The organism is Legionella worsleiensis (genome assembly GCF_001467535.1).
In the GTDB taxonomy this organism is placed as follows: domain Bacteria; phylum Pseudomonadota; class Gammaproteobacteria; order Legionellales; family Legionellaceae; genus Legionella; species Legionella worsleiensis.
Map to the genome: position 1 here is coordinate 1 of NZ_LNZC01000009.1, position 57671 is coordinate 57671.

Consider the following 57671-nt stretch of genomic DNA (forward strand, 5'->3'; position numbering starts at 1 on the left):
TAGTACTATTGAAGAAACCATCACCTACATTGAAGGATGGCTTCATTAGTTCACTCGAACAGGTGTGTTTCATTTATTTATCCACAAGAGAGGTAATTTTCATGCCTCTCTCGAAACCATTATCACTTCATCATGAGAATATATAGATCGCTAACGCACCGTACCCGCTCTACTGTTTTTTAACTGTCGTTATCGTTTCGTCAATCGGAGTTGTGCGGAAATCAAGTGACGAAACGATGACTGATAGCAAAAATTCTTATTGTATGGAGCAAATATTTTGTTCAACCTCTTGGTCAAACACAAGTATACGAGGATTATCTATCAATAAGTTTGCAATGCGTTCCTGAGTTAAACGCAACGCTTCAAAATACATGTCAAATAAACACATAGTATACTTGGAAGAACTGCCTATTGGGTTTGGCACATCTACTTTAAATTTTAAAGTAATCTTCATTTGTTCACATGATTCTCTAGCTTTAAAGAAAGATTCCCATGTTCCTGATCGCGGTAGAAGGATGCGCTTTGCACTGTATTGTTCTTGCCGGCTTGTACTAATGTTATCCGGGTCAATTTCGTTATTAATAATGTAATCTTTAAAGGCATCACGATCCATGCCTTCAAAATTTTTTATTGTGACGATTCCAACCAATCCGGGCACTAACTCGATCAAAGAATCAGGGTTATTATCTGCAAAAATAGTTTTTAAAATTTTGACGATATTTTTATATACATATTTTTGAAGGCTATGATCCCGGATAAAAAGATCAGGTGATTTTGCTGTTGATTCTTTATCTATCTGTTCTATAACGGACTCACCCCTTGCTGACATAATTTACTCCCTGGTTTAAATGGTATTACTGCTTAAAAAAAATTGAAGCAGTGCTTATACATTGTAAAAAACCTATGCTTTCGGTCAATATAGACACATGTTGTTCTCGAAAACCGTCGTACGAATGTACATGTTAAACTGATATTTTGACAGGGGCAATGCAAGTACTAGTTTTTGGTAGAAGACAAAGAGTTTGGTAGAGACTGTAAATAATTCTGTGTAACTATACTGTATTAACCAAACTCACTCAACCGCTCTTCGAATTCAATCATAAATCGATTAAGTGCGGTTCTCCAATCTCTAATGGGTATTGTCCATTTTTTAAATGGCGCCCATTATAGCAAGATAAACTACTTGTAAAACCCTTCAAAATCAATGAACTAATTTACAACTTAAAGCAACCCATTAATACCATGTCTTTCAACGATATTAAGCAATTTAAGTATTGCCCCATGGGCATGACGTTTTCCTTGCTCTAAACCACGAATCATTGCCGGACTAACATTTAAATACTTTGCAAATACAGATTGACTTAAACTTTGTTTTTTTCGTAATTGTTGAATTTCTTCCCCAGTAAACTCATGCAACACAGGCAACTCATCTTCAGTTAAATTTCTTAATGTTTTTTTATCAATAATTTCAGCATGATAAAGACCCTGCGCAAGATCGTTAATGGTTGCTTGTATATTAGACTTTTGTGCTCACCTCACAAAATTCACGTAGATTAATTAATTTACTAATCTGCTCATCAGTTAGAGCAAAAATAATATCAACTAAATGTTTAAGCTTTTTAAGTTCAGAAGTTGTCACATTTCCTTTATCATTTTTAAAAGCCAGGATGCTTCTTGACCCTCCACTTTTCCCTCGCCCCTCTTTTGTTGCAATTCTTAATTTATAAAGCCCTGCTCCCAAAGAATACTTTAGCTGCTCGTTCCTACTTAGCTTAAAAAAACCATCTAAAGTTTCAACTAAAATATCGTCTTTTAAATCAATTTTTTTGCTTCATTATTAAATTTTTTTATTTTTAAATGTTTCATTAAGAGCAATCCATTTGTAATACATAGTATTATATATTTCCAGTTTTAACAGGGCAAACGCATCTAAATTATGAACATAAATCTCCACCCTTTTGCCTACGTCCTGCGCTTTATGCGCAAGATCCATGCGATCTTAGTGCAGGCAAAGATCTGGATTCTGCGCATAAAGCGCAGAACGTAGGCGTCTTGGTCTTAGATAATACGTTTAGATGCGTTTACCCTGCCAGTTTTAAATAAATTGTGTTTACAATTTGATAGAAAATATTATGAATGGTTAAAAGAGTAATTAAAGGTGTCTGCTAAAGTCCATGGATTGATGCAACACCCGAATAACTGCAATACCATAATGTGTCATTTTGAAAAAAATAACATGGGCACTACGTTGAAAGCCCTCAAATTCTAGCGGACATAATCATATGTTCGAGAAACAAGGGGATCATCTGCAAGATACTGGAAGCTTGTTTGAATTACCAAAATATAATCTTCCGACCGTCTGTCTCATGCAATTTTAAGAAATCTCTTACATCAAGGTGAGGGATAGTCTGTAGGTATCGATGCTCCATCCTTGCTATAGTTGAGGTGAGTAATGACAATGGATGTTTTAAAAGGATTTTTATCTTGGCATTAAGGATAATGCCTTCCACAAGGATGTGGAGAACTACTCAACTAAAAATAAAGACTTGTCAGTGCACGATGCACCCGATGAGTCGCCCTTCTCTGTTAGCCCCCCCCAAAGAACCATTCATTTATTATAAGCGCATTGCCAAAAAGTGTTGCATTGCTTTAAGTGCTGGAATTGCTTGTATATCCTCCACGTATTCACAGAGATATCCACAGAAAATGTGGATAAGTAAATAAGGTATATGCGGTGAACAAAACAAGGTAGGCCTTATCCATCAAGGGGTTGTCTTTGGAAGTACACTTAGTTTAAAGAAAAAAAACGAGATGATAAAAAAAAATACCCACAGGAGATAACGAACGAATCGAGTATTTGCAACATCATCATATCAACAAAAAAATTTAAAAAACAGTCTTGACTGGCATGATTTTTGATAAATCCAAAATTTAAAGTACCCTGTTTAAGACACAGTGGAGTTAAATCAGCGCAATGCACTCATTCCAGGCACTTCGCTCTGAATGAGTATTGTTTTTGAGCCGTAATATATTCTTGGCCTGGTTTATACGTAAACCCTATTTTCGGACAACATTAGTTCTCATTTAAAAATCGTAGTTGTCATTTCTTATTAGTTCCTCTAAGAGTTCAGTCCCCACCTCATAATGCTCAATAAATGTGCTTATTTTTAAAATTAATTTTACGAAACTTTAACCATCTATTGGATTGCCCTACTGTTCAAACCATTGGAATGTTTTGCAAGCCAATCTTCATCCAAAAAGCGGGATAACTGCTGCCTATCAAATCGTGAATCATCCTGATGCTTGAACCATTCGTAAATCACAAAACGTTGGTAGGCAGCATCAAGGGCATACACGCCACACTCCCTGGATGTATCATTTAGGTAATCTGAGGCCTGTAATACCGCAGCCAGGACTAAAGATCGCGTCAACTGAATATCATTTGCCGGAACGGACTCTCCACTATCGTCAAAGTTAACAGGAAACCCGCCCCGCACTAAATGAATCGATGCCCCAAACTCAGTCTTAAATTCAATATCGTCCATTGGATCAAAAATAGTCGGGGCTTGTTGATTGATCATCTGGAGTAATGACAAATACTCCTTGTCCTCAGAGGAACAACTAATCAGCGTTTTATTACGGGTAGCTAGCCGTAATTGCTCTAATTGGCCTTCCGAAATATCGCGACCACTACACCCAAAGATGTAATCAGCAGAAGCAACGAGTGCACTCATCTCATGGGTAAAAATGATATCTTTATTATTATCAATGAAGTGCTTCTGGGATGAATCAATGTCATGAATGACTAATCGACACCCTAATTGGTGCAATCGATTGACCACTGCCTTCCCTATTGATCCAAGGCCAACAACACCAAACACAAAATCACTCATATTCTCTGGTAAATAAGACACTATTTTATTCACTACTGCCTCAGCAATTAAAGGGGACTCTAAAAAACGTTTCGCGGCACTATTAGCCACATCAATAACGGGAATTGGAGGAAGTCCTTGCTTCTTAGTATTGATAAATCCAGCCGTTGTTTTTTCTATTCCAATAATTTTATAGCGCTCAAGGAGCATTAAAGGCAAATAGGTGATTGCATGACCACCATGATCCATAACAAGAATTTGCTCCACCTGTGTATCCAGCTTTTCTACCACTTTTGCCCAAAGCCAATTGATGTCACGAATAAAGCTGTATGAAAAGCATAATTCATAAAAATTACTAGCAAATTCTGGAATCAAGAAAAGAGAGAGAAAGCCCCAACTATCAGTGAGCGAGATACTAAGTACGATGAAAGTTAAGAGATTTACCATAATGTCTTTCATAAAAAAGGCACAGTCTTTAGTCACGCACGTTTGCCAAAAATCCAGGCAGTTCCGTACATTTATGTCTAAACTAAATAGTAACTTGATTAATGAATTAGCCAGGACGGTTATTCATGCATAAAACCAAATTTTACCGATTAGGTATATGGATATATCACTACAGATGGATGATCATTGCGTTATGGATAGGTACTGTTTTGGCCTGTCTTCCTCTATTGCCCAATATTATCACACCCTTTAAGACTACGGGTTTCGTTGACGAGCGTTCAGAAAGCGCCAAAGCCGAACAATTAATGAATCAGAAGCTGGGGTTTAACCATCATAATAAATTTTTGATCATGTATCACAGCAAAACTCTTTTAGCGACCAGTTCGCTTTATAAAAAGAAAGTAAAAAAATCATTAAAAAATCTCGATAATTTTCCTATAGATCTTGAGATTATCTATCCTGAATCCAACAAAAACCAAATTTCAAAAGACAAACACACCAGTTATGTTGTCATTATTGTCAAAAGCAAAGACCCTATCAACACAAAATTATTATCACAATTTAAATCATCAATAAAAACACCATCCAACATGACCGTATACCTCGGAGGAGAGCCTCTCTTCGTCGAGAGCGTCAACAAACAAACCCAAACAGACCTCTATCGAGCTGACTTCATCGCTACGCCATTGGCTGTTATCGTCCTGATTCTAGTTTTTGGTTCCCTCACTGCGGCATTAATTCCTATCATACTGGGTGGAGGATGCGCATTAATCGTATTAACTACGCTTTATTTTTTGGGTCATTTATTTACTCTTTCTATTTTTACTTTGAATATTGCTCTGCTTTTGGGGTTGTGTCTTAGCCTTGATTATTCTTTATTCATTATTTACCGATTTCGTGACGAACTCGATAAAAATACGGACGTGATTCAAGCTATTGCACTTACTCAGGCAAACGCAGGAAAAGCCATATTTTTTGGGGGACTGGCGGTTTTTGCAAGCCTTAGTGCTTTGTTGATCTTTCCGGTGAATATTTTGTTTTCCGTTGCTATAGGAGGACTAACCGCTGTTTTTATTGCCGGCTTAACGGCTATTATTATTTTACCGGCGATTCTTGCGGTTTTAAAAAACAACATCAACGCATTGCCCATAACTCTTAAACGTAAAAATAAAAAAAATCGCTCCAGTCGCTGGCATTGGCTGGCCGAACACATAGTCAAAAGACCGCACGCTCCGTTTATCATTATTCTTATTTTTTTATTATCTCTGGGATATCCTTTTTTATCAGCTCAATTTGGCGTATCAGACTTTCATATTCTCCCTGAGGATTCGCAACACAGAGATTTTTATGACGTCTATACCGAACAGTTTAATATAAACGAACTTAGCCCTATAGTTCTGTTAATTCAATCCAAGCCAAGCCCAATACGTTCCCCTAAAAATATTGCTCGTTTATACGATTTGGCCCAAGAACTACAGGACAATTCGTTAATTAAAAGGGTAATTAGTATCGTCACAACCAACTCTAATCTTAATAAAGAACAATATTACCAGTTATACCAACAGCAGAAATCAAGAAATAACCCGAGTATTAAACAGCTACTGGATACATCTACTCGCCAATATTTAACCATCATGAACATTATTAGCAAATACTCGAATAACTCACCGCAAACAGATGCCCTAATTAAACAAATACGTGAAACACCCCTTGGCTACGGTATGACGATGCAGTTAACCGGAACCCCGGTAATTAATCGTGATGTCATGAATACCATTTCCCAACTTCTTCCCTATGCTTTTTTATGGATCATGGTACTGACCTACCTCATCTTACTTGTTTTACTTCGCTCTTTATTTTTGCCATTGAAAGCTCTTTTAATGAACATATTAAGTCTAAGCGCCTGTTATGGGGCTTTGGTTCTGGTATTTCAGGACGGGTATCTACATCAGTTACTGAATTTTCAACCCCAGGGCATGCTCGATATCAGTTTATTGGTTATCATTTTTTGCGCCTTATTTGGTTTTTCTATAGATTACGAAGTTTTTTTATTATCTCGCATTAAAGAAGCTTATGATGAGACGGGTAATAATGAAAAAAGTATTATTTTCGGTATAGAAAAAAGCAGTAGAATTATCACCAGCGCTGCACTTATCGTAATTGTTATTTGCATCTCATTTCTGGTCGCAGAGGTATTAATGGTTAAAGCATTTGGCCTTGGTATTGCCGTAGCAGTATTTGTTGATGCATTTTTAATACGAACCGCTTTAGTGCCTGCAACTATGGCGTTATTCAAAAGCTGGAATTGGTATTTACCTAAATGGCTGAATAAAATTCTGCCCAAATTATAAGCTAACCTTGTGTAAGGGGTCTTATTAACTGGTATTACTGAATTAATAAAAAATTAGCTATGCGAAGCAGTAACCTGGCCTAAAATAAGAACCTCCTTAAACAACAGATTGATCGTTTAGAAAATTCTCAATCAACTCAGAATTAATGCCTTTTCTGATTAGTTCTATTTCTTTAACAAGTTCGTCAAAACAGTTCATTAGCCTATTTGTGGCAGATAAAATGGTAGTTCCCCTCTTACAACAATTATAGGTTTAAAATAAGCATTAATCAGATCCAAATTAAGAATTAGAAGATGAATTAGCGAGTTAAATTAAGGGAGCTTATTTGAGGAGAATAAAAGGCATCAAGTGATTTAGTATAACTCCAATACTCGTTTGAACGAGTATTGGAGTCAGATAAGATAAGTACTTTAGAGAAATTATTTCAAAGAATCTTTATGATTATCTGAACTTAATTTTATCATGGGGTGAGTCATAGATGTGCTAACATGGTTCATCTCAGGCTTTTTAAGTACATTTTTAGTGGTTTCTTTAAAAGTTGAGACTGCTTGTTTGGTTACTGATTTCGCACCACCCATTGGATTCATTGAGTGCATACTGCTGTGTTCAGAACCTTTTCCCATGCTAACTTTCACAGTAGATGCAGTTTTTCCTGAACTACCGGTTTGAGTCTTACCCATTACCATTTTTCCTGCAGTGCTGGTTGAAGCTTTTCCAGTTATTATCTTGCCTACAGTGCTGGTGCTGGATTTTCCAGTTGTCATCTTGCCTACAGCGCTAGTGCTGGATTTTCCAGTTGTCATTTTTCCAACTGTGCTGGATTTCGCTTTTACAGTTGACATTTTTCCTGCAGTGCTGGATTTCGCTTTTACAGCTGTAGTTTTTCCTGCAGTGCTGGATTTCGCTTTTACAGCTGTAGTTTTTCCTGCAGTGCTGGATTTCGCTTTTACAGCTGTAGTTTTCCCTGCAGTACTGGTTTTAGCTGCTACAGTATGGCCGGAAGTTTTATTTTTCTTTACGGTGTTGGTTGTTGTATGAGAAATCGAGGATTTAACCGGTGTACGAGAAGATTTTACCATCACATCCCTCATTTGATTCTCAAACAAATGATCTTCAAACAAATGAAACATATCCTGAGTGTAATCAATAAGAGTTTGTGCGTTTTTAACCAGAGCATTGACTTGTTTATGAAGAATATCTTCGGGTTTGCGCACACTTAGATAATCTACAGGTGTCATGTAGGTTAATCGCTGTATGGTTTTTAAATTCAATTCCATCAACTCATTAACAGGTTTCATTAAAGGGTTCATCTCGGTGTTTAAAAAAAGTTGTGTTTGCATAATAGTCCTTATGTTGCGTTGCACCATCTTAAGAATAGCTCGTTAATTCCATTTGTCAAAAAAATGTTTAAAAATTTTGTAAATAGGCCAAATTAATACACATATTTTAGATTGATTTTTTATGCAGAAATAGCCAACATAGGTTAATAAACGAAATGAACATCCAGGGACGATTGAATGAATAGTGAACTCAAAGTGATACTAGGTGGTGTATTACTGGGTCTGGCCGCAGGCATGATGCTTCTGCTTCGTGGGCAAATTCTGGGATGCAGTGGTAAATTATTTCGCAGCTGGGATTTTTCAAACCGGACAATCAATTACGATAATGCACTCTTTATTTTTGGTTTAATACTCAGTGGGGTTATTTTTAATATCGTAGAGCAGATACCTAATCCATTAGCTTTATTTAAAATAAATTCATGGATGTTATTTTTTGGAGGAGTATTGGTTGGGGGAGGAACCTATCTGGCTAACGGATGCACTAGTGGGCATGGATTATGCGGAATGTCACTGTTACGCAAACGATCTTTTACAGCAGTTGCCCTCTTTTTTCCAAGCGCAATTATCACCGCCTGGCTGGTTCACTAAGGAAACGTTCATGAAAAAACTAATCTCACTACTTAGCGGATTACTCTTTGGAACAGGGTTGATTTTAACGGGTATGTACAGTCCGGATACCATTATAGCGGGCTTGAAAATAGGGGCAAATACCTTTCGCATTAACTTATATCTTACGTTTATAACCGCACTTTTGGTAACCTTTTTATTTTTTCAATTACGCAAATGGCTGGTTAAACCGCTAATGAATTCCTGCTATGATCTTCCTGCCCAAGATACCCTGGATTGGAAACTGATCGTAGGCGCCTTATTGTTCGGTATAGGATGGGGACTAACAGGTATTTGTCCTGGGCCTAATCTAGTAGGGCTTGGCCTCTATTCATGGCCATTTTACTGGATAAATTTTACAGGCATAATTGTAGGATTCCTCATCGCACGGTATCTAACCCGGAAAAAAATCTGAACCACAAATTAAATGTTTTTTTGATACAACAAAGAGACACTATTTGTCTTTCCTTTTTCCTGAGTTTTCATGCACAATAAACGATAGCCTCGTAAAAATAAAAAGTTGACTCATTGAAAAGCAAAGAAATACTCATTTCCAGTTTAGGCAATACCATAGAGTGGTTTGATTTTGGTTTATTTTTATTCATGGCGCCAATCATTGGAGCCAAGTTTTTTCCCCAAAATTCAAGCACCCTGGCAACAATAGATGCCTTAATGGTGTTTGCCGCCGGTTTTTTATGCCGTCCACTGGGGGGAATTTTCTTTGGTTATTTCGGCGATACACGGGGCAGGGCAAAAACGCTGAGAACATCGATTATTCTCATTACCCTATCTACATTACTTGTTGGTCTAATCCCCTCCTATGAAACAGCAGGCTTGATTGCACCGTTATTATTTGTCATTTTGCGTTTAATACAAGGTTTGTCTATAGGAGGAGAATACAGTGGTGTCATGATATACCTTGCCGAGTCTGCTCCTGAAAATAAACGCGGTTTTATTACCAGTTTTGCTGCAACAGGTGCTAATTTAGGTTTTTTATTAGCAACCCTGGTGTTTATAGTACTCAATTCACTGTTTACAAGTGAAGAAATTAATACCTGGGCTTGGCGTTTGCCTTTTATCACAGTAGGCTTACCTGGAACATTGATTATCTATTTTCGCTTTAAGTTATCTGAAACACGGGTTTATTCTCTGTTACAACAAAGTCATCACTTGGAATCTCAACCCTTTCTCAGCGCTATTCGGTTCGCCCCCTATCAGTTATTGAAAATTCTTGGGTTGACCTGTATGAGCGCCACATTTTATTACTTTTTTTTTGGTTTTATGCCCACCTACCTTGAACGCTATATTGGTTTTGATCTCAAAAATACTCTAATAATCCTCAGTTGTTTATTAATTGCCATGCTTTTTTTGGTTCCCTTGGCTGGAATTAGTGGTGATTATTCAAGTCGAAAAAAAATGGTAGTCCTCGCTAATTGTGCGGTAATCCTTCTGGTTCTTCCCTGCTTTTACTTGCTGCAAGTCAATTCAATTTTGTGGACGCTTATAGCGCTAAGTACCGCAACCCTTATCAGCGCTCTGGATCAAGGAAATACATTAACAGCTATAGTTGAGAATTGTCCTGAAAATGTGCGATACAGTGGTATTGCCTTTTCTTATAATTTAGGCATGGCCTTGTTTGGCGGTACGACCCCCCTTATCGTGACCTTACTTATTGAATACGCAAACAGTATCGCTCCCGCTTACTACTTGATGCTAATGGCAAGTATCAGCTTGATTGCCGCAACAACCCTCGTTAAAAATAATCAGTCTCTTGGACCTTTATAAATAATAAGATACAAATTAGAGAGTCACGGCACCAAAGGCATAATAGCTGGATTTTATGTATACTCATTACTAAATATCATCTGGAGTAAAGCCATCATGAAAAACCTGCTTGTGTTTTTCTTCCTACTGCCCGGAATCGTTCATATGAACTGTTATGCCGCAAATTTTACTCTTGAAAGTTCAGCATTTAAACCAAATAGCATGATTCCTGATCAATACTCGTGTTCAGGTGCTAATATCCCACCTCCTTTGGCATGGCAGAATGTTCCTCCCAATGCTCAATCTTTGGCTTTGGTTGTTAGCGATCCTGATGCTCAGGACGGAGAATGGATTCACTGGATGATTTTTAATATTCCCCCTACAGTAACTCAATTCGATGCCACGAGCGCACTTCCTGATGGGGCCGTAAATGGAACAAACAGCTGGGGTACCGTGGGTTATAAGGGCCCTTGTCCTCCTTTGGGAGTACACCGTTATGTATTTACCCTGTATGCCTTGGATAATGTTTTAAATCTCGAACAAGGTGCCAATAAAACTACTGTATTGAATGCCATGACAGGACACGTGATTGGCTCAGCGGAATTAACAGGCCTGTATCAAAAATTTTAGAAACCACAAAAAGTAACAAAAACACTCTATAAAATATGACTTACCCCCTAAGACTACATTTTAATCCATTTTAAAAATCAATTATTAAATGCATTAAACTGTCGACAAATCTGGCCTATTGAAGGTATAATTCGTACATTTTTTTTACAGACAGGATTTTATGAACCATAAAGTAGGATTTGTTAGTTTAGGGTGCCCTAAAGCCTTGGTGGATTCGGAGCGAATCATCACGCAACTGCGTGCGCAAGGTTATGAGCTGGTTTCCAGTTATCAAGATGCGGGGGTCGTGGTAATTAACACCTGTGGTTTTATAGACAGTGCCGTTAAAGAGTCGCTGGATACCGTAAAAGAAGCCATGGCAGAAAATGGGCGGGTCATTGTCACCGGTTGTCTTGGAGCTAAAGCCGATATTATCAAGGAAGCATGTCCTGACGTGCTTCATATTAGCGGTGCGCATGCCTATGAGGAAGTTGTGAATGCAGTGCATCAACATCTCCCCCCCCCCAAAGATCCCTTTACCCAACTTGTTCCGCCGCAAGGAATTAAATTAACGCCTCGCCACTATGCCTACTTGAAAATATCGGAAGGCTGTAACCAAAAATGTACGTTCTGTATTATTCCCACCATGCGCGGCAAATTACAAAGCTACCCTTTAGCTCAGGTTTTAACAGAAGCCAAAAAACTGAAAGATGCTGGAGTCAACGAAATTCTGGTGATCTCTCAAGATACGAGTGCTTATGGGGTCGATACTCGTTATCAACCTGTAGAATGGCAGGGGAAAACCGTAAATACCCGTTTTTATGACTTATGTGAACAGTTGGGGGCTTTAGGTATTTGGGTTCGATTACATTATGTATACCCATACCCTCATGTCGATGACATCATTCCTTTGATGCGAGATGGCTTAATACTTCCCTATCTGGACATCCCTCTTCAACATGCTAACTCCCGTGTTCTAAAAGCAATGAAAAGGCCAGCAAGCAGTGAAAATACATTGGCACGGATATCATCCTGGAGAAAAGTGTGTCCGGATATTACCTTACGCTCGACCTTTATTGTTGGCTTTCCAGGTGAAACAGAAGAGGAATTTGCCGAGCTACTGGACTTTCTTGAAGCAGCACAATTGGATCGTGTTGGTTGTTTCAAATACTCCCCGGTTGAAGGCGCCAAAGCCAATGATCTGGCTGATCCCGTGCCGGAAGAAATTAAAGAAGAGCGGTACCACCGCTTCATGCAGTTGCAAGCTGAAATCAGCAGAAATAAATTAAAAAGTAAAATAGGCACAACCCAAACTGTTCTGATTGATGAAATAAATGCCGATCACATCAGTGCACGAAGCAAGGCTGACGCTCCTGAGATTGACGGATTGGTCTTTATTCCACCTACCGCAAACCTCAAAGTAGGTGATTTTGTTGAGGTCAAAATTGTAGACAGCGATGACTACGATTTATATGCTGAAATAAATTAATCATAAACAGGGGTACATGACCCTTAGTGGCATAATCCCCTGTCATTATCCTGCAATTAATGATAAATCTCCTGACACACCTCAATAACCGCTTCATTAATCCCTTCAGCATGATCAAAACCTGGTTGCAGTATTTTTTGATGCAACACACGATGATAATAACGATAAGCGCGTCTTAGTATATTTAACTGCTCCCTGGTAATCGCTTTAGTTAAATACAAATGTTCTATTTGGTTCAAAGTATGAGTATGGTGCGCAAACCCCGAATCCCCTGCTGATAACACCAAAAACTGAATTAAAAACTCCAAATCCAATAAACCACCACGAGAATGTTTAATTAAATCAGAGTCTTGATGTTGATCAATTTTAGCCCTCATAGTTAATACCTCTTCCTGCAAAGAAGTTTTCTCTCGGGATAAACCTAAAATCGTCTTTTTTAATCGTGTAAAATCCTGTTTTATTTTGCGATTTCCAAACACAATTCGTGCTTTTAATAAAGCTTGATGCTCCCAAGTCCATGCTTGTGCTTTTTGATACTCAATAAACGCATCAATGGGACTAACCAATAAACCCGCAGAACCCGAAGGCCGCAGACGAGTATCAACAGAATATAAAACACCAGATTGTGTTCGGGTAGTGAGCATATGAATTATCTTTTGAGTTAGTCGGGTTACTAAAGCCTCTTCCGATGGTTTGGCTGTATGCAGAAACACCAAATCGAGGTCTGAAGAATAATTCATTTCCCGGCTGCCCAACTTACCATAAGCAATAATGGCAAAAGATTTTTTTATTGCAGCCATCTCAGGATTACGAAGGCTTAATTGTTGACAAGCAATATTCATCACCTGAGTTACGATAACCTCAGCAACGTCAGCCAGAAATTGTCCCATTCGGACTGCCTTACTTGTGCCATTAAGTTCTGAACGAGCCGCAAGCAACCAATGAGTTAATTTAAATTGCCTCAAACGTTCTTCCTTAAGCTCGCATTCATCAACTTCAGCTAATTGCTCGGCGATCATCTGTTCTAACTGTCGTCTTGAAGCCGGACGCCAATGCTCCCCATGATCCAGCAAGACCTCTAACAAAAACGGTTGATTCACAAATAAAGAAGTAATAAAAGGGCTATTGGCCAACCAAAACAATAATTCTTTTAATACCGATGGATTTTCTGTCAATAAAGCCAAATAAGCACTGCGACCTACTATGTGTTCCAGTAGATGCATGACTTGCAGTAACACCTCATCAGTGTGGGGAAAGTGAGTTAATTCACTTAACAACATGACCATAAACCTATCCAGTCTGATTCGTGCCCCCTGCGGCAGTCTTCTGCAACGAGAGCCATGTCTGAACGCATGGATCATTTGATAACAATGAGGAGCATTCGCAAAACCCAGGCTGGTTAAAAGATTAATCGCCATACTTTGTTCCACATGACCCTGCCATACATTGGATAGCTGATTTGCCAGCACTCTTTTTTCATCTTCATACACTTCTACTTTACCCAGAATGGAGTGAAATGAATTGGAAACAATACGTTGATACTGATGTAATTTTGCCAATAAATCATCCCAATGAGTAAATCCCATAGCCAGAGTAATCTGTGTTTGTTTTATAGCCTCTTGTGGCAAGGAGTGAGTCTGTTGATCGCCAAGACTTTGTAGGGCATTTTCCAGTTTTCGTAAAAAAAGATAGGCTTGTTTTAGTGCATCGCAACGTGGCAACAATTGTTCCTGTTTCAACACATCCAAAGCCGCCATGGCATTTTGCACCTGTAAACGGGGCATTCTTCCACCACGAATCAATTGAACATTCTGAATGATAAATTCAACCTCTCTAATTCCTCCCTTCCCTCTTTTAATATCATCAAGTCTGGGATTAAGCCTTACCTCACGCTCTATCATTGATTTCATACTGCGCAAAGATTCAATCACACTAAAATCAACATATCGTCTGTAAACAAAGGGAATAATCAAACGGTCAAACCATAAAACAGTTTCATTAAGCGATTGGGTAATTACTCGGGCTTTAACCATGGCATAACGCTCCCAATCCCTACCCTGTTCCTGGTAATAGGTTTCCATTGCCGCCAGACTGGAGACTAAAGGCCCACTATCCCCATAGGGACGTAGTCGTAAATCAACTCGGAATACAAAGCCATCAGGAGTAACAGGTTGCAACAATTGAATAAACTGCTGCACAACCTTGCTAAAAAATTCCTGATTAGTGAGCACTGTGTCTCCATCAGTAAACCCTACCTCGTCAAAAGCAAAAATCAAATCGATATCAGATGAGTAATTCAATTCTCGGCCACCTAACTTACCCATAGCCAAAACAAATAAATCAACTTCTTCGCCTCTTGCATTGCGTGGCGTACCGTATTGCGCAGAGAGGGTGTACTGGCAATAACGCAGCGCATGTAAAATAATTGCATCAGCACAATCAGACCAGGAGCGCATCACGTCTTCGGTACTCGCAATTTCTGCACGTTCAAGTACTAATAAATGCAAAAAATGAGTATTCCGAAATTGACGCAACGCTTTGATAAAATGGGGTTGAGCTGTATCTAAATTGAGCTCATTAATCGCATAGAAATAATCCTCTCTACAGAGTAAGGCAATACACTCTTCTTCTAAAAGCAATTCAAGCAATTTGATGTATCTGCATGAATAATCACTGATCAGAAGCAACTGCTCCACGCTTTCTTTGAAAGGATGATTTATATTGGCTGTATGTTTTTCAATGAACCAGGATTTAGCGGAAATCAAATCGGAATAACGGCTATTTTGCATCATAAAACAGTCTTATTTTTGTCGTTCAAATCAAAGTATAAGACTAACCGATGACTTAATCACATGACAACAAAACCTGAACGCCTCCCCCTAATAATTCATATATTATGATGCCAGCATGATAATGCAGATAAAGAACCAACAAAAAGATCAAAATATGGTCTATAAATAAAAGAACAGTTGTTCATTTACCGCTTGGTTTTAAATAGTCTTCGGGTGATAAACCCATATCGCACGTTGTTATTTATCAATCAGAAGGTTTAAACTTATGTCTTCCAAAAATTATGATCCCGCATATACTGAAACCTTTAAGAGGGGATTTATAGCCCATTTGAACAATACCCGGTTTGCTGTGGAAACAGAAAATCAACCAAGACAGTTAATTAGCCAGGCTAAGAATAATACAGCTAAGTTATCACGAATTTTTGATCAGTTTGAAGTCCCCATACTCAATAAAATAACTTTTGAGGAAGCGATTAGGAATGCGGGATCTGTAGAAGAATTTATGCGACCTGCACTAAAAGACATAACGCAAGTGTTGCTCAATTCAGATAAAACTCGCCTGCATGACGACGTGATTGCAGCAATAGGTACGCAAGATTATGCTGACATCGTAGGCGGGATTGTAAATGCCGAGGGAAAAGTAGTACCTAAAAGCGGTGATGAGGCATCATTCATTCAAAAAGAGGCAGAAGTAGCCCGACTAATGACCTCGGCAATCATCGTCAACTACTCATTACGAGTAGCCGATTACGCCCTCACTCCTGATGAGCAATCCGTGAATGAACAATGTAACGCATTGCTAGAAGCCGGTAATAAATTAAAACAGAATGTACCATTAGAACAAAGGCGCAATCTAACTGTAAAATCAGTTCAATTTAACTCTGATGCCGCCACAGCGCTCATAAACAAAATAAACAGCCCAGAAATAGAAAACCAAAAGCCATCAGATTTGATCGAATTATACCGACAATGCCTTGAGTTAAATGATGCTGGCAGAAAACATGTTGATGAGAAGGCGCAACATTTCAGTACGCAATTTATGATACCAATGAATACCTTAGCTGCTGATTTTACTCTAAATACGCTAGAAAAGCAGGCTCCTAAACTTTCTTTGGAGCAAATCAAGCAAAAAGCAGCAACGCTGTTACAGTTAGTCAATACTACCAATGAAGAAATCAGAGAATCTGTAGTACATTACAGAACAGCACGTCACATACCTTTAAATCAGCCCGTCCCAGAACTGGATAACCTCACAAACTCTGTTCGAACTCTAAAACAAAACCTGGAAGAACTCTTCGAAGTGGAAGAAGCATATCCTGATGCCAATGATGACACCATTAGAGATCTAATCGAAAAAAAATACAACAATGCCGTCAACCTATTTGCAAGCAAATTGCAACAAGACGTACTTAAAGCAAAGCCACCAGCTCCTCTAATGAATGCGGTACTCAGACTCTTGCGAGCGATATTCACATTGAGTTTTAGCATGACCACAGCATCTGAAAAAGCAGACCTTCAGCGTTTCAAAGATGAAACCAAAATCATTGAAGATATTGCAGCCTTAAAGAAAAACCACACCCCAAATACAGCACTCGATAATCAGTCCACCAAGACCCCAGATCTCGTTGAAGAGAACAAAACAGACTCCGACTCTCGCCCCTCCTTGACTCTTTAGACGTGAAGGAAGTGAATTACCCTTTCTGAATTAAAGGTAACAGGGTATCAACGGCTTTTATTTTAGCAATTACAACAGATTCTAAAAAAAGCAGTGCTATTTTTCATTATAAAAAAACAGTTCACATCATTGTATTCTCGCTATACTCTATATATTACGACCCATATAGCGAAGATAAAAAATGAATTTTTTTCGTCACCTGACCCTGATTGCCTTTTTGTTGATTATGTCACCGCTGCATGCGGAAGAAGAAGCATTAAACGTAGGTATTGACAGCTTTACGCCCCCTTTTGTCATGGAAGGTAATAAAAAAGAATATTATGGTTTTGATATTGATCTGATTAGTTCCGTCTGCAAAATAATGAATCGTACCTGCACCTATGTGCCTATGCCATTTGAAGATTTATTAAGCGCTGTTGAAAACAATAAAGTAGATATTGCAATCAGCTCCATAACAATCACAGCAGACAGGGCAAAAATAGTGAATTTCAGTACTCCCTATATATCCAGCTACTCTCGATTTCTCACCATCCACGGCGATGACGCTAAAGAACCGTTTAGTTTGCGATTACTCAAGGATAAAAAAATTGGCGTTGTTGTTGCCTCAGTTTTCAAAGATCAAATCAAAGATATGGGCATTATTAACCCAGCCGTTATAGAATACCCAAATACCGAAGTGATGCTTGAGGATTTAAGAAAAGGAGACATCGATTTTGTGCTCTTTGATAATCCGACCGCTCTTTATTGGGCAGCTAACTCATCAGGAGCTTTTCACATCGTTGGCAAACGCTATATTTACGGTTACGGATTGGGGCTTGCGGTCAATAAAACCAATAGCGACTTGTTACAAGCGGTAAATCAGGCATTAAAGCAATATGAACAATCACAAGAATTCAAATCATCCTACAGCAGATACCTGACTGAATTTTAACTGGATATGCTAACTGCCATTCTCATGTAATCATTACTGGAATGGCTTGCTTTTTGTGGCTTTTATTATGAGATATGCGCAGCGGTGAACTGCGATTTAGTGCACCGTTTGGCCTTGAGTAATGCAACGGCTTATTACCTGACGGGTAACAAAATCACCTTGGCTTGCGCCATACATCGATGAAAAATGTTTGGCTAAAATAACCACCCAACCGGATAAGCGAAAATTCATTCTTTTTTCTATCTGATCGACTACGATTTCAAAAAGTCCCAATGAATCGCTGTCACGATCATTAGCGTACTCTTCCATAATCACACGAGCAGTATGTAAATCTCTGTCTCTGGTAGGCCAATTTTGACTCATAAAACACTCCCTAAAACATGAGTTGGGTCACAACGATTTCCTCTACATTGGGGCAACTTTAGCAATTACAAGAGCGGAAATCGACAATCATTATCGCATAAACTGATCAAATACTCAATACTAAGGGCAAAAAGTGAACTCCAAATCAGTGCCATTCACTCAATTAACTTATTGAATTAAAACACCTCTATAGATTGTTATTCATAGAGAGCATATGATATACGCAACCTTTATTTATTGAAATAAAATGATGAGTTACCAAATTTTACCTTCCCTGCTGTCTGCAGATATGACTCGAATTGGCGAAGAGGTAGAGTCTGTCATGAAAGCAGGTGCTGATTTTATTCATTTTGATGTTATGGATAATCATTATGTGCCTAATCTAACCTTTGGCCCCTCTTTTTGTGAGGCTCTGGTAAAACGCTTTCCTCATGTCCCCATAGACGTTCACCTGATGGTTACACCAGTCGATGCCCTGATTGAATCTTTTGCCAAGGCAGGTGCTAAAAGAATCAGCATCCATCCTGATGCAACGATACATCTGGACAGAAGTTTGCAATTAATCAAAAAGTTAGGCTGTGCGGCAGGTTTGGCACTTAATCCTGCCACAACTATTGATAGCCTTGCCTGGTGTGCGCATCGCCTTGATTTTGTCCTTGTCATGACAGTCAACCCGGGGTTTGGCGGACAAAAATTAATTCCGGAAATGATCAGCAAAATTACCCGTATCCATCAGCTCTATCCTCAGCTGGATCTCTGTATTGATGGCGGAGTGACAACGAATAATATTGCTCAACTGGCTCGTGCAGGAGCAAACCAGTTTGTTGCAGGCTCCGCTGTATTCAATAGCACCAGTTATGATGAAACCATCAAAAAGATGCGGGAAGAATTAACTCATATTTAAAATACACGTGCGTTAAACCTTCTGGTTTTAAAAGAGGAACTATGAAAAAAATTATTGCGCTGTTGTGTGGATTGCTTTGGACTCTCGCAGCCTTTTCCTTATCAGGTCAGGCTTATATGGATAGATTTAATACCTTTATGGCATGGTATCAAAATTTACCCATAAACCCATCACCGGAATTCCTGGAGTTTGTCAAAGGAAGTACTCCTCTTGCCAATAAGTTACGGGATAAGTGGCTTTATGAACTCGCCAGAACCAAAGATTGGGCAAATTATGTAAACTATTATCAACCGACTGATGACATCAATCTCATGTGTTATCACCAAATTGCCAAATTTAATTTGGGGCAAGACCAAGAGGCTTTACTCGAATCAACTCCTATTTGGTTAACTGGGGAATCTCGTCCTGCATCGTGTAATACCTTGTTTGATTTGTTACTTAAAAACGACCGTTTCGATCAAAACCTGATTACGCAACGCATTTCCCTGGCGCTTGATAAACGCAATATTCAACTGGCTCGGTATCTCCTGAAACAATACAAAATACCCCGTATTGATGAAATAGAGTCGTTAAATGATGTTCACCAAAATCCAACCCATATTACCCAATTAACGCCCGGAGAAACCAATGGACAACTTTATCTGTACGGCTTAAAACGAATGGTGTCCATTAATATGGACAAAGCATTGGCTTTATGGCAGCAGGTAAAAACCAACAAACTACTCAACGAAACTCAAAAACAAGAATTTTTAGCCCACATAGCGCTTTATAAAGCGATGCGAAATCATGAAGACGCTATGGAATGGTTTGCAAAAGTAAAACCGCAGTATTACAACGATGTATTGGTAGACTGGCAAATTCGCTTCGCTCTGAAAAAAAATGACTGGCAGCATGTGACCCAATTCATCAGAGAATCTAAAAACAAAGACACACCATGCTGGCAATATTGGCTTGCTCGTTCGCTCGAAGCACAAGGAAACAGCACCGAAGCAAAAGCAATTTATGAATCACTTGCCAAAAACAGGCAATACTATGGTTTTCTAGCCAGTATTCGCCTTAAGAAAACACCTAATTTTGACAATGAAAAAGCAACGACTAATTTAGCAACCTTAAAACCTTATCAACCCATTATCGATCAAATTAAATCTTATTATCAATCCAGACAAATCGTTGAAGCCAGCCGATTACTGAATGATTTTATTAGCGAATTACCCAAAGAAGAAGCCAGCGCCCTGGTATATTGGGTTGATAGTGAACTGGGATGGCATGCCAAATCAGTCTTTCTGAGTAATAATGAAACGTTAAATAATCAGCTGAGCCTAAGATTTCCCCTGGCGTATCAGCAAACAGTTAAAACCTACGCCAACCAATATTCAATTCCCCCCGAGTTCGTCTATGCGATTATTCGTCAAGAAAGTGGGTTTAGGGAAGATGTAGTCTCTACAGCTGGAGCAAGAGGCTTGATGCAGCTTATGCCTCAAACCGCCAGTGTTATATCTAAAATGAGTAAAATCCAATACACCGATCAGAAGCAATTATTCCTTTCTAACAAAAACATCAACATTGGTATTGCCTATTTGCAACACTTAGCCAAACGATTCAGTAACCACCCCGTACTGGTCGCCGCCGCCTACAATGCAGGCCCAAGACAAGTTGTATATTGGATTAAAAACCACCCGCCCAAAGAAATGGATGTGTGGATAGAAACCCTACCCTGGCAAGAAACTCGGAACTACCTGAAAAATGTCATGGCATTTTATGTGGTTTATCAATACCGATTGAATCAAAAACCTGATTTAAATGAATTTTTAAGCCCTCTATAATCATCAAACAGAGCGTTGCGACAACAAATTATCCGTACACGCTCTATTCCTAATCACGCCCAATCAATCTAAAAAAACAACACTATGGCATCAAAAACTCCAACTGTGCTATAATTGCCCGATTATTGATCAGTCAGGATGTATCCATGCCTAAAAGACAAACCCCGGAATCATTACGTCTCAGCCAATCACCAGAAATAAAACAGCACAGATCGCAAGCAATGCCAAGCGTGACACGAACTCAAGCTGCTCCCTTTTATAACCATCCTGGTGAAGATGATGGCGTGTGCTGGAAAACCCAAGTCTATTTGCATTTTCCCCTGTCTTTTCAAAAAATTCCCCCTTACAGCAATGAAGAATGGCGTTTGTTTTATCAAAGCAAACAAGAGAAGCTGGAAGGATTTATGCAAAATAAAACGGCAAAAAAAGTATTTCGCTTATTATTTGCATCATCGGATAGTCATCCTGACGAGTCGTTCACAGAACTGGAACAAGATGTTTTTTTAAACAGTGTTATCGATTTAACCAATAACTTGATAAGAATCGTGAATATTCCGATTTTCAAAACTGCGGTCACTTTCCTGCATCACAGGCTAACGCAACCCATTCTCACTTTATTGTATCAAAAAGCAACAACAAGCTACTCCATTTTACCTAAATTACACTGGGCGCTTATTTGTCGTCAAACCCTGACTCCAGATATGTTGCATGATCTAAAACAAATATATCCCATTCCTGCGCTGCATTTGGCGATGTTTCTCAGCAGCGCATCATTAATCACTGAATTGAAAAAGCATGGCGCATTTGCTTACATCAAAGACGTCCAAGGATTTGCAGCCTATTTCCATGCCGTAAAAATAAATCGCAGCACAGAGATACTACAAGCTTTTGCTTTAAATGAATATGAATTAAATCAAACGAATAATGGGCTAAGCTTACTTGAGATTGCTACCAGAAACCGCAACCTGGAGATGATACATTTCTTACTTAATGCAGGTGCAAAGATAGAGAACGCAACAAAAGAACAAAGAATAACACCTCTTCATTTAGCCGCCAAACGTGGATATGTTGATGTTGTTAAGCTCATGTTGTCAAAAGAAATTAATCCTGATCTAAAAGGATACAATAATAAAAGCCCAATCTATTATGCAACAAAAAAAGGGCATGATGCAGTCGTTAAGTGTTTACTGGATGCTGGTGCCTGGGTCAATCAGGGCATGGGTGAAGAAGAGATCACGCCACTGCATTTAGCCATCGAGCATCAACAGGTCAATGTCGTTGCCTGTTTGCTGCAAAACGGTGCCAATCCACATAAACCCAACCATCTTGGCTGGGGAGCTCTTCATTTGGCTTGTCTTGCTGGTAATTATTCTATAGTTCAACTTTTGCTGAATGCGCCCATGCATGCCGATACCACTTTTTCGCCCCTGGGACATACCGCCTTGCATTTAACAGCTGAACAAGACAATTTGGAGATATTCAAACTATTAATTCAACACAGAGCTAATCCTGAAAAGGAAAATGACCACTCTTTTAATGCGCTACACATTGCTGCTCACTTCGGGCAACTCGAAATAGCCCGCTTTATTCTGGAAATTGCTCCCCAATTAATCAACGTTGTCACCCGAACCCATTTTATTTCCCCTCTTTATTTGGCAGCAGAAAATGGGCATCTCGAGTTAGTTAACCTCTTTTTGCAAAAGGGTGCAGAACCTAATTGGGTTTCCAGGACGGGTTATACTCCCCTGCATATTGCAGCTCGTAAAGGGTTTTTGGCAATTGTTAATCGCCTGATTGACGCCTCAGCGAACATCAATCAGATTATTCCTGAGGGTCAACTGACACCACTTTATTTGGCTGCAGAGAAAGGATACGTTGATGTTGTTGATCGTCTGTTACGGGAAGGGGCAGATATGCAATTAACCAATAACGCGGATTTTAATCCGGTTCATATTGCCGTAATAAACGGTCATCTGGCTGTCCTGGAACGTCTACTGCAAGAAAATGTCAACATTAATAAACCGGGTGATCAGGGATATACCCCACTGCATTGCGCAGTGCATAGTGGCGATTTGAATGTCGTCAAATGCATTGTCCAAAACGGGGCTAATTTGAACGTTTTTGACGATGAAGACAGATGCCCACTCTATCTAGCCGCTCATTTACAATTGTTAGATATTTTTGTTTTTCTTTTCGCTAATGAGCAATACAAACAAAAAAATAGAATAAATCTCCTTAGAGAAGTCATCAGAGAAAATAATAACACCGCCATAGACACATGCTTTGCATATGGTCTTTATATAGAACAAACTCACATTCACGGGTGGTTAAATACAGAACTTAAAAATCGTGTTGAGATGAACAAACAATCTCGTGAAGGCTCATTGTTATTAAAGACGGCGTATCTGCTTGAAAAAGCATTAAAACTGCATCCTATTGAACTGATAGACAAATTACCAACTCTGAAAATCATGCCTATAGGCTATGGAATTGATGGGGTGTGTTATCTGTCAAAAGCTATAGATGGAGATCCAGACGCCCTTAAGTGGATTAGTACGTACGATTGTTATTATTCAGGGGCAGTGCAAAACTGGATCACACAAGCTGGCCCAAAACCTGAAATTTTTTGCCTGGCCGTTCAATTGGTTACTCAAAGAACGCCTGAAGCAATCAAATTCCCCGCAACGACACTAAAAGCCTTATTCTCCAATCCTCATACGTTTGCGCAACTGGCACTAAATATTGACACGGTAGTGTTAAGAAATTGGCTGGAAATAATGACCGACGCACCTGAGATGTCACTATTCAAATCAGTATGCCAATCCATGAGTCATTACCTCCTGGTTGAGGAAATGAAAAAGTTAAGATCCCAAAAAGCAGATGATGATCTGATTGAACAGGTTTCACCACCTGAAAGGCACCAAAAGTTGATCACCAGTTTTTTCAGGCCAATAGTGCAGGAGCAGGAAAACGATGACTGGGAAAGCTCGCCTCTATCTGCATTATCTCAATAACCTGTTTCGGGCTTACCGCCCGAATACCTCTGTTTTTATCGATACAAATAAAACGATAATGTACTCTTTACCACTCCCCTCTTCATTAGGATGAAGTGGGGAATGACCAACCCTACAAAGAGTATAAAAATTAATTACCTCTGGGTTACAGAACGAGATTTATTTTCTACCCATTGAGTATTTCGCATAAAACGGAGTAACACGTGATTCGAACGCTGCACTGCTTCTTCTATAGCATCAGTTGCACTGATTAAACCGGCAAACATGGCTTCCAAAACGGCATCATTAATACCCCGTATCTGATTTTGGGGGCCATTATGTGACAAAGTTCCGCCCGCCACAGTATTCTCAAGATCAGTGCGTGCAATAAGTAAGGCTGGATGTCGGCTTTTCTCAACCAGTGTACTGTAACGACCCTTTAAACCTATAGGCAAATAACCGGTGTGTTCATGCCATTGCTGCTGAATTTCCGGTTTTGCAATGAAATTAAAAAATAGCGCAATTCCTCTGTAGTTGGACTGACTCTGTCCGGCAACAGCCCATAAAGCCGCACCGCCAGCCACATTGGCATGCCTGACTTTACTCGCTTTTTGGTCCAAAGGCATAGCGGCAACCCCTAGCTGAAAAGGGACTAAAGCCGAGAGGCTGTTGTACGCACCTGATGATTGACTAAACAAAGGGCAAACACCGCTGGTAAATAAAATAGTTGCATCATCAACTCGTCCTCCATAACGAAAATAACCCAAATCATGCCAGTGCTTTAAACGCTCAAAATGCCGTGTTAATTGGGGTGTTGCAAAAACTGCCCGCAGTGGATTACTACTTGTAATGGGTAAGCCATGAATTGCCAAAAAAGACTCGAATAAAATCCAGCCTGGATAAGCCGTGGTGTAAGTGCAGTTATATCCCGCTTTTTTAATCTTCTCGGCTAAAACGTCCATTTCATCCCAGGTTTGCGGAAAATTACTGTTGTTATAACCCGTTTTTGCCAGAACATCCTTATTGTAATAAAGCACTGGGGCTGAGAGATTAAATGGCATAGCCATCAGTTGGCCATCTCTACTATAAAACTCACGAATCGATTGAATAAAATCCTCTTCTGGCAAGCTCATTCCCTGTTCTTGCATTAAGGCGCCAACAGGTTTAATCACTCCCTCAGGGGACAGCATAATCGCCGTACCTACTTCAAAGATCTGGACTATAGACGGTGCTTGATGTGCTCTGAACGCAGCGGCAAAACTGGTCAATGTTTCTATATAATCACCCTTATAGACAGGCTTGATAATATATTCATTCTGGCTTTGATTGAATTCGTCGGTAAGCAAACGAACTTCATCACCCAAATGCCCTGCCATACCATGCCAAAAAACCAATTCCACAGGTTTGGCCTGAACTAATACGGTGGATAATAAAGTAAAAAGAAATAAAATCAGGCGGTTCATGTTAATAAATCTGGATAATCGCTAAATACTGCATCAACACCCCAGTTAAATAGTTTATTAGCCTGGCGTTTTTTATTCACCGTATAGGCACACACAATATACCCCGCATCTTTTACGGCCTTAACTCGTTCTGCGGTCAGTATATTGCGGTTAAAATGAACCGAAAAACAGTCAAGTTGTTTTGCTTTGTCCAACCATTGAGCGTCCCATTCGTGGAGTAACAATCCCAAAGGCATCTCTGGAGCAATGGTTCGACACAAGAATAATGCTTCCCATTCGAAACTTGAAACCAAAGGCAAATCTTTCCCCTGAGGCCAATATCTTTGGATGTGGCTCAACACCGTCACAGCAGTTGGTTCTGCAGTTCCTGGGTAGGGTTTAATTTCTATATTCGCCTGCATGTCAGAAAAAGACAACCATTTTAAAGCGTCTTTGAAATGAGGAATTTTTTCCCCTTTAAACTGCTTTGAAAACCATGAGCCGGCATCCAGACTTTGTAAATAGCTCGATTCCACCTGTCCCACTTCACCACGCCCATTGGTTGTTCTTTTTAAACTATCATCATGAATCAAATAGGGCTCGCCATCAGCACTGCACATCACATCAAACTCGATGAAACGACACCCCAAAGACAGTGCCTTATCGAAGGAAGCCAGGGTATTTTCGGGAGCATATCCTGATGCGCCACGATGACCAATCACTTTTTCTACGACCAACAACTTAATTCCCCTGTTTACGGTTTGAAGCTGCCTCAACATAGGCAGTCAATACCAGTTCATTACTTACCGTTAATGGTGCTTGAACTGCGGCCGCCATTACGAGTGTATTCATTTCCTTGGCCTGATAAGCTCTTGGTTGAGCGGGGGCATTATCACCTTCAAAAAACACCAGATTGCTCACACTATAACTCTGCATGGGATAGGCCTTATTCATGCGAGCAATTTCTTCATTAACTTGCTGATATAATTTTTCGCGAACCTTGGCACGAATCGCCTGGGTTTCCTCAAGGCTGGGTTTAAACTCCACACCGATGATTTCATATTTGGCACCAGGTATACTGACGGACTTGGCGTTTTGATAAATATTGGTTAACACCGATTGATCTACCCGAGCCTGAGCCTGTACATACAGTTTTTCCAAACCGGAACTGTCCTGGGAGCGATCAAACTCCACCAAATGCCAATCGCCTTTCGCAATCTTTCCCAGGCTGTCCATAATATCTGCACGCGCTTTGACTAGATCGGCACTAGTCAATGTGACGTTAATTGAGACATTTAACAAGGCGGTTTGCGTCGTTACCCATTGTTTGGCCGAGATTTGAAACAGGACCTTATCCAGAACTAATGGAGGTACGTCATCAGCTGATGCGATTGGATTAAATGCGATTAATGCAAGAATACCGACAACCTGTTTCATGATTAGCTCCATTCTCGATAGATGTTTAAAATAGTGTATACCACCAACCCCCAGGATAACAAATCATTACCCCGGATAAAAATGAGGACCACTCCCACAATCTCTCATTAAATTATTAGAACAATTTTTTTCAAGGTGCGCCAAATACAGACGTTTACCCCACTTGTTGAGGCTTTACCATTGATTTAATTATGGAATCGTTCTATAACTTGACGCTAATTATTGCAAGAGGAGCTGAATAAATGATGTCTGTTGATACTATAGCAAATAACAACCAAACAATGGCAGAAGATGATTTCCTCGAATATGCATTGGCTCATGGTTTTGGTGATCTGCACTTTAAAGTAGATCCTGAAACCGGAATGAAAGCCATGATAGCCATTCACAGTACCAAACTTGGCCCAGCTCTTGGTGGCTGTCGGTTTATAGAATATCCCAACACCGCTGCAGCATTAAACGACGCCATGCGATTGGCGCGCGGCATGAGTTTCAAAGCAGCTTCGGTAAATCTGCCCCTGGGCGGTGGAAAATCAGTCATCATAAAACCCAAAGGTTCTTTTGACCGTAATGCCTACATGCACCAGTTTGGTAAATTTGTTAACGAACTAAACGGTCGATACATCACCGCATTAGACAGTGGGACCGTCTTGAACGATATGGACATCATCGCTGAACACACCGATTATGTTGCCAGTCTGTCCAAACACAACGGAGATCCCTCTCCATCCACGGCAAAAGGCGTACTGCGCGGCATACAAGCGGCTGTTGCGTTTAAATTGGGCAAAGACAGCCTGCAAGGACTGCACATAGCGATACAGGGACTTGGTCATGTCGGTTATTTACTCGCCAGACATTTGCATAAGCTGGGCGCAAAACTTACCGTTGCCGATATTTCAGCGACCGCTGTAGAGCAAGCCGTTAATGAATTTGGCGCAAAAGCCGTTGGTACAGACATGATCCATAAAGTACCTTGCGATGTATTCGCTCCATGTGCGCTGGGGGCAATTATTAATGACATCACTATTCCTCAACTTCAAACCACAATTATTGCTGGCGCAGCCAATAATCAACTGGCTCATACTTTTCATGGAAAAAAACTGCATGAAAAAGGCATTCTATTTGCGGCGGATTATGTGATTAATGCAGGTGGTTTGATTTTTGCTGCATCCAAGTATCTACATACCCCGGAAGATAAAGTAAATGATCAAATCGATGGTATCTACACGTCCTTAACTGAAATATTCACCCGATCAGCCAAGGACAACTTACCTGCCAGCGAAATCGCAGATACTTTAGCAAAAGAAAAATTGGCGTAATTGGATGGTTGTATGAAACATTTACCTCTAAATGACGAATTGTATGAATACATGCTGGATAAATCCTTGCGTGAACATCCTGTGTTACAGGAATTACGCAATGAAACATCAAAAATGAAACTTGCCAATATGCAGGTTGCTCCTGAACAAGCACAATTCATGCAATTTCTGTTAAGGCTGACAAACGCCAAAAAAGTACTCGAACTGGGTACTTTTACCGGCTATAGCGCTCTGGCTATGGCTCTTGCCTTACCCGATGACGGTCAGCTGATTACCTGCGACATCAACGCAGAATGGACCAGGAATGCGCCGTTGTTTTGGCAAGCAGCCCAGCAGGATGAAAAAATCAAGTTACGTCTTGGTCCGGCTTTGGAAACCTTATATTCCTTACTGAATGAAGGTTGGGAACATCAATTTGACTTTATATTCATCGATGCAGACAAAACTAATTATCTAAATTACTACGAGCTGGCCTTAAAATTGATTCGACCTAAAGGATTAATCGCCATAGATAATATTTTCTGGGATGGGCATGTAATCGATCCCCATGATGATAGTGGACAAACCAGAGAAATAAAAAAACTAAACGAGTTAATTAAAAACGATCAACGGGTTCATATCAGTTTATTGCCCATTGCAGATGGATTATTTTTGATACAACCCAAAAAGTAGCGTCATGGACTATTCAGACAAGGAGAACCTGATAATGCACCAACAAAACAACCCCTGCGGATTAGATGGCTTTGCCTTTTTGGAATTTTCAGGACCGGATAAAAATAAATTACATCAACAATTCCTTGATATGGGATTTCAGCCCACTGCAACGCATCAGGAACAAGACATTACTCTGTTTAGACAAGGAGACATACAGTTTATTGTCAATGCAGCCCCACATTGCCAGGCTGCAGCTCATGCTCAAACGCATGGTGCTGGTGCCTGTGCCATGGGGTTCAAGGTAAAAGATGCCAAAGCTGCATTTCAATACGCTATTACCCATGGAGCTACTGCATTTGCAGATTCAGCACATACGCATCATGGTTTACCCGCAATAGAGGCTATAGGCGGCAGTGTCATTTATTTTGTTGATGACGCCCACCAGCCCTTTGCGCAACAATGGAACATAAAAAATTCAGCGCCCCCAATTGGTAATGGCCTGGTTCACATCGATCACCTGACTCACAACGTGTATCGGGGAAACATGGATAAATGGGCTGCATTTTACGAATCACTCTTTAATTTCAAAGAAATTCGCTTTTTTAATATTAAAGGGAAAATGACCGGTCTGGTCAGTAGAGCCTTGGGTAGTCCTTGTGGCAAAATCAAAATCCCCTTAAACGAATCCAAGGATGACCGCTCGCAAATAGAAGAATTTTTGCATGAGTACAAAGGCGAAGGAATTCAGCATATTGCTTTGTCAACGCATGATATTTATAAAACCGTACATAATTTAAGAGAGCAAGGCGTTAAATTTCTTGATGTGCCCGATACGTACTATGAAATGATCACGACAAGACTGCCCTGGCATCAAGAACCATTAAACCAGCTAAACGCAGAAAAAATTCTTATAGATGGAGAGACGGATCCAAAACAGGGACTATTGCTGCAAATCTTTACAGAAAATATTTTTGGACCTGTATTTTTTGAAATTATCCAGCGTAAAGGCAACCAGGGATTTGGAGAAGGTAATTTTCAGGCCTTATTTGAGGCCATAGAACGAGATCAAGTCCGACGCGGTACTCTGCAAGAACACTCCCAGGAGAATTAAGTGAAACTCGCCAGTTTAAAATCACCATCTCGTGATGGGGCATTGTGTGTGGTTAACAGATCCTTGACTACCGCAATTCAAGTGCCGGATATTGCACCAAATTTGCAATATGCCCTTGATCATTGGGCGCAATTAGAAGCGGAGCTCAGAGTCGTCTATCAGCAATTGAATGAGTGCTCTTTAGAAGGCTCTTTTGCTTTCTCTCCCCAAAATTGTACCTCTCCGCTCCCCAGAGCCTATCAGTGGGCTGACGGCAGCGCCTATGTGAATCATGTCGAATTGGTTCGCAAAGCACGAGGGGCAGAAATGCCTGCTGATTTTTGGACTAATCCTTTGATGTATCAGGGCGGTTCTGATGCCTTTATCGGCCCCAGAGATCCTATTCTTGTAGCGAGCGAGTCCTATGGGATAGATTTTGAATCCGAGATTGCCATCATCACCGATGATGTCCCAATGGGTATAAACAACACCACAGCACAGCACCACATTAAACTTTTGATGTTGGTTAATGACGTGTCGCTTCGCAATCTGATTCCCGGTGAGCTGGCAAAAGGATTTGGTTTTTTTCAATCAAAACCTGCCAGCAGTTTTTCTCCAGTAGCCATTACGCCCGATGAATTAGGCTCCAGTTGGGATGGTCAACGGGTACATTTACCGCTACTAAGTCATCTGAATGGAACATTATTCGGTCAACCCAATGCGGGAGTGGACATGACCTTCTCTTTTCCTGAATTAATTGAACACGCTGCTAAAACCAGATCCTTATCAGCAGGTACGATTATAGGTTCTGGAACAGTATCCAATCTCGATCGCACTAAGGGATCTTCGTGTATCGCTGAAAAAAGAATGTTGGAAATTATTGAGTCTGGCCAGCCTCAAACTCCCTTCATGCATTTTGGCGACTCCATTCGCATAGAAATGCTGGATTCTCAAGGCAACAGTATTTTTGGGGCTATAGATCAACACGTTAAACGCTATGAATGGATTTGCCCATGATTTTATACGACTATTTCCGTTCTACAGCATGTTACAGGGTACGCATTGCCCTAAATCTTAAAAATATTGCTTATGAAAAAAAGGAAATTCATTTAATTCATCATGGCGGTGCACAAAATACTTCGGAGTATAAAAGCATCAACCCGCAAGGATTAGTACCTAGTCTGGAGGTGAATGGACACCTCATTCACCAATCTCTGGCCATCATAGAGTATCTGGATGAAATTCACCCGAATACTCCATTACTTCCCAAAGACCCACTTCTGAAAGCAACTCTTAAATCTCTGGCTTTAATCATCGCATGTGACATGCACCCGCTGAATAACCTGAGAGTGCTCAATCGGTTGAGAGATCAATTTAACGCTCAGGAAGAAGACGTAATGGCTTGGTACCATCACTGGTTAAAAACCGGATTTGATGCTTTTGAAGCAGGCCTGAATCGCCTTGAACGAACTAAGCCGCTTTGCTCAGGAAATGAAGTATCGCTTGCCGATCTGTGCTTGATACCTCAGGTTTATAATGCGCATCGGTTTAATTTCTCTATGATGGATTATCCTTTAATCATGGCAATTAATGACTATTGCATGACCCTACCCGCATTTCAGGAAGCGTCACCCAAAGAAACACCGTTAACTTAAAAAAAAACCATTCAGACAAGCGTAGTACCTGATAAACCGACATGAATTGCCTCCTCACTCCTGTCTCTTATCATGGCTCCAGCAAAACGCATTCAGTCTTTAGAACCAGGCTTTAGATAATTCGACCGTCACGACTCCTTGTGGTGTTTTCTCTAACATGCTCCATGCAGTCTTACATCGTTGCAAATAACCAACCAAAGCATGTTCATTGTCGCATAAATAACGTATAGGCATGGAATCGAACACTTCAGGTGTATCAATGGCCTGACAATGTTCACCATTAGTGAGTTCTATAGCCCAGGGCAGTGTGCGTGACATATCCAAAGGGGTATGATACTGATTATTTAAAGGGGCGCTTACCTCAATTAAAACGCTGTCACTTTGCCAGGGAGACTGTGGGCATAGAGCCTCCATTTTTTTACTGCCTGCCTTTACAAAACAGGGATCATAAATCACACCATGAGCCTGACAACGCCAAGCATCTTCCCTTACTATCAATTTGGACTGAGTAAAACATGCGCCAGATAATTTTTTAGTAATGACTGGTGCAATTTGCTCAACTACATCGCCAAATGGCCTATACAGTTTTAATACAGTATCCTCAGCTGAAACTAAAAAAGAGCAAAAAAACAACGATACCATTAAAACTCTTTGCAACATAATGTTCCCCCACTGATTTTATTTAGTGTATCATCGCATATTAAATCAGGAGCTTTTTACCTTTTACTTGCGTGAATCAAGACAGTAAAAATGCCCTCGTTCCCTAATAGGCCTTTATCGATTTTGGAGTACATAATGACAGAAGTCTTTACCATAAAACAATGCCTGGATGGTGAAATCAGTGTTGATGAAACCGTAACGGTGAGAGGCTGGGTGAAAACTCGCCGAGATTCAAAAGCAGGATTATCCTTTATCAATGTTCACGACGGCTCCTGTTTTGCTCCAATACAAATTGTAGCTACAGACGATTTGACCAATTACCACGATGAAGTAACCAAATTAAACGCAGGTTGCTCTGTTATTGTAACAGGTAAACTTGTTGCCTCTCAGGGTAAAGGCCAAAATTTTGAAATTCAAGCCGAACAAATAGAGGTGGTAGGCTGGGTAGAAAACCCCGACAGCTACCCCATCCAGGCCAAAAGACATACTCTTGAATTCTTAAGAGATGTAGCTCATTTACGTCCTCGTACTAATACCATAAGTGCAGTAACCCGAATTCGCCATTGTCTGGCGCAGGCCATTCATCGATTTTATGATCAACAAGGATTTTTCTGGATCCATACCCCTATCATTACCGCCAGTGATTGCGAAGGTGCCGGTGAGATGTTTCGGGTTTCAACCCTGGATTTACTAAATATTCCGAAAACGGAGCAAGGACAAATTGATTTTTCCAAAGATTTTTTTGGGAAAGAAACCTTTCTGACTGTTTCTGGGCAATTAAACGTCGAAGCGTACTGCATGGCCATGTCTAAAGTGTATACTTTCGGCCCTACATTTCGTGCTGAAAATTCCAATACCAGCCGTCATTTGGCTGAGTTTTGGATGGTAGAACCAGAAATCGCCTTTGCTACCCTGGACGATATCTGTGCGTTAAGCCAAAAGATGCTACGTTATCTTTGCAAAACAGTTCTTGATGAACGTGCCGATGATATGGACTTTTTTAACCAGTTTGTCGCCCCGGGCTGTATAGAGCGCTTAGAACTGATAGCCGAATCAGATTTTGCAGTAATGACTTACACTGATGCGATTAAAATTCTTGAAAGCACAAATCATCCATTTGAGTTTCCAGTGAGTTGGGGTCTGGATTTGCAATCAGAGCATGAACGCTATCTGGCTGAAGTATACTGTAAAAAACCGGTGATACTGACCAATTACCCACAAGAAATCAAAGGCTTCTACATGAGGCTCAATGATGATGAAAAAACAGTTGCAGCCATGGACGTTTTAGCTCCCGGAATAGGTGAGATTATCGGTGGCAGTCAAAGAGAGGAAAGACTGGCTGTTTTAGATAAACGTATGGATGAATGCAACCTGAACAAAGAGCATTATCAATGGTATAGAGATCTGCGCCGCTACGGTACTGTGCCTCATTCCGGCTTTGGTTTGGGCTTTGAGCGCTTAATAAGCTATGTCACAGGGGTTGCAAATGTTCGAGATGTTATCCCCTTCCCTCGTACACCAGGACACGCTAATTACTAGGCCAGCATCGCAAAAAGATGCATGGAGTAATTTCTCATAAAGAAACAACAGCTAAAATCATCTGAGTCACCCTCGGCAAATGCAGAGGATGGCTCAGAGGCGACAAATCATGTAATTTATCAATCGTTTTATTCTAAAATGTATGGCTTTATTTTAAGGTTTGGGGGCATGACATTCAGTCAGAGCCAAATCATCTTCACTCTGAGAGGGTGTCTCTGCTTGCAAATGTTCCAGAGACTTGGACACCTTGGCTTTCGGTAGAGCGGAGGAACTCCGAACACTCGTACCAAAATCAATGATATCCAGGGAACTGGCATGATGCTGATGCAAAAAAGCTAATAATTGGCTTTCTTTGGATTTTACTTTGAAACTGTCACCCAGTGCGCCTTCCTCATTTTTTATTATAAATGGGAAAGAAAGAGAACGGTCTCTTCTGTGCGCAAAAAATCTGGTTCTGGCGCTCGGTAATTCGGCTTGAGCGTCGTCATGCGGCTCCACAGGCTTATGATCATCGGCTTGAACTAAAGTTCCATCAACTCGTTTAAACATCCTTATTACTCCTTGTTATCAAATTTAGTATTTCTTCAACATTAAATTTACAGGGTAATTTTTATAGTGCGTACGCATTTGTGCTCAAAAATCTCACAAACAAGAAGACAAAACGAACCAATATCCCTGGAAATTCAATGTTGATGAAGCACTAGTCCTGTACTGCTAAAGTCCCTTCATGCAATACCAATATTTTGTCCATACGTTTAGCAATGGCCTGATCATGCGTCACGATGATCAAAGCGGTGTTCATCTGTTTGTTTAAATCAAGCATTAAATCAAAAACTTTAGTCGCTGTTGCCTGATCCAGATTTCCGGTAGGCTCATCAGCAAGCACACAATCAGGCTGATGCACCAAAGCTCTGGCAATTGCAACTCTCTGCCGCTCTCCACCGGAAAGTTGCGCCGGTTTGTGTTCTTTTCGTGGCAGCAAACCAACATGATCTAACATCTCGCTGGCTTTTTGTTCCGCTTGATCAACAGGCATTCCTGCAATTAACAAAGGCATGGCTGCATTTTCAAGTGCTGTAAATTCAGGTAACAGATGATGAAATTGATAAACAAATCCCAAGTGCTGATTACGCAATTGACATCGTTGCTTTTCACCAATTTTTTGCCAGCTTACACCATTTATAGAAACCGAACCGCTTGTTGGTCTATCCAGTCCGCCAAGTAAATGCAATAAAGTGCTTTTACCTGAACCGGAAGGACCAATAATCGCCACACTATCACCTTGTGCTACTGTCAAATCAATTCCTTTTAATACATTCACTAGCGCCGTGCCGTCATTATAAGATTTGACTAAATTTTGACTTTTTAAAATACAATCACTCATAATGTAAAGCCTCCGCAATCACGGTTTTTGAAGCACGCCAGGCAGGATAAATAGTGGCAGCAAAACTCATCAATAGAGCAACCAGACACACATGCCATAAGTCGCTGAGTAAAATTTCCGAGGGTAAGTAATCAACAAAATAAATACTGGAGGACAATACCTTAACTTGAAACAGATTTTGTAAGTAATTAACTATAGCCGTAGCGTTTTTAGCCAAAACAATTCCTAAAGCCAAGCCAATTCCAGTACCCACTATTCCCACCATCATCCCCTGGACGATAAAGACCCAGAGTATAGTAGAAGGCTTTGCACCTATAGTTCTTAAAATAGCAATTTCAGCCTGTTTGTCATTAACGACCATCACCAGGGAGGAAACCAGATTAAATGCAGCAACCGCAATGATTAACATCAAGATAAGAAACATCATGGTTTTTTCCATTTTTACTGCTTCAAAAAATGGGCCAAATTGCTGGGTCCAATTTCCTACCTGGTATTCATCACCCAATAAACCGGATAACTGATAAGAAAGTTCGGGAGCTTGATAAACATCATCAATTTTCATTTTCAGACCCGTTACATCCTCTCCCAGCTGCAACAATTTTTGCGCATCAGACAGATGAATAAACGCCAGTTTGGTATCAAAATTAAATCCGGTTCCCGCCGAAAAAACACCAGCCACTGTAAATCGTTTAAACCGAGGAATCATACCGGCCGGAGTGACCGTTGCCTGAGGGATCATGATGGTCACTTTATCCCCCAACATCACGCCCAATGAATCAGCAAGACCTTTACCCAGAATAATACCGAAATGCTGTAAATTGTTCATATCTCCAGCAAGTAACTTATCATTGAGATGAGTTACCGCAATCTCTTTTTCGGGCAAAATCCCCGTGAGGACTATAGGCAAAACCTGCCCATCGTGAGTAAGCAAACCTTGTCCACCTACATAGGGAGCGATTGCTTTAATCTGCGGAACACCCCTGATTTTTTTTTCCAGGCTTGGCCAATCGGTTAATCGTTCATCAGGGCCAGTTACAGTAATTTCTGGAGCCATCCCAAAAAACCGATTATGAATTTCATGATCAAATCCATTCATCACCGATAAAACAGTCACTAATACCATAACGCCCATGCCAATACCCAACATAGAGCTTAATGAAATAAAAGAGACAAAATGATTTTTTTTTCGTGATCTGGTGTAGCGTAACCCTATAAAGAGAGCCAATGGTTTATACATAATTAATTTAATTTGATTTAAAGCTCTATTGTAGAGAAAAACTTTATCAGGAGATATACCCACAGGAGAAGATCCTTGAGGATTATCTGTTAACTAAGTATTTTAGGTCATGAATTATTCCAACCTATTGCCTTTATGCCCTTTTTTAATGCATTCTTAATAGTTCCTTAACTTAGATCCCTTATACTTGCCCGAAATAAAAAGTGGAGTACACTTCATGTCTTTTCCCAAAATCTCAGCTGTTTTAAACAATTGTCCATTGCATGCTCTTACACCCGAAATAAAAGATGAAATTCTGAAATTTGGCGAAAACGAGCTTTATGAAAATGCGTACCTGCAGGCCTATTCTGATTTAAAAAATAAATTTGCTGTTTTTTATGGATTTGCCCCCGAAGAATTCACCTGGAAGTCATTTGCTGAAATTTTGCTTTCTTATAATGCCTTTGACACGCAAATCATACTTGGCCCAGTATTACGTTCATTCATGAAAGACCACATGACGCATGATGACTTTGTTTCTGTCCTGGCTCAGGCGAATAACACCACGCCAGAGCAGTACATAAACCGTATGGCCGAATTGCAAGACGATACAGGCCGTTATGCCAGTCTGGCACCTGATGAAGTGTTTAAGTACGTTTGCAAAAATCTGGGATTAAGCCTGACCTACCATTCACAAGAAGGACAAAGCATCAATTTTGCAGCTCCAGAACCTCTGGCCACGATACATCTTTATCACCAAGGAGGACTAGATGGCGCTCAAGTTGGCGGTCATTGGGAAAGAACAGAACAAGGTATGCAAAGTATTAACACTCAAAACCAGGACGATACTCAACTCAATGGCATCATTCAACTTCTGGGCGAAAGTTCGCAAGTCAACTCCTTTGGCTTCGAGTTGTTGATAAAACATGTGCAAACCAATGCAAAAGATCTGGAAAAATTGCACGATCCGGCACAAATCACTATTGAACTCGCTGAGATTCAAATTGCCTTGGCACAAATCCTCAAATACATCAGCTCTGTTAACTCAATTCCCAAAGCCCTGGCAATACGACTTTTAGGAAACGAATTATGTGACATTACGTGTCGATTTATAAAACACTATCAATTTACAGAGGTAGAACCCAATCTCATTTTTGAACAATGGATAATCGCAAGTCCCGACTCGAAACCCTCACTTAATGCTGATGAGCAAAGGCTAATCAATCACCTCATTACTCCTGTACCGCAAAGCTTATTTCCAGTGCTCATCGAACTACCCAGTCCAAAGATTGACCAAGCAGTCCTTAAACCTCAAGAGCCAGACAGCACGTTATGCGACAGCAACCCACCACAACCAATGCAACCAATCCAACACTCTGATATTTTAGAGCCTAATGTTACATGGCAGAGACAGAACAGTAAGCCCCGGCCTTTGAACATAGTGCAAGCAAAGTGCGATTTGGAGGGGCATCTGGATTTACTTCAGAAGAAAATAACTCAACTTGAAGAACGAAGTAACAACGCTATATTGGATCCAGAACAATTTAAAGCATTGGATAATGCTCGAAAGGCGGCCAAAACCTTGCACCTTGAAATAACAAAAGCAGGTAATTTGTATTTTAGTAATCCTCAGCCACTATCCTATTCAGTATTTGAACAAACATGCAAAAAACTGATAAAAGATGCGCATAAAGAGCTGGATCAGCATAGGGGATGGTCTGAGTTTCTTCTTAATTTTACATTGGGAATTTTAACCTTAGGTTTGGGGCTTTTAGCCAAAGGAGTCTTCAATTGGGCAATGGACAGATCTTTCTTTTTCGTTCGTCACACAGAATCAGCTCGATTGCTGAATAATATTGAACTTGATGTTTCCAATGCGGCACCAAGTGCTTAAATCACAACCCAGCCTTGTGGTATTCAGATATTTGAGTTTATTGAAATTTAAATGACGACCAATCCCGAACGAAAAGATAGTTTATTTAAGTTTCAATAAGCCCTAAATGGACAGGAGAAACTATAGAGTAACATGCCCAGTTCTCCTGCATGTAAAGTCACTTTGTTTCTTTTGCAGAAACAAAGTGACTAAAAACAAAACATATAAGTGTTTATTGTATTATAATTAAACTGTTCCAGTTCCAAATAAAATTATCTTGATTTAGAGGTATTACTCATGCACCTCTCATTAAAAACTTTATTAGGTCAGACCATTAGTGTTACCGTTGAAAACAGCGATGCGTTAACCAGTCTGGATATAAAAAAGTTAATCCAAAAGAAAAAGTGCGTTGATATTGCAGAGCAAACCATATTAATTGCTGGAAGAGCCTGGGCGGATAACCAATCCTATGCAGAATTCAAAGAACAAAACCCTCATTTACCTGATGAACTTCAGAAAAATCGCTTGAGGCTCGTCATTACGCCAATACCAGAAGCATTAAGGGCGCTGGTTAAAACAGACTACCTGACTCTTAAAAAAAACCATCCCAAACTGGCAGCACAACTGTCCAAAGACTCCAGGACACTTCGATTCAAAGAAGAAATTCATATCAGCACTAAAACTTACTGGGATGATTTAAGTGTGCATGAACGAGTAAAAATTCTTGGCACTCCATCCTGTGCGCAGCTGATAGGACTGATTGCCCCCAAAAGCACAGTACCATTCAATAAAACACTTTAAATTTAGATAATTTACAAGACTGTATTGTTAATGACAGTAAGCTATTTTTTAATATGGCAGCAAATCTATGATTTTTTTAACATTTTCTTCAACGGACAATACCGCAGTATCCAATTGCAAATCCACATTATCCCAAGGCTGGTAGTCTTTATCCATTACCTCTTGCCATGTTGGCAACACATGATGCTCAATATCAGCTGTACGCTCCTCTACTCTTCGACGGTGCTCTGTCTGGTTGGAACAGATCACTTCAATAGCAAGGGATGGAACGCCAACATGTTGTGCCACTGTTAGCCAATCATTTCGAGTGATGTCTATAGGATTAACACTATCAGCCACAACCTTAAGCCCTAACGCCAGATTATCTTTAGCTAATTCGTAAGCAATCAAATATCCTTCAGGCCCAAGACAATCTGCAGATATTAGCTTAGAGTGTTGCAATACCTGCTCAATGGTATCAATTCTTAAGTATACCGCCTGAATCGTTTGAGCAAGCTGTTTGGCAATAGTTGTTTTGCCAGTTCCTGGAAGTCCTCCAAATATAATTAACATCAGCACCCCCCCAAAAACTGCATTGTTTAACTCTTTGTACTGCCAAATTCAACCCATGTTAACTCAATTTTTTTATAATAAAAAACCGTGCATCAAAGAGGGTTCTGTTTTTGAAATCTGCCGGGATGAATGAAACAATGAAAAATGCCCTGCAGGCTTATACACTGTTCGAGCAAGTGATAGCGGACTCTGTTTCGTTACAGGATCAGATGGTGGTGTTAATTCAGATAACATAGTCTCAAGCAATCCTCTTTCTTTTTGCAGCGCATTATGGCCGTTTACGCCAATAATAGCATCATAAGCTGCTTTAACTGCTGGCCTGCTCATAACACAATCATCAAGCTTGAGCTCGATAAGCGCTTTTCCACGAAATACCTCAATAATCGCAATCAACTCTTCGTCTGTTTTGTTATAAAGGGAGTTATCGCTTAAGTCGAGCCCCTTGAGATTCACAGGCAATGCCTGCAAAATACTCCTAATCTCGTCCACAGTCATGGAGCCTAACTTATTACCACATAAAAAAACTGCTGGGGTGTTAAGATCCAGTCGCATTATTGCGTCCATAAGATCAAGTTCTATTCTAAAGTTTAAATAATAAGGAAGTTTTATATCTGTACGCATAACCAGGTTCCTGTTAATTTTACGGCCGCTCACTCGGGTGAGGAGATTTATAATTTTCTTTACAAGATAATACCACCATGATCACTTTATAGTCAAATAATGGGTCTATTGGAGAAAAATAACGCAACATTTTGCTTCTTTAGCTGCTGTACGGTATTCAACTGCGTGGCGCAACAAACAAACCAGGAACATATGAATTACACTATGGCTTTTCTCATAAAATGAAAATCTTGCCCCTCAATCCATCGAGGTATGGTACCGACACATTCAAATCCTAATTTTTCATAAAAAGGTCGTGCTTGAAAATCAAAAGTATCCAGTTGAATAAAGCGGCATTCTTTTGCTTTACTGAATTCTTCAAGTTTCATCATCAGTTTACTACCTAGGCCTTGATGACGAAAATCTTTATGCACCCAAAAAAAATCCACACGCACGTATTTTCCTCTGTAAGAACCTGTCAAGCCTGCAATAATCTCTGATTGAAGATCCTTCATGTAGATGGTGAAAGGCGTTAAAAAGTTGGAGCCAAAAAATGGGGCGTTATAATCAAGAATCCCTTGCTTTATGATGGCGCTAATTTCTGAATTATCGGTTTCATCAATATAAATATCGTTTATTGTTTTCTTTTCCATGGCTATGCCCCATCAAAATTTGTTTAAATACTATTAATTATTTTTTGCATCCCTCTACCAATAGTAGCATCGCTAAAAATAAACAGATAAAAAGTCTTTGCTTTTACTCATAAAATAAAGATTTTAATGTGCCAGGGTTGTATCATGATCTCTGATTAACATACTCATTTAATGCCTTTTAAAAAGGCTTACAAGCAAATAGCAATACATCAAATAAAAGCCAACAACAAAAAAATATATTCCTAAACCCCATAAACCAATGAGTGGATCGAGTAGTCCTCCTAAGAAAATCAATCCAGCAATACAAATCTGAATAATTAAAGCAAGCAAAAGCGCTTTTATTTTATTTTATTTTATTTTTGACATTTAACATCATTAACTTAAACCTGTATCACAGAAACGATGCGTAGGATAACTAATTTGAATCAAGACGAGTAGTTAAGATTGAATAGAGCAATCGTTGAATTAATTGGTTTTTACCCTGCTTTCAAGAATACTTAAATGAAATCGAATAGTTAAAATTGATATGCCGAAAAAAACAAACAAAGATATGTAATTGGTGCCCAGGGCCGGAATCGAACCGGCACGGGATTTAACTCCCGAGGGATTTTAAGTCCCTTGCGTCTACCTGTTTCGCCACCTGGGCATTTAGCGTGTTTTGGAGGCTGAGGCCGGAATCGAACCGGCGTACACGGCTTTGCAGGCCGCTGCATGACCACTCTGCCACACAGCCCCATATCTATCTATTTTGCTCTAAAAAAAAAGCGACTTTGTCGTCGCTTTAATTTGGAGCGGGAAACGAGACTCGAACTCGCGACCCCAACCTTGGCAAGGTTGTGCTCTACCAACTGAGCTATTCCCGCGTCTCTACGGGATGTGATTTTACCGAAAATTAAAACCCTGTCAACAACTAAATTAATTTTTTTTCATTAAGTCTGGCCATGCAATAGCCAAATAAACAACCATGGACCAAATAGTTAAAATTGCAGACAAATAAAGAAGAATAAAACCAATAATTCCCCACCACGAATTCACTGGATTAAATGCCAGAAGCAAGATCAAAGCGATCATTTGTAAGGTGGTTTTGACTTTACCTATATAACCTACTGTTACGCTCGCACGTCTGCCAATTTCAGCCATCCATTCTCTCAGACCAGAAATAACAATCTCTCGTCCTACGATGATAATCGCAGGTATAGTGATGTAGTCTATATCTTTAGCGCCAACCAAAAGCAGTAAACTGGTTGATACCAATAACTTATCTGCTACCGGATCCAAAAAAGCACCAAAGGGTGAGACCATTTTCAATTTGCGTGCCAGGTAACCATCAAGCCAATCAGTAAACGATGCTGCAGCAAATATTCCCGCAGCAACAGCATTAGCGCATTTAAAAGGCAAATAAAAAATGACGATGAATACTGGAACAAGGATAATACGGAACAAAGTCAATAAATTAGGCACACTGGTTAAAGTACTCATTAGCTACTACTCCCTATTCCATAATTGGCAACTTTAAATAGTCTGCCAAGAGCTTATAATCATCAAACACGGCTAAGGCACCTGCTTTTTTTAGCGCATCTTCCTGCTGATGGTAAAAATCTACCCCTACAGCAGCAACGTTAATGCTTGTAGCCATTTCCATATCCGTAGCGGAATCACCTATCATGAGCGTTACTGACGCATCTACGCCAAACTCGTCCATAATTTCTTTTAGCATCTGTGGACAGGGCTTGGGCGGAGCCTGCCCTGCAGAGCGTGTTACTTTAAAATAATCATCAAGACCGGAGATCTGCAATGCCCTTAACAAAGAATGATGCCCTTTATTTGTTGCTATGGCTACATCAATTTTAGCCTGGATCAATTTTTGTATAAACGCCAAAGCGCCTGGAAATAAACAGACTTCTGTAGGGCGAGCAATCATGGCATGTTGTACCGCCTGTACCAGCTGCTCCTGTTGTTCAACAGACAAATGGGGAAATAATTTTTTCAAGGCATTTAACAAACCCAAATCGACATACTTTCTTGCCTGATAAGGATCTACAGTACCAAATCCGAGTGTTTGCGCTTCATTAGCCACTGTATGTAAAATCAATCCCAAGGTATCTGCAATGGTGCCTTCCCAGTCAAAAACGACTAATTGATATAAGTTACTCATTGCTCACTAAGCTCCTTGCACGCAAATTTTTTAGTGTATTAGCAAATCGATCATCTACATTAGCCTGAAAAAGCTGCTTGGTACCGTTCAGTTCGAACTGAATGGAACGTGCATGTAAATAAAGACGATTGTGGTGATTATCTATTCCTTCGACCTCGCCTGCAAGTGATCCGTATTTTTCATCACCGACAATCACATGCCCCAGATAGGCACTATGAACTCGGATCTGATGTGTACGGCCTGTTTTAGGGCTGGCTTCAACCCAGCAAGCCTGTTTATAATTTTCCAATAATTTAAAATTCGTTTCTGATGCTTTGCCGTCTTCGGTAACTAAAACCATTCGTTCACCCGACTTTAAGGTATTTTTTTCCAGAGCAGCTTTAACGGTAACTTTCTTATTGCCTTCCCAGGGATGAGTTAACAATGCCCAATAAGTTTTTTGAACCTGACGTGCTTCCATTTGCGCCTGAATAACCCTTAAGGTACTCCTTTTTTTGGCCAATACAAGACAGCCTGAAGTCTCTTTATCCAAACGATGAGCTAATTCAAGATAGGGTAAATCGGGTCTGGTTTTTCGTAATGCCTCGATTACTCCCAGGCTTAATCCGCTTCCACCATGCACCGCAATTCCTGCGGGCTTATTAATTACCAAAAGACAGGAATCTTCGAAAATGATGCATTCATCAAGTCGTTTGGCTAAGGCATCACCAACGAACACTTCTTTGGAGTCCGATGTTCGTATAGGCGGAATTCGAACCACATCTCCCGCATGTAATCGAGAGCTGGCTTGAGATCTTTTTTTATTGATTCGGACTTCACCACCTCGAATAATACGGTAAATATGACTTTTAGGAACACCCTTTAAAATGCGAATTAAATAGTTATCTAAACGCTGCCCCTCTTCTTCGTTGCTTATTTCTTTATAGCTCACTTCACTCATTGTCAATAAACCTGTTTGCCGGGCGTGAATTTTTTGATATGATAATATATCGCATGGGAACAATCCCTAGCGACCGAATTATAACGCATAAACAGAAAAAAAGTTTAATAGTCGATTAATAATCGACAAAGATTTGTGATTAATCACACTAAAATACGTGTAATCACATGGATTTTTTATCTTAAGAGTTTAAAAAGTCAACTGATTATTATTATTTTAGTTAATTTGATAACAAATCCAACACAAGAAGTATCAATCCAGACGAATAAAAAGGCTTGATTTTTTTTAAGATTGCAACCAAAAATCTTACAATCAAGTTCTTTGACTCGCTGAAAATGAGAAGATTGATGCTTAAGGAAAAACAAGATGCGCTTCCATTTAAGACGAAGATATAAGGAAGCGACCCAATACCAGAGCTAAATTGATTAATATATCGACAGATACCTGCGCATGCCAGACATGCTTTATACCCAATACAAATTATTTGCGGGATTTCGCACGCCTCATAAAAAGGCTTCTTCTTTCAACCCACTTAATAAGTAAACGGTATATTTCAGAGTGTGCACCTTTGATTATCCAGGTACCATGCGTACGGTCTGTCCACAAGGTCATGGGTCAGCTTAAAGATCATGCCATTTATAGTTCAATGAGCCGTGTATACAAACGCTCGATTGGGCTATTTGGTTAGGAACTGTTATCTATTCACTGGAATGAGGGCCAGGATATTGATGTTCAGACACCATGATGCAGCACGTACAAGAACGTGAGTTTGCATCACTCTGAACATCAGCACCCTGGATCATTTAAGCAGAAATGAAACCAGTTCCAAATAGTGCCTTACACTATCTCGACTTAAATGCCTGCGCCCTAATTATGGGGTTAAAGATGGAAAAAATGTTAATTAATGCAATGCAAACTGAGGAAGTTCGTGTTGCGCTTATAAAAAATAATCAACTCTTTGATCTGGATATAGAATGTCCTGGCGAAGTCAAGAAAAAAGGAAATATATACAAAGCAATTGTCACCAGAAGAGAGCCAAGCCTTGATGCGGTATTTGTCGAATACGGCTCCAAACGACAAGGTTTTTTGCCCTTAAAAGAAATCGCACCTGAATATTTAAGTAGAAATCCCGATGATTTTGGCGATGAAAAGCCGCCTATCACCACACTGATACGTGAAGGCCAAGAGCTGTTAATTCAGGTCGATAAAGAAGAAAGAGGCAATAAGGGCGCTGCCCTCACCACATTTATAACCCTTGCCGGATGCTATTTGGTGCTTATGCCCAACAATCCCCGATCTGGCGGGATTTCAAGACGTATTGAAGGTGAAGAAAGAGACGAATTGCGTGAGACATTAAACGCATTAACTCTTCCTGAAGATATGGGATTAATAATCCGTACAGCGGGTGTTGGCAAAAGCCAAGAAGAGCTACAAGACGATCTCAACATGCTTTGCAATCAATGGCAATCCATCAAACAAGCTTATAATTCGGAGCTTGCCCCTTGCCTGATTCATCAGGAAGGCGATGTGATTATTCGTTCGATTCGTGACAATCTTCGCAAATCCATTAGTGAAATCATCATTGATGACCAAATTTCCTATATCAAAGCCAAACAATACATAGAACGAGTTAAACCCGAGTTTTTACCTAATCTGAAACTGTATAACAGCAGTATTCCTCTATTCAATTTTTATCAGATAGAAAGCCAGATTGAAACGGCTTATCAACGCCAGGTCATGTTGCCCTCAGGAGGCGCATTGGTTATAGACCGCACTGAGGCATTGGTATCTATAGACATTAACTCAGCTAAAGCCACAGGTGGTTCTGATATTGAGGCAACGGCACTGAATACAAACCTTGAAGCCGCAGACGAAATAGCCCGTCAGTTAAGGCTGAGGGATCTTGGTGGTTTGGTTGTTATTGATTTCATTGATATGAGCTCCAGTAAAAACCAACGGGATGTTGAAAATCGGCTTAAAGAAGCATTACAAGCGGATAGAGCCCGTATTCAGGTTGGCAGAATATCCCGTTTTGGTCTTCTGGAAATGTCACGTCAGCGATTACGACTCTCTTTGGGAGAAACCGCCCAGGAAATCTGCCCACGTTGTGAGGGTCGAGGTACCGTTCGCAACATCCAATCTCATGGCTTATCTATTACTCGTTTGATTGAAGAAGAAGCATTAAAAGAAAAGACCGCTGAAATACAGGTGCAACTTCCCGCTGAAATGGCTACCTTTATCATGAATGAAAAGCGTAATTTCATTAGAGATATAGAAAAAAGACATGGCGTCTGTGTGGTTATTGTTGCCAATCCCTACATGCATTCACCACAATATTCCATAACCCGCTTAAAAGAAGATAACGTCGGTAAATCTAAAAAACCCAGTTATACTTTAATCCAGCAACCCGAATTACAAGTTGCCACTAGCGATAAAGATGCAGTCATTCATGATGAACCCGCTGTTAAGTCGTTTACTGAACAACAAACCAAAAAACATTCACAGAACAGTTTCATTAAACGTTTGTGGACTGGCTTGTTTGGTGGGCAAACCGAATCCGCACCAACTTCGTTGGAGTACGCTAAAAAGCCCCAAAGCCGTCATCAAAATCAATCCAGACAAGCAACTAAAGGGCAAAGTGGGGAAAGACGTCAACAAAATAATCCCCATCGCAGACGTCGTTCTGGAGGCAACCAGCAACAAAGAACCAATGCGGTAAGCCCTGCGGCAGCGGCAACAACAACTAACCCCAATCAACAAAGAAAGCGTTCTAACCCTAATCAACAAAATCATCAAGGACAACAAGGGAACCGAACCAACTCACCAAGGAATGAAGCACACAAAAAAAGAGAAGCGACTCTAGTCAAAGAACCCTCTGAGAAATAGATTTGTCGCCCTCCTCTATTCGCCGCAAAATCAAATAAGCATCAAGAGCTTTTTCTGATTCTGCGGCGAATCTTTTTATCAGGTATCCATTTAACATAAAATTAAAAAGCGTATAAAGAATCGGTGCACCCTAATGCATTTTTCTGCCATTTGGCACATCACCCTCCAAAGTAGCAAGACATATTGCATCACTAGAATCTGAAAATCCCAACAATAAAAATTGAGAAACAAACCCCGCTATATTCTTCTCACCTAAATTAACACAACCGATTACTCGTTTACCAATCAAGTGTTCTGGCTGATAATGGACTGTAATTTGAGCTGAAGTCTGAAGAATACCTATATCAGAACCAAAATCTACCCAAACTTTATACGCCGGTTTTTTAGCTCGAACAAAGGGTTCAGCTTTTATGATTGTTCCCGAACGTAAATCTACATTGTCAAATTCTTCATAAGATATTGTCATTTTAAAATCCTGAATAGTTCTTTAAATCCAGGGAATATATTACTTTATCCACACATCAAATGTATTCTTTAAATTGATGTAACCCCACATACAGAATTAAATGCTGCAAATTAGTACGTTGATAAAATACTCATTTGCCGAATTTTCCTGGCTTACCCAGGTTTAAAACAAAATTTTTTCCCGTTCTAATTCACTTGTGTATTTTAATATATTTATCATCGATTAACCTTTGGAGTTACCATAACAGCCAGGACTGCTCCATAAAAAATATGGTCGTCATTACAAGCTGTAGTGAGGAACTCCTTGAAAAGTATATTTTTTGCTCATTTTACAGTATAATGTAAACGTTTTTAAAATGAGGATATAACCATGTTCTACCCACAACAAACAATTAAATATACTGGCCCAGGCGTATCACCCGTTTATTTGGTTGAATTTTCATTTAATTCCTGCAATTCAAAAATGACCATTAACTTTATTGCTGACCAAAAAGAAGGCATAACCAATTCATTATTAAATGCGAATATTCCTTTTACAGAAGAGGGAACAAACACAATATCCATACAAAATTCGTTCCAAAAACCCAATATCCGTAATAGTTTATGTGTATTAGCCAATGATGGATTCATCAGTCACGATTTTTTGCAAGAGATAAAAGAAAAATGTTCCCCTGTGCACCGGAATGAAGTGGACCTAGACGATTTCGCATACGAAAAGAATCAACAATTACAGCTCCAGGTATTGAGTCGTGTCAAAACATTTTTCAAGGAAAAAAGATCATTACAAACTATAGAAAAAGATCCCTATGACGATATCCTACTGCATGGGTTTATAGAATGGGAGGAGCCTGAGAATGGTGATGACCACTTCGTATCATCAGAAACAGCGAGGAATTATCGGATCTGAAGATTGGTGAAGAAGCGATAATTACAGAGTTGAATAAATCAGGTCATGACCTCAATTTAAAGTACAGTTGGATGAACACGCTCTCTGGACGCAAGCGAAAATCCGTATTCGAGACAACCAAAGAGATTTGCCAGGAACCTGAATTTTCGCAACTGCGAAAACAACAGATGCCCTACAAAGAAAGATAATTTAATGGCATTTTTAGAGGTAAAAAATGCCATATAAATGACCGCTAAAATCAATACGCACCCAATCTATTATCTCAAAGGTCTAAGGCACCACCGCCCAAAGGGATTCTTGATGGGTTGCATCATGTTGCTCAGAGTGTGTTTTACGACTGTATATGCCCAGTTCACGCAGTGCTCTTCCCGACTTAACTGCCGGAGTAGCGTTTTCAGGCTCAGGTTTGATTCCTATTCGTTCCAGGCGTGAAACATGACTTTCTTGCACAGCCAGTAATTGATTGTATTGTTTTTGGGTTTCAGAGAGTTGAGTGGTTAATATACCCAGTTCGGCTTCTGCAGTGCAAATGCGATCGGCAACTTTATCGAACCCTTCCTTTTCACCGTTTATAAATTCATCCAGTCGTTGTTGAAACTGAGCCTTTTCTTGTTCGTTATTGAGCAAAGTACCGGCCATGGTTTGAACAGCACCCTGTAGAGTAACTGAAACAATTGTAGCCTGCTGAATTTGCTCATCCATCTGCGTTTTTACCGCTTGTAATTCAGCAACTTTTGCGCTTAACTGTTGTTCATTTTTTTGATACTCTTGTTTTACTTTGTCTAATAGTTCCTGATTTTTAACTAATAATTCAGTTTGTGTTTCAACAGACTCCTTTAATTTTTCAGCGGATTTTTCCAGATCGTCCCGAGTTTCACGCAGTAATTTTTGTGTTGCAACAAAAAGTTCGACTTGATCAGAGAGCGAGGTCACTTCAGATTGCAGATCGAGAACATTAATAGCCAGTTTTTTATTTTCTGTAACAAATTTTTGAATTTCAATTTTTAAAGAGTTAACGATTTGTTCCAGCGTCTGGATAGTCGCATCCAATACTTCAGCCAGACCGAAAATTCCTTTCTTCAATTTTTCTGCAATATCTTCGGTATGAATACGGTGCTCTTCAAGGATCATGCCGCTAGCCGTATAAGCCAAGCCATTGAATGTACCTATCACCATTAACGCACCGACATGAGCAAACAACCCGGCAGCCAAAGCAGGGCCGGATACAATAACGCCGCCAAGAACCTTTTGCCAGATCGGTAATTCACCCCAGTATTGAGATGCCTGGTTGATTAAACTCGGATTATTAACCATAGTATCAATGATAGATCCTAAAAGTTCCTTAGTTTTGGCAAGATCATTTTTAACTGAATTTATCTTGTTTAGACTCTCCAGTTCAATTTCAGGTTTATCAGGATTTGTCAGTTCATCAAGCATTTCAGGAAGATCGTCAACGTGCAAAGATGGCGCTTCAATATGTTCCAATTCAGAATGGATTGATTTTATGCTTGTATCGGGTTGTTGATTCTGAAGTTCTGTTTCTTGAACACCCATGATTGCGCTCCTTACGATTAAAAACCATCCTTAGAAGTTCATTTTTAATCAAAATTGACTCATAAGACAAGAGTTATCGAATAAATTTTAAATAGACTTAAAGTTAAGACCATTTTTTAAATATATTCCAGGCAACCCTATGATAAATGTGATTTTTTTGTTCGCAAAATCTCCAAAAAATGTTCTTATTCGGTCTTAATAATCAAGTAAAAATTGATCCTAAAGATTAAAATGGCATGTTAAGCACCAAAAAAGATAAACGTGAGAAAATAATGTCTATTGTTATAAAAATTGATACAATCACTACTTTTTATATTAACCCCATAAACAGCTGGTGCTCTTTTAGAAAGAGCGCTGCTGTACTCTATTTTACGATAGGAATTTGCTCTTTATGACATTTACCATTGGTCAACGCTGGATTAGTAATACCGAATCCCAACTCGGCTTGGGAATTATCACCGAAGTCGGAGGCAGACATGTCAACATTAACTTTCCCGCTGCTGAAGAAGATAGGATTTACGCTATAGATAATGCTCCTTTAAGCCGAATCATTTTTAAAATTGGCGAAGAGATCACTACTAACGAGGATAAAACATTACACGTCACCGAAGTTCATGATTTTAAAGGGCTGATCATCTATACGGCTCTGGACGCTAAAGGACAGGAACAGGCCATTAATGAAATGGCTCTAAACTGTTTTATTAGCCTGAGCACCCCGCAACAAAGGCTTTTTAGTGGTTTGCTGGATAAACTCAATTCATTCAAGCTAAGAATAGATACCCTAAATCACATCAGTCGATTACAGCAATCAAAAGTCAGAGGGCTTCTGGGCTCGCGAACCAATCATCTTCTGCATCAGGTCTACATAGCCAGTGAAGTGGCACAACGCCACGCTCCCCGGGTATTGCTTGCTGATGAAGTGGGGCTTGGTAAAACCATTGAAGCCGGGATGATTTTACATTATCAACTGCATACTGGGCGAGCAAGCAGAGTACTCATCATCGTACCTGATTCATTGATTCATCAATGGCTTGTTGAGATGATAAGAAAATTCAATCTTTATTTCTCCATATTTGATAAAAATCGTTTTCAATCAACGCTCGATGCTGAAAATGAAGCGCATAATCCAGGCGGTGAAAGCAATATTTTTGAAACAGAACAACTGGTTTTGTGCAGCCTTGATTTTCTTATGAGTAACGAAGAGGCACGCCAACACGCTTTAGCCGCTCAATGGGATCTGCTGATAGTCGATGAAGCACACCATTTGCATTGGTCAGAAGAGCTGGCAGGCCCCGAATATGAATTCATTGAACAACTCTCCGCACAAAGCAAAGGGTTGCTCTTGCTTACCGCAACACCAGAACAAGTTGGAATACAAAGTCATTTCGCAAGGCTTCGTCTTTTAGATCCTTCACGTTTTTATGATTTTAAACTATTCAAAAAAGAGGAAGAAAGCTATCAAAAAGTGAATCGTTTGGTGCAACGCTTGATAGATTATAAGGAAACACAGCAAACTGACACGCTGGATGCCTCATCCCGATCATCTTTAGCAGAATATCTGGGTCAGGATATAAGTGACAGTATCAGTACCAATATCAAGAATTTACTAGACCGTCACGGCACAGGGAGGGTACTCTTTCGTAATACTCGTGCCGCAATCAAAGGATTTCCCAAACGCAATGTAACAGCCTACCCTTTATCCAACTCCCCACTTTATACAGCGATAAATGCAATTGAAAATACCCTTAATTTATATCCAGAAACGCCCTTGGATAACGATGTTTGGCTCCTGAATGATCCCCGAGTGCAATGGCTTGCCTCCAAAATTAATGAACTGTACCCTGAAAAAGTACTGATCATTTGTGCCAAGGCAAAAACTGCTCTAGCACTGGAGCAATTTTTGAAATTAAAAGCAGGAATACGCAGTACTGCCTTCCATGAAGGACTCACCATAATAGAACGAGACAAGGCGGCAGCTTACTTTGCAGATCAGGAACAAGGGGCGCAAGCCTTGATTTGCTCTGAAATTGGCAGCGAAGGGAGAAATTTTCAATTCGCACATCACCTCGTTCTTTTCGATTTACCATTAAATCCCGATTTATTGGAGCAACGTATAGGGCGGTTGGATCGTATAGGACAAAAAAATACCATAGAGATTCATGTACCCTATCTAACCGATACTGCTCAGGAAATTCTGTTTCGCTGGTATCACGAAGGAATCAATTTATTCCAACAGAGTTGCTCTGTTGGTTATTCTGTTTATGAACAATTTGCAGAGCGACTGCTGCCCATTCTTAAAGCAAATAACCTGGGTACAAATCCTGAACCACTCAACACGCTTATTGAAGACACAAAACGATTTACTCTGCAAATCAATCAGGCATTACAAGAAGGCAGAGATCAATTACTCGAATTAAATTCATGCAATCCTGTTATCGCTGAGCAAATTATTGCTGAAATAGAAGCTGAAGAAAGTAGTATTGAACTGGAAAATTACATGGCCAAGGTATTCCATGAATTTGGTATCGATCATGAATATCATTCCGAACTTGCCGAGATTCTTAGACCTACTGAGCATATGAAAACCAGTCATTTTCCTGGTTTGCAAGAAGATGGCGTTACCGTGACTTATTCCCGTTCTAAAGCTTTGGTTAGGGAAGATATGGAGTTTTTGAGTTGGGAGCATCCCATGGTATCAGAATCAATGGAAATGATCTTAAACTCTGAAGTTGGCAATGCGACCTTGACGACTATATCCGTTAAAAGTATTGCGCCAGGGACTTTATTTCTGGAAACTTTTTACACAATCAATGGAGCTGCACCTAAATATTTGCAACTGGACAGATTCCTGCCATTTACTCCGTTACGGATATTAATGGATGTATCAGGAAAAAACCTGAGCAAAGTTTTAGACTACAACCAACTTAACGCAATGTGTGAGCCAGTTAAACGTCATTTAGGTTATCCAATAGTAAAACAAATCAGTAGCGATATTGAATCCATATTAAAGAATTGCAATCAAATAGCCGAAAAACAGATGAATGAAGTTATTGAACACGCCAAAATGAACATGGTGCAGTCTTTAAGCGCTGAAATTTCCAGGCTTGAATCTCTGCAACAGGTTAATCCAGCAATAAGAGCAGAGGAAATTGAATTCTTCAAAGAACAAATGAGTGAATGTGAGCGTTATATGAATTCAGCCGCATTAAAACTTCAAGCTATCAGGGTTGTTATTAACAAATAACCTTGATGCTTGAGCAGCGAATTACAAAGTATCTCCCCAGATTATCCCTAACCCTTGAGCTGCGAGGGTTAGGGATGACCGGGGAGTTACCGCAGAACGTCAAAGTAGACTTTTAAAACATGAACCACAAAAAAAAATCACAATAAGCCGCAAATAGGTTAAAATATCACTCATAAAAACAAACGCAAGAATCGCAATGTACCTCACATACCATACATTAGACGGTAAATCGTACCATATAGGAATTCAACAGGAATGGAATCAACCGACTTATTATTACCCTGCCGTATCTATTGCCGTAGACGGGGTAGATTTCCAGCTTTATCCTACCATAGCAGATTTTGATAAGCTTGACGGTTTACCCAAGCTCGGCTTGTTCAAGCCGAAAACACCAAAGGCAGGTCATGCTCTATTCAAGCATAATTTGAAGCATTACACCCATTCCAGCAAAGTAAAACAATTAATTGCAAAAAATCCGCATTTTTTCGTTCCTAGCCAGGAACAAATGGCCAAAGAAATAGCCTACATGAGTGATAATGGCATTGCATTTAATGAGAAGGTCTGTACCACTGTTACGGTCAATCTGTAGCTACAGGATTGACGCCTATGTTCGGATTAACACCGCAATCATCCAGAATTTTCAATAAATTATTTCCTTTGCGGGTTAATCTTTTAATACAGTATTCGTCCAGATAGCTTTTTAGTACGTAATAATAATCGGGTAAGGTTAAAATATTTAATATTTTTTCCGCCCTATCCAAATGGTCTTTGTTCTTATGGTCACAAGCCTGAAAAAGAACCCCACCCAACATTGCGGCTATGCTTGCTTTACGTTCCGGGCTGGCTATATAAAAACGTTGAATGCACTCATCCAAAGCTCTGTCTTTATCCCACTCGACCCATTCGTCATACAAATGCAAGGATAATTCGGGATTAAACGCTTCTGCTGTAGTCATTTCCTGCATGGCATAGGCTACAGGAACCACAGCCTGAACATTAGCCCAGGAACAATTACCGCTTATTTGCGAACTTATGGGCATTTGCGCAATGGGCAATAACCCCAGTTGTTGATTGATCACGTGATGAAAATATCTTCTGTTTTGTTTTTTATATAAAAAATCCTGGATGAATTGAACGGTCAAAGCATCTGGCCTGGTTAGCCTGTAAATGGTAACGCTTCCTTCTTTTAAACTGTTTTCTCCCCTGTCTATCTTGGCCCACCATTGATGGTAACGAATAAAACAAAAAGCATGCCCTCGGCTTGCTGCGGGAAGAATCAACATAGGAGAGCGTAATAACTCACTGATTCGTTTCAAATGAACGTCCTGGAGTTTTGGCTGATGCTGAAATTGTAACAGTTCTGCTGCTGTACCAAATGCATCCATGATGCGGTGTATAGCAGGAAAATAGTCACGTAAATGTCGTGTAGAATAACTGCTAATAAATCGGCGTAGCGAATCTTTTACCACCGCTACGGTAAATTCAAGGATAAATCCCTCATAATCCAACTCAATAAATTCGCCTTTGGCATTAACAATATCCACATCGCCCTGCAACTCGAAACGATGCCCCAACAGTTTTGCGTTAATAAAATCGAGGGCAAAATCAAGTTTGGCGCCATGATGATACAACAGCTGTTTCAGAGGATCCTGCCCGCGCAGGACTGGATAAACCAAAACTGAAAGTCCATTACGAGTATAGGCATTAGAATCAGCCCCATGATTCAACAACAATCGAGCCATTTCCAAATCGTTATTGTCTATAGCCCAATGCAAAGGTGTACGTCCAGTAACATCGGATTTATTCACGTCAACTTTTCGGGCGATCAATTGTTCAGCAATTTTAATCTGACGAGTAATGGCGCATTCAATTAAAGGGGTAAAACCATATTCATCAATATCATCCAAAGAGTCACCTTGTCTGAGATAGGCTTCAAATTCAGGCATTCTATGGTTAATAATGTCATTGGCAATGGTCATTTAAGGCCCCCGTGGCGTCGGAGCTGTTGTAAATTTAGGCATATTACCCAAACGAAGTTGTTTTTCTTTTTCCTGTTCTCTCCGTTCATTGTCAAATTCACGACGAGCCTCAGAATTTAAAGGAGGTTCAGGATTCAAGTTAGGATCAATACCATCAAAACGCTGACTATCCAGTACAGGATGTTGCAAAATGGTGTTTTGTAATTCCCCTTCAGGACTTGCCTGATGTTCCACATCAGAATGTTCACGAGCAATGACGGGGGCAAGTTGCCGCTCACCCTGCTGTTCAGCAAGTCGCCTTTTACGTTCCATAGCTTTGGTTTCTGCTACCAGAAAAGAACTATTGCCTGTAGCTTTGGGTTGGCGAATTGGCGGTTGGGTTGCTTTTTTAAGCACAACATAAACCGCTCCAGTTCCCCCATCTTCAGGTTTTGCGCTATGAAAAGCAATAACGTCAGCAATCTGAGGCAGCCAGCAGTTCATTAGATTTTTGGTTAAAGGAGGAGTATTTCTGGGACCTTCTTTATCATGAATGATTAAAACACAGTAATGGTTTTTACGCAGTTGATCGGTAATAAATTGGCTTAGTGCGTCACGAGCAGCCTCTGTTTTTAAGCCACGCACATCGAGTCTGGCATCCCATTTGAAGGCGCCATTTTTCAAATCCCGAATGCGTTTATCAGTAACACCTGGTCTAACATAAGACAAGGTAGTATCTGAAAAAACAGGATCTGCTATGTCGTCAGACAAAAAATATTTATCAGCCATTTCTTAACACATTAAATAATGATACTCAAAGTATAACTTAGGTTATGCAAAGTAGTGCTTTTTTTTGGTAATTGCAGTCAAACATAATCATGATTCCTGGCACTTATTCCCAGAAAGCCATTCCAAAGACAGTGAACCAGAACGAAACATCATCCCCAAAATGTACTGTACCACTTTAAGAGATGATGTATCGCATCATGAAGGCACCAAAAAAAGATGCGGTTCGATATTGACGAAGGCTATAAATACTCTCTTTGCAAAATTTCTGCAATTTGTACTGCATTGGTTGCCGCACCTTTGCGTATATTATCTGCAACTACCCATAAATTCAGCCCACAGGGATGGGATATATCCTGCCTGATTCGACCGACAAATACCTCATCATGACCAACCGCATTTTTTATCACGGTAGGGTAACTGGCTTTGGCGGTATTATCTACCACTTTAATCCCAGGCGCTTTCGCCAAAAGAGAACGAGCCTCATCTGCCGTCAAGGGTTTTTTTAACTCCACGTGAACCGCTTCGGAATGTCCGTACAGCACTGGAACACGAACTGCCGTAGGGTTAACCATTATGTGTTCATCTTCCAATATTTTGCGAGTTTCCCAGACCATTTTCATTTCTTCACGAGTGTAGCCGTTGTCTTCAAACTGATCGATGTGTGGTAAGGCATTAAATGCAATTTGTTCTGGATAAACCGTGCTTTTTGCTGGCCGGCCGTTTAACAGTTCGCTTACCTGAGCCACCAGTTCTGAAATGGCTTTTTTTCCGGTACCGGATACGGATTGATACGTTGCAACGTTAATGCGAGTAATTCCTGCTGCATCGTACAAAGGCTTCAGGGCAACAACCATTTGAATGGTTGAACAATTAGGATTGGCAATAATGCCTCGTTTTTTATAATCGGCGATACGATGCGCATTGACTTCAGGAACGACCAGCGGAATGTCGTCTTCGTAACGGAAACAAGAGGTATTGTCTACAACAATACAACCTGCCGCCACGGCTTTGGGAGCATAGTCTTTGGACACAGACCCTCCCGCAGAAAAAAGAGCAATATCCGCTTTGCTAAAATCAAATTCAGCTAAATCCAGCACATCCAACTGCTGATTTTTGAAGGTAACCGTTTTACCTACTGAGCGAGAACTGGCCAAAGGGTAGAGTGTCTTGATGGGGAATTTTCGCTCTTCCAACACGGTTAAAAAAGTTTCTCCTACAGCACCTGTGGCACCGACTATTGCGATATTTAATTGTCTGCTCATTATTATTGCCTCTTTATTTCATGTAACGATTTCAAGTCTTTTTTCTGTTTTAATTTACACTCAGCTGCATTGCGCTTTATGCCTGAGATAATGATCCATCAACACTAAAGCCATCATGGCCTCGGCAATGGGCACTGCTCTTATGCCAACACATGGATCATGTCTGCCTTTGGTAACAACAGTAACCTCTTCACCTAATAAATTTACTGTTTTGCCAGGGGCAGTAATACTTGAGGTAGGTTTAAGCGCCATACTGACTTCCAGCAACTGACCAGTAGAAATTCCGCCCAAAATGCCTCCGGCATGATTACTTAAAAATCCTTGCTGGGACATCTCATCTCTATGAACACTGCCAAGTTGTTCTACCGCCGCAAATCCTGCGCCAATCTCCACTCCTTTAACTGCATTAATAGACATCATGGCATAAGCCAGAGTAGCATCAAGCTTATCAAATACCGGATCGCCCAAACCTACAGGCACCCCTCTGGCAAACACATTAACACGGGCACCTACGGAATCGCCTTGACGTCTAAGTTGTACTATGTAATCCGCTAATTCTTGAATTTGGTTTTTATTGGGACAGAAAAAAGGATTTTTGTTGATTTCGGCTTCATCTTCAAAAGAAATTAGTATATCTCCCATTTGCTGCAAATAACCGACTATCTCGAGGTTTAAAGTAC

The 57671-nt window shown here is 40.1% G+C and carries 49 protein-coding genes and 3 tRNA genes (1 of these 52 running past the window's edge); 23 read left to right on the forward strand and 29 right to left on the reverse strand.

From position 1 onward, the window contains the following. Positions 1–256: 256 nt before the first annotated feature. The 4 genes from Lwor_RS04625 to Lwor_RS04645 all read right to left on the reverse strand — a co-directional run bounded on the left by Lwor_RS04625 (position 257) and on the right by Lwor_RS04645 (position 4319). The gene (locus tag Lwor_RS04625) at positions 257–829 is read right to left on the reverse strand and encodes a hypothetical protein (protein ID WP_058492741.1); all 573 of its coding nucleotides are present in this window, start codon (positions 827–829) and stop codon (positions 257–259) included. 392 nt (positions 830–1221) lie between these two features. Continuing rightward, positions 1222–1419, reverse strand: coding sequence for a helix-turn-helix domain-containing protein (locus Lwor_RS04630; RefSeq protein ID WP_058492742.1), 198 nt, complete (start codon positions 1417–1419; stop codon positions 1222–1224). Between the two features lie 97 nt (positions 1420–1516). Then, positions 1517–1822: a type II toxin-antitoxin system RelE/ParE family toxin gene (locus tag Lwor_RS04635; RefSeq protein WP_083501575.1), complete on the reverse strand. Its 306-nt coding sequence runs from the start codon at positions 1820–1822 to the stop codon at positions 1517–1519. A 1375-nt stretch (positions 1823–3197) separates the two neighbouring features. After that, a complete protein-coding gene (locus Lwor_RS04645) occupies positions 3198–4319 on the reverse strand; it encodes an NAD(P)-dependent oxidoreductase (RefSeq protein ID WP_058492745.1) in 1122 nt (373 codons plus the stop codon). A 125-nt stretch (positions 4320–4444) separates the two neighbouring features. Between Lwor_RS04645 and Lwor_RS04650 the strand changes: the two genes are divergently transcribed. Next, on the forward strand, positions 4445–6670 hold the full coding sequence (locus Lwor_RS04650) for an MMPL family transporter (protein WP_058492746.1): 2226 nt from the start codon (positions 4445–4447) through the stop codon (positions 6668–6670). Positions 6671–7089: 419 nt separating this feature from the next. Here Lwor_RS04650 and Lwor_RS04655 read toward each other — a convergent pair whose 3' ends face one another. Beyond that, a complete protein-coding gene (locus tag Lwor_RS04655; RefSeq protein ID WP_058492747.1) occupies positions 7090–8010 on the reverse strand; it encodes a hypothetical protein in 921 nt (306 codons plus the stop codon). Between the two features lie 177 nt (positions 8011–8187). On the opposite strand from Lwor_RS04655, the gene Lwor_RS04660 reads away from it, so the two are divergent. The 5 genes from Lwor_RS04660 to rimO all read left to right on the forward strand — a co-directional run bounded on the left by Lwor_RS04660 (position 8188) and on the right by rimO (position 12478). Next, the gene (locus Lwor_RS04660; RefSeq protein WP_058492748.1) at positions 8188–8598 is read left to right on the forward strand and encodes a YeeE/YedE family protein; all 411 of its coding nucleotides are present in this window, start codon (positions 8188–8190) and stop codon (positions 8596–8598) included. Positions 8599–8608: 10 nt separating this feature from the next. Continuing rightward, on the forward strand, positions 8609–9031 hold the full coding sequence (locus tag Lwor_RS04665; protein ID WP_058492749.1) for a DUF6691 family protein: 423 nt from the start codon (positions 8609–8611) through the stop codon (positions 9029–9031). A 113-nt stretch (positions 9032–9144) separates the two neighbouring features. Next, complete coding sequence (locus tag Lwor_RS04670) at positions 9145–10401, forward strand: MFS transporter (RefSeq protein ID WP_058492750.1); 1257 nt, start codon at positions 9145–9147, stop codon at positions 10399–10401. 96 nt (positions 10402–10497) lie between these two features. Continuing rightward, the gene (locus Lwor_RS04675) at positions 10498–11010 is read left to right on the forward strand and encodes a YbhB/YbcL family Raf kinase inhibitor-like protein (RefSeq protein WP_058492751.1); all 513 of its coding nucleotides are present in this window, start codon (positions 10498–10500) and stop codon (positions 11008–11010) included. A gap of 160 nt (positions 11011–11170) precedes the next feature. Beyond that, positions 11171–12478 carry a 30S ribosomal protein S12 methylthiotransferase RimO gene (rimO, locus tag Lwor_RS04680; protein WP_058492752.1) on the forward strand — a complete coding sequence of 436 codons (1308 nt, stop codon included), beginning with the start codon at positions 11171–11173 and terminating at the stop codon, positions 12476–12478. A 56-nt stretch (positions 12479–12534) separates the two neighbouring features. On the opposite strand, the gene glnE is transcribed toward rimO, so the two are convergent. Continuing rightward, positions 12535–15270, reverse strand: a complete 2736-nt coding sequence (glnE, locus tag Lwor_RS04685) for a bifunctional [glutamate--ammonia ligase]-adenylyl-L-tyrosine phosphorylase/[glutamate--ammonia-ligase] adenylyltransferase (RefSeq protein ID WP_115091026.1) — start codon at positions 15268–15270, stop codon at positions 12535–12537. A 265-nt stretch (positions 15271–15535) separates the two neighbouring features. Between glnE and Lwor_RS04690 the strand changes: the two genes are divergently transcribed. Together Lwor_RS04690 and Lwor_RS04695 are read left to right on the forward strand one after the other, a co-directional pair. Further along, the gene (locus Lwor_RS04690) at positions 15536–16945 is read left to right on the forward strand and encodes a hypothetical protein (RefSeq protein ID WP_058492753.1); all 1410 of its coding nucleotides are present in this window, start codon (positions 15536–15538) and stop codon (positions 16943–16945) included. A 181-nt stretch (positions 16946–17126) separates the two neighbouring features. Continuing rightward, on the forward strand, positions 17127–17876 hold the full coding sequence (locus Lwor_RS04695; protein ID WP_058492754.1) for a transporter substrate-binding domain-containing protein: 750 nt from the start codon (positions 17127–17129) through the stop codon (positions 17874–17876). A gap of 96 nt (positions 17877–17972) precedes the next feature. On the opposite strand, the gene Lwor_RS04700 is transcribed toward Lwor_RS04695, so the two are convergent. Beyond that, positions 17973–18239, reverse strand: a complete 267-nt coding sequence (locus Lwor_RS04700; RefSeq protein WP_058492755.1) for a hypothetical protein — start codon at positions 18237–18239, stop codon at positions 17973–17975. Positions 18240–18489: 250 nt separating this feature from the next. Here Lwor_RS04700 and rpe point away from each other — a divergent pair, with 250 nt between their 5' ends. From rpe to Lwor_RS04715, 3 genes are all read left to right on the forward strand, one after another. Then, complete coding sequence (gene rpe, locus Lwor_RS04705; RefSeq protein ID WP_058492836.1) at positions 18490–19143, forward strand: ribulose-phosphate 3-epimerase; 654 nt, start codon at positions 18490–18492, stop codon at positions 19141–19143. Between the two features lie 41 nt (positions 19144–19184). Next, positions 19185–20966 (forward strand): transglycosylase SLT domain-containing protein, encoded by a 1782-nt coding sequence (locus Lwor_RS04710; protein WP_058492756.1) that lies wholly within the window; start codon positions 19185–19187, stop codon positions 20964–20966. A gap of 146 nt (positions 20967–21112) precedes the next feature. Next, positions 21113–23980, forward strand: coding sequence for an ankyrin repeat domain-containing protein (locus Lwor_RS04715; protein WP_058492757.1), 2868 nt, complete (start codon positions 21113–21115; stop codon positions 23978–23980). 134 nt (positions 23981–24114) lie between these two features. On the opposite strand, the gene Lwor_RS04720 is transcribed toward Lwor_RS04715, so the two are convergent. Genes Lwor_RS04720 through Lwor_RS04730 form a run of 3 tightly spaced genes read right to left on the reverse strand, consistent with a single transcriptional unit; the run spans position 24115 to position 26838 of the window. Continuing rightward, positions 24115–25422 carry an extracellular solute-binding protein gene (locus tag Lwor_RS04720; RefSeq protein WP_058492758.1) on the reverse strand — a complete coding sequence of 436 codons (1308 nt, stop codon included), beginning with the start codon at positions 25420–25422 and terminating at the stop codon, positions 24115–24117. Continuing rightward, on the reverse strand, positions 25419–26138 hold the full coding sequence (ugpQ, locus tag Lwor_RS04725) for a glycerophosphodiester phosphodiesterase (protein WP_058492837.1): 720 nt from the start codon (positions 26136–26138) through the stop codon (positions 25419–25421). The genes Lwor_RS04720 and ugpQ overlap by 4 nt, the downstream gene beginning before the upstream one ends. Positions 26139–26142: 4 nt before the next feature. Then, positions 26143–26838: a hypothetical protein gene (locus Lwor_RS04730; RefSeq protein WP_058492759.1), complete on the reverse strand. Its 696-nt coding sequence runs from the start codon at positions 26836–26838 to the stop codon at positions 26143–26145. 242 nt (positions 26839–27080) lie between these two features. Between Lwor_RS04730 and Lwor_RS04735 the strand changes: the two genes are divergently transcribed. The 5 genes from Lwor_RS04735 to maiA are packed head-to-tail and all read left to right on the forward strand — an operon-like array spanning position 27081 to position 31553. After that, positions 27081–28154, forward strand: a complete 1074-nt coding sequence (locus Lwor_RS04735) for a Leu/Phe/Val dehydrogenase (protein WP_058492760.1) — start codon at positions 27081–27083, stop codon at positions 28152–28154. A 12-nt stretch (positions 28155–28166) separates the two neighbouring features. Then, entirely contained in the window at positions 28167–28826 is a 660-nt protein-coding gene (locus tag Lwor_RS04740; RefSeq protein WP_058492761.1) for a class I SAM-dependent methyltransferase, read from the forward strand. A 34-nt stretch (positions 28827–28860) separates the two neighbouring features. Then, positions 28861–29919: a 4-hydroxyphenylpyruvate dioxygenase gene (gene hppD, locus Lwor_RS04745; RefSeq protein ID WP_058492762.1), complete on the forward strand. Its 1059-nt coding sequence runs from the start codon at positions 28861–28863 to the stop codon at positions 29917–29919. Then, entirely contained in the window at positions 29920–30915 is a 996-nt protein-coding gene (locus tag Lwor_RS04750) for a fumarylacetoacetate hydrolase family protein (protein WP_058492763.1), read from the forward strand. Beyond that, positions 30912–31553, forward strand: a complete 642-nt coding sequence (gene maiA / locus Lwor_RS04755; protein WP_058492764.1) for a maleylacetoacetate isomerase — start codon at positions 30912–30914, stop codon at positions 31551–31553. The genes Lwor_RS04750 and maiA overlap by 4 nt, the downstream gene beginning before the upstream one ends. Positions 31554–31652: 99 nt before the next feature. Here maiA and Lwor_RS04760 read toward each other — a convergent pair whose 3' ends face one another. After that, complete coding sequence (locus Lwor_RS04760) at positions 31653–32213, reverse strand: hypothetical protein (protein ID WP_058492765.1); 561 nt, start codon at positions 32211–32213, stop codon at positions 31653–31655. A 135-nt stretch (positions 32214–32348) separates the two neighbouring features. On the opposite strand from Lwor_RS04760, the gene asnS reads away from it, so the two are divergent. Continuing rightward, entirely contained in the window at positions 32349–33752 is a 1404-nt protein-coding gene (asnS, locus tag Lwor_RS04765; RefSeq protein ID WP_058492766.1) for an asparagine--tRNA ligase, read from the forward strand. A gap of 153 nt (positions 33753–33905) precedes the next feature. On the opposite strand, the gene Lwor_RS04770 is transcribed toward asnS, so the two are convergent. The 3 genes from Lwor_RS04770 to Lwor_RS04780 form a co-directional block, all read right to left on the reverse strand. Continuing rightward, complete coding sequence (locus Lwor_RS04770; protein WP_058492767.1) at positions 33906–34301, reverse strand: hypothetical protein; 396 nt, start codon at positions 34299–34301, stop codon at positions 33906–33908. Positions 34302–34452: 151 nt separating this feature from the next. Then, a complete protein-coding gene (gene lolD, locus Lwor_RS04775; RefSeq protein WP_058492768.1) occupies positions 34453–35136 on the reverse strand; it encodes a lipoprotein-releasing ABC transporter ATP-binding protein LolD in 684 nt (227 codons plus the stop codon). Beyond that, a complete protein-coding gene (locus Lwor_RS04780) occupies positions 35129–36373 on the reverse strand; it encodes a lipoprotein-releasing ABC transporter permease subunit (protein WP_058492838.1) in 1245 nt (414 codons plus the stop codon). Before Lwor_RS04780 ends, lolD begins: the two co-directional genes overlap by 8 nt. A 217-nt stretch (positions 36374–36590) precedes the next feature. On the opposite strand from Lwor_RS04780, the gene Lwor_RS04785 reads away from it, so the two are divergent. Further along, a complete protein-coding gene (locus tag Lwor_RS04785) occupies positions 36591–38246 on the forward strand; it encodes a hypothetical protein (protein ID WP_058492769.1) in 1656 nt (551 codons plus the stop codon). Between the two features lie 276 nt (positions 38247–38522). Then, complete coding sequence (locus Lwor_RS04790) at positions 38523–39026, forward strand: ubiquitin family protein (protein ID WP_058492770.1); 504 nt, start codon at positions 38523–38525, stop codon at positions 39024–39026. A 48-nt stretch (positions 39027–39074) separates the two neighbouring features. Here the strand turns inward: Lwor_RS04790 and Lwor_RS04795 are convergent, their stop codons facing one another. From Lwor_RS04795 to Lwor_RS04835, 9 genes are all read right to left on the reverse strand, one after another. Then, positions 39075–39578, reverse strand: coding sequence for a P-loop nucleotide/nucleoside kinase family protein (locus Lwor_RS04795; protein ID WP_058492771.1), 504 nt, complete (start codon positions 39576–39578; stop codon positions 39075–39077). A 72-nt stretch (positions 39579–39650) separates the two neighbouring features. Beyond that, complete coding sequence (locus Lwor_RS04800; protein ID WP_058492772.1) at positions 39651–40199, reverse strand: hypothetical protein; 549 nt, start codon at positions 40197–40199, stop codon at positions 39651–39653. Between the two features lie 197 nt (positions 40200–40396). Beyond that, complete coding sequence (locus Lwor_RS04805) at positions 40397–40831, reverse strand: GNAT family N-acetyltransferase (RefSeq protein WP_058492773.1); 435 nt, start codon at positions 40829–40831, stop codon at positions 40397–40399. 557 nt (positions 40832–41388) lie between these two features. Continuing rightward, positions 41389–41477: transfer RNA gene (locus Lwor_RS04810), tRNA-Leu, on the reverse strand. A gap of 13 nt (positions 41478–41490) precedes the next feature. Continuing rightward, a tRNA-Cys gene (locus Lwor_RS04815) sits at positions 41491–41564 on the reverse strand. Positions 41565–41618: 54 nt separating this feature from the next. Next, positions 41619–41694 (reverse strand) — tRNA-Gly (locus tag Lwor_RS04820). Positions 41695–41746: 52 nt separating this feature from the next. Further along, positions 41747–42310 (reverse strand): CDP-diacylglycerol--glycerol-3-phosphate 3-phosphatidyltransferase, encoded by a 564-nt coding sequence (gene pgsA, locus Lwor_RS04825; RefSeq protein ID WP_058492774.1) that lies wholly within the window; start codon positions 42308–42310, stop codon positions 41747–41749. Positions 42311–42323: 13 nt separating this feature from the next. After that, positions 42324–42986, reverse strand: a complete 663-nt coding sequence (locus tag Lwor_RS04830) for an HAD family hydrolase (RefSeq protein WP_058492775.1) — start codon at positions 42984–42986, stop codon at positions 42324–42326. Continuing rightward, positions 42979–43926 carry an RluA family pseudouridine synthase gene (locus tag Lwor_RS04835; RefSeq protein WP_058492776.1) on the reverse strand — a complete coding sequence of 316 codons (948 nt, stop codon included), beginning with the start codon at positions 43924–43926 and terminating at the stop codon, positions 42979–42981. Before Lwor_RS04835 ends, Lwor_RS04830 begins: the two co-directional genes overlap by 8 nt. A gap of 885 nt (positions 43927–44811) precedes the next feature. Here Lwor_RS04835 and Lwor_RS04840 point away from each other — a divergent pair. Continuing rightward, a complete protein-coding gene (locus Lwor_RS04840) occupies positions 44812–46812 on the forward strand; it encodes an Rne/Rng family ribonuclease (protein ID WP_058492777.1) in 2001 nt (666 codons plus the stop codon). A 130-nt stretch (positions 46813–46942) separates the two neighbouring features. Here the strand turns inward: Lwor_RS04840 and Lwor_RS04845 are convergent, their stop codons facing one another. Further along, on the reverse strand, positions 46943–47278 hold the full coding sequence (locus tag Lwor_RS04845) for a tRNA-binding protein (protein WP_058492778.1): 336 nt from the start codon (positions 47276–47278) through the stop codon (positions 46943–46945). Between the two features lie 369 nt (positions 47279–47647). Here Lwor_RS04845 and Lwor_RS04850 point away from each other — a divergent pair, with 369 nt between their 5' ends. Then, a complete protein-coding gene (locus Lwor_RS04850; protein ID WP_058492779.1) occupies positions 47648–48184 on the forward strand; it encodes a hypothetical protein in 537 nt (178 codons plus the stop codon). A 270-nt stretch (positions 48185–48454) separates the two neighbouring features. Here Lwor_RS04850 and Lwor_RS04855 read toward each other — a convergent pair whose 3' ends face one another. Beyond that, the gene (locus tag Lwor_RS04855) at positions 48455–49738 is read right to left on the reverse strand and encodes a LegC2/C7 family Dot/Icm T4SS effector (protein WP_058492780.1); all 1284 of its coding nucleotides are present in this window, start codon (positions 49736–49738) and stop codon (positions 48455–48457) included. Positions 49739–50129: 391 nt separating this feature from the next. On the opposite strand from Lwor_RS04855, the gene rapA reads away from it, so the two are divergent. Both rapA and Lwor_RS04865 read left to right on the forward strand, forming a co-directional pair. Further along, positions 50130–52982, forward strand: a complete 2853-nt coding sequence (rapA, locus tag Lwor_RS04860) for an RNA polymerase-associated protein RapA (RefSeq protein ID WP_058492781.1) — start codon at positions 50130–50132, stop codon at positions 52980–52982. Between the two features lie 196 nt (positions 52983–53178). Beyond that, on the forward strand, positions 53179–53571 hold the full coding sequence (locus Lwor_RS04865) for a hypothetical protein (RefSeq protein WP_058492782.1): 393 nt from the start codon (positions 53179–53181) through the stop codon (positions 53569–53571). On the opposite strand, the gene ankH is transcribed toward Lwor_RS04865, so the two are convergent. The 4 genes from ankH to aroC all read right to left on the reverse strand — a co-directional run. Continuing rightward, positions 53561–54961, reverse strand: a complete 1401-nt coding sequence (gene ankH / locus Lwor_RS04870; protein ID WP_058492783.1) for a Dot/Icm T4SS effector AnkH/LegA3 — start codon at positions 54959–54961, stop codon at positions 53561–53563. The genes Lwor_RS04865 and ankH overlap by 11 nt on opposite strands. Beyond that, positions 54962–55729, reverse strand: a complete 768-nt coding sequence (locus tag Lwor_RS04875; RefSeq protein WP_058492784.1) for a Smr/MutS family protein — start codon at positions 55727–55729, stop codon at positions 54962–54964. A gap of 239 nt (positions 55730–55968) precedes the next feature. Then, positions 55969–56991, reverse strand: coding sequence for an aspartate-semialdehyde dehydrogenase (locus tag Lwor_RS04880; RefSeq protein WP_058492785.1), 1023 nt, complete (start codon positions 56989–56991; stop codon positions 55969–55971). A 60-nt stretch (positions 56992–57051) separates the two neighbouring features. Beyond that, a protein-coding gene (gene aroC / locus Lwor_RS04885; RefSeq protein ID WP_058492786.1) for a chorismate synthase crosses the window boundary here: on the reverse strand, positions 57052–57671 show its 3' portion. It continues 439 nt past the right edge of the window; only the last 620 of its 1059 coding nucleotides appear in the window; the start codon falls outside the window, past its right edge; it ends in the stop codon at positions 57052–57054.

What these genes read in the sequence shown, in the direction of transcription:
- Lwor_RS04735 (WP_058492760.1), top strand. Translation starts at nt 27,081, where the DNA reads ATGATGTCTGTTGATACTATAGCAAATAACAACCAAACAATGGCAGAA.
- Lwor_RS04850 (WP_058492779.1), top strand. Translation starts at nt 47,648, where the DNA reads ATGTTCTACCCACAACAAACAATTAAATATACTGGCCCAGGCGTATCA.
- Lwor_RS04795 (WP_058492771.1), bottom strand. Translation starts at nt 39,578, where the DNA reads ATGTTAATTATATTTGGAGGACTTCCAGGAACTGGCAAAACAACTATT.
- Lwor_RS04740 (WP_058492761.1), top strand. Translation starts at nt 28,167, where the DNA reads ATGAAACATTTACCTCTAAATGACGAATTGTATGAATACATGCTGGAT.
- ankH (WP_058492783.1), bottom strand. Translation starts at nt 54,961, where the DNA reads ATGACCATTGCCAATGACATTATTAACCATAGAATGCCTGAATTTGAA.
- Lwor_RS04840 (WP_058492777.1), top strand. Translation starts at nt 44,812, where the DNA reads ATGGAAAAAATGTTAATTAATGCAATGCAAACTGAGGAAGTTCGTGTT.
- Lwor_RS04655 (WP_058492747.1), bottom strand. Translation starts at nt 8,010, where the DNA reads ATGCAAACACAACTTTTTTTAAACACCGAGATGAACCCTTTAATGAAA.
- Lwor_RS04715 (WP_058492757.1), top strand. Translation starts at nt 21,113, where the DNA reads ATGCCTAAAAGACAAACCCCGGAATCATTACGTCTCAGCCAATCACCA.
- Lwor_RS04730 (WP_058492759.1), bottom strand. Translation starts at nt 26,838, where the DNA reads ATGAAACAGGTTGTCGGTATTCTTGCATTAATCGCATTTAATCCAATC.
- Lwor_RS04790 (WP_058492770.1), top strand. Translation starts at nt 38,523, where the DNA reads ATGCACCTCTCATTAAAAACTTTATTAGGTCAGACCATTAGTGTTACC.
- Lwor_RS04880 (WP_058492785.1), bottom strand. Translation starts at nt 56,991, where the DNA reads ATGAGCAGACAATTAAATATCGCAATAGTCGGTGCCACAGGTGCTGTA.
- hppD (WP_058492762.1), top strand. Translation starts at nt 28,861, where the DNA reads ATGCACCAACAAAACAACCCCTGCGGATTAGATGGCTTTGCCTTTTTG.
- Lwor_RS04665 (WP_058492749.1), top strand. Translation starts at nt 8,609, where the DNA reads ATGAAAAAACTAATCTCACTACTTAGCGGATTACTCTTTGGAACAGGG.
- asnS (WP_058492766.1), top strand. Translation starts at nt 32,349, where the DNA reads ATGACAGAAGTCTTTACCATAAAACAATGCCTGGATGGTGAAATCAGT.
- Lwor_RS04690 (WP_058492753.1), top strand. Translation starts at nt 15,536, where the DNA reads ATGTCTTCCAAAAATTATGATCCCGCATATACTGAAACCTTTAAGAGG.
- Lwor_RS04760 (WP_058492765.1), bottom strand. Translation starts at nt 32,213, where the DNA reads ATGTTGCAAAGAGTTTTAATGGTATCGTTGTTTTTTTGCTCTTTTTTA.
- pgsA (WP_058492774.1), bottom strand. Translation starts at nt 42,310, where the DNA reads ATGAGTACTTTAACCAGTGTGCCTAATTTATTGACTTTGTTCCGTATT.
- Lwor_RS04645 (WP_058492745.1), bottom strand. Translation starts at nt 4,319, where the DNA reads ATGGTAAATCTCTTAACTTTCATCGTACTTAGTATCTCGCTCACTGAT.
- Lwor_RS04875 (WP_058492784.1), bottom strand. Translation starts at nt 55,729, where the DNA reads ATGGCTGATAAATATTTTTTGTCTGACGACATAGCAGATCCTGTTTTT.
- rimO (WP_058492752.1), top strand. Translation starts at nt 11,171, where the DNA reads ATGAACCATAAAGTAGGATTTGTTAGTTTAGGGTGCCCTAAAGCCTTG.
- Lwor_RS04695 (WP_058492754.1), top strand. Translation starts at nt 17,127, where the DNA reads ATGAATTTTTTTCGTCACCTGACCCTGATTGCCTTTTTGTTGATTATG.
- Lwor_RS04830 (WP_058492775.1), bottom strand. Translation starts at nt 42,986, where the DNA reads ATGAGTAACTTATATCAATTAGTCGTTTTTGACTGGGAAGGCACCATT.
- lolD (WP_058492768.1), bottom strand. Translation starts at nt 35,136, where the DNA reads ATGAGTGATTGTATTTTAAAAAGTCAAAATTTAGTCAAATCTTATAAT.
- Lwor_RS04660 (WP_058492748.1), top strand. Translation starts at nt 8,188, where the DNA reads ATGAATAGTGAACTCAAAGTGATACTAGGTGGTGTATTACTGGGTCTG.
- rapA (WP_058492781.1), top strand. Translation starts at nt 50,130, where the DNA reads ATGACATTTACCATTGGTCAACGCTGGATTAGTAATACCGAATCCCAA.
- maiA (WP_058492764.1), top strand. Translation starts at nt 30,912, where the DNA reads ATGATTTTATACGACTATTTCCGTTCTACAGCATGTTACAGGGTACGC.
- Lwor_RS04800 (WP_058492772.1), bottom strand. Translation starts at nt 40,199, where the DNA reads ATGCGTACAGATATAAAACTTCCTTATTATTTAAACTTTAGAATAGAA.
- Lwor_RS04675 (WP_058492751.1), top strand. Translation starts at nt 10,498, where the DNA reads ATGAAAAACCTGCTTGTGTTTTTCTTCCTACTGCCCGGAATCGTTCAT.
- Lwor_RS04835 (WP_058492776.1), bottom strand. Translation starts at nt 43,926, where the DNA reads ATGAGTGAAGTGAGCTATAAAGAAATAAGCAACGAAGAAGAGGGGCAG.
- Lwor_RS04785 (WP_058492769.1), top strand. Translation starts at nt 36,591, where the DNA reads ATGTCTTTTCCCAAAATCTCAGCTGTTTTAAACAATTGTCCATTGCAT.
- Lwor_RS04710 (WP_058492756.1), top strand. Translation starts at nt 19,185, where the DNA reads ATGAAAAAAATTATTGCGCTGTTGTGTGGATTGCTTTGGACTCTCGCA.
- glnE (WP_115091026.1), bottom strand. Translation starts at nt 15,270, where the DNA reads ATGATGCAAAATAGCCGTTATTCCGATTTGATTTCCGCTAAATCCTGG.
- Lwor_RS04625 (WP_058492741.1), bottom strand. Translation starts at nt 829, where the DNA reads ATGTCAGCAAGGGGTGAGTCCGTTATAGAACAGATAGATAAAGAATCA.
- Lwor_RS04865 (WP_058492782.1), top strand. Translation starts at nt 53,179, where the DNA reads ATGTACCTCACATACCATACATTAGACGGTAAATCGTACCATATAGGA.
- Lwor_RS04805 (WP_058492773.1), bottom strand. Translation starts at nt 40,831, where the DNA reads ATGGAAAAGAAAACAATAAACGATATTTATATTGATGAAACCGATAAT.
- Lwor_RS04770 (WP_058492767.1), bottom strand. Translation starts at nt 34,301, where the DNA reads ATGTTTAAACGAGTTGATGGAACTTTAGTTCAAGCCGATGATCATAAG.
- Lwor_RS04845 (WP_058492778.1), bottom strand. Translation starts at nt 47,278, where the DNA reads ATGACAATATCTTATGAAGAATTTGACAATGTAGATTTACGTTCGGGA.
- Lwor_RS04650 (WP_058492746.1), top strand. Translation starts at nt 4,445, where the DNA reads ATGCATAAAACCAAATTTTACCGATTAGGTATATGGATATATCACTAC.
- Lwor_RS04855 (WP_058492780.1), bottom strand. Translation starts at nt 49,738, where the DNA reads ATGGGTGTTCAAGAAACAGAACTTCAGAATCAACAACCCGATACAAGC.
- Lwor_RS04700 (WP_058492755.1), bottom strand. Translation starts at nt 18,239, where the DNA reads ATGAGTCAAAATTGGCCTACCAGAGACAGAGATTTACATACTGCTCGT.
- Lwor_RS04780 (WP_058492838.1), bottom strand. Translation starts at nt 36,373, where the DNA reads ATGTATAAACCATTGGCTCTCTTTATAGGGTTACGCTACACCAGATCA.
- rpe (WP_058492836.1), top strand. Translation starts at nt 18,490, where the DNA reads ATGAGTTACCAAATTTTACCTTCCCTGCTGTCTGCAGATATGACTCGA.
- Lwor_RS04720 (WP_058492758.1), bottom strand. Translation starts at nt 25,422, where the DNA reads ATGAACCGCCTGATTTTATTTCTTTTTACTTTATTATCCACCGTATTA.